The 51,899-nt window shown below is 58.3% G+C and carries 48 protein-coding genes and 1 pseudogene (1 of these 49 only partly in view); 42 read left to right on the top strand and 7 right to left on the bottom strand.

Annotation, left to right across the window (positions count from 1 at the left end; translation table 11 throughout):
- Nucleotides 1-688: 688 nt before the first annotated feature.
- A complete protein-coding gene (locus tag BMX80_RS07805; protein WP_074867031.1) occupies nt 689-1,936 on the bottom strand; it encodes an OprD family porin in 1,248 nt (415 codons plus the stop codon).
- Between the two features lie 262 nt (nt 1,937-2,198).
- Entirely contained in the window at nt 2,199-3,002 is an 804-nt protein-coding gene (locus BMX80_RS07800; protein WP_074867029.1) for a TatD family hydrolase, read from the bottom strand.
- A 155-nt stretch (nt 3,003-3,157) separates the two neighbouring features.
- On the opposite strand from BMX80_RS07800, the gene BMX80_RS07795 reads away from it, so the two are divergent.
- Nucleotides 3,158-4,555, top strand: a complete 1,398-nt coding sequence (locus tag BMX80_RS07795) for an MltF family protein (RefSeq protein ID WP_074867027.1) — start codon at nt 3,158-3,160, stop codon at nt 4,553-4,555.
- Between the two features lie 51 nt (nt 4,556-4,606).
- Here BMX80_RS07795 and BMX80_RS07790 read toward each other — a convergent pair whose 3' ends face one another.
- A complete protein-coding gene (locus tag BMX80_RS07790; RefSeq protein ID WP_074867026.1) occupies nt 4,607-5,842 on the bottom strand; it encodes an HD-GYP domain-containing protein in 1,236 nt (411 codons plus the stop codon).
- 241 nt (nt 5,843-6,083) lie between these two features.
- Here BMX80_RS07790 and flgB point away from each other — a divergent pair, with 241 nt between their 5' ends.
- The 28 genes from flgB (at nt 6,084) to BMX80_RS07650 (ending at nt 35,295) form a co-directional block, all read left to right on the top strand.
- Nucleotides 6,084-6,491, top strand: coding sequence for a flagellar basal body rod protein FlgB (gene flgB / locus BMX80_RS07785; protein ID WP_074867024.1), 408 nt, complete (start codon nt 6,084-6,086; stop codon nt 6,489-6,491).
- Between the two features lie 11 nt (nt 6,492-6,502).
- Nucleotides 6,503-6,946, top strand: coding sequence for a flagellar basal body rod protein FlgC (gene flgC, locus BMX80_RS07780; protein ID WP_074867022.1), 444 nt, complete (start codon nt 6,503-6,505; stop codon nt 6,944-6,946).
- Nucleotides 6,947-6,956: 10 nt separating this feature from the next.
- The gene (gene flgD / locus BMX80_RS07775; RefSeq protein ID WP_074867019.1) at nt 6,957-7,628 is read left to right on the top strand and encodes a flagellar hook assembly protein FlgD; all 672 of its coding nucleotides are present in this window, start codon (nt 6,957-6,959) and stop codon (nt 7,626-7,628) included.
- 23 nt (nt 7,629-7,651) lie between these two features.
- Nucleotides 7,652-8,980, top strand: a complete 1,329-nt coding sequence (flgE, locus tag BMX80_RS07770; RefSeq protein ID WP_074867017.1) for a flagellar hook protein FlgE — start codon at nt 7,652-7,654, stop codon at nt 8,978-8,980.
- 253 nt (nt 8,981-9,233) lie between these two features.
- Nucleotides 9,234-9,974, top strand: a complete 741-nt coding sequence (locus BMX80_RS07765) for a flagellar basal body rod protein FlgF (RefSeq protein ID WP_071870437.1) — start codon at nt 9,234-9,236, stop codon at nt 9,972-9,974.
- A gap of 46 nt (nt 9,975-10,020) precedes the next feature.
- Nucleotides 10,021-10,806 carry a flagellar basal-body rod protein FlgG gene (gene flgG / locus BMX80_RS07760; protein ID WP_074867015.1) on the top strand — a complete coding sequence of 262 codons (786 nt, stop codon included), beginning with the start codon at nt 10,021-10,023 and terminating at the stop codon, nt 10,804-10,806.
- Between the two features lie 23 nt (nt 10,807-10,829).
- Nucleotides 10,830-11,543 (top strand): flagellar basal body L-ring protein FlgH, encoded by a 714-nt coding sequence (gene flgH / locus BMX80_RS07755; protein WP_074867013.1) that lies wholly within the window; start codon nt 10,830-10,832, stop codon nt 11,541-11,543.
- Between the two features lie 10 nt (nt 11,544-11,553).
- Entirely contained in the window at nt 11,554-12,654 is a 1,101-nt protein-coding gene (locus tag BMX80_RS07750; protein WP_407922782.1) for a flagellar basal body P-ring protein FlgI, read from the top strand.
- 10 nt (nt 12,655-12,664) lie between these two features.
- Nucleotides 12,665-13,825, top strand: coding sequence for a flagellar assembly peptidoglycan hydrolase FlgJ (gene flgJ / locus BMX80_RS07745; protein WP_074867007.1), 1,161 nt, complete (start codon nt 12,665-12,667; stop codon nt 13,823-13,825).
- 10 nt (nt 13,826-13,835) lie between these two features.
- Nucleotides 13,836-15,854 carry a flagellar hook-associated protein FlgK gene (gene flgK, locus BMX80_RS07740; protein ID WP_074867005.1) on the top strand — a complete coding sequence of 673 codons (2,019 nt, stop codon included), beginning with the start codon at nt 13,836-13,838 and terminating at the stop codon, nt 15,852-15,854.
- Between the two features lie 11 nt (nt 15,855-15,865).
- The gene (gene flgL / locus BMX80_RS07735) at nt 15,866-17,164 is read left to right on the top strand and encodes a flagellar hook-associated protein FlgL (RefSeq protein WP_074867003.1); all 1,299 of its coding nucleotides are present in this window, start codon (nt 15,866-15,868) and stop codon (nt 17,162-17,164) included.
- Between the two features lie 65 nt (nt 17,165-17,229).
- Nucleotides 17,230-19,980 carry a tetratricopeptide repeat protein gene (locus BMX80_RS07730; RefSeq protein WP_074867001.1) on the top strand — a complete coding sequence of 917 codons (2,751 nt, stop codon included), beginning with the start codon at nt 17,230-17,232 and terminating at the stop codon, nt 19,978-19,980.
- A complete protein-coding gene (rfbF, locus tag BMX80_RS07725) occupies nt 19,977-20,750 on the top strand; it encodes a glucose-1-phosphate cytidylyltransferase (RefSeq protein ID WP_074866999.1) in 774 nt (257 codons plus the stop codon). The genes BMX80_RS07730 and rfbF overlap by 4 nt, the downstream gene beginning before the upstream one ends.
- Nucleotides 20,732-21,823: a CDP-glucose 4,6-dehydratase gene (gene rfbG, locus BMX80_RS07720; RefSeq protein ID WP_074866996.1), complete on the top strand. Its 1,092-nt coding sequence runs from the start codon at nt 20,732-20,734 to the stop codon at nt 21,821-21,823. Before rfbF ends, rfbG begins: the two co-directional genes overlap by 19 nt.
- Complete coding sequence (locus BMX80_RS07715) at nt 21,811-22,371, top strand: dTDP-4-dehydrorhamnose 3,5-epimerase family protein (protein WP_074866994.1); 561 nt, start codon at nt 21,811-21,813, stop codon at nt 22,369-22,371. The genes rfbG and BMX80_RS07715 overlap by 13 nt, the downstream gene beginning before the upstream one ends.
- The gene (locus BMX80_RS07710; RefSeq protein WP_074866992.1) at nt 22,368-23,591 is read left to right on the top strand and encodes a class I SAM-dependent methyltransferase; all 1,224 of its coding nucleotides are present in this window, start codon (nt 22,368-22,370) and stop codon (nt 23,589-23,591) included. Before BMX80_RS07715 ends, BMX80_RS07710 begins: the two co-directional genes overlap by 4 nt.
- A complete protein-coding gene (locus BMX80_RS07705; RefSeq protein WP_074866990.1) occupies nt 23,588-24,703 on the top strand; it encodes a DegT/DnrJ/EryC1/StrS family aminotransferase in 1,116 nt (371 codons plus the stop codon). The genes BMX80_RS07710 and BMX80_RS07705 overlap by 4 nt, the downstream gene beginning before the upstream one ends.
- Entirely contained in the window at nt 24,700-25,362 is a 663-nt protein-coding gene (locus BMX80_RS07700) for an LbetaH domain-containing protein (protein ID WP_074866989.1), read from the top strand. The genes BMX80_RS07705 and BMX80_RS07700 overlap by 4 nt, the downstream gene beginning before the upstream one ends.
- Nucleotides 25,355-26,134, top strand: a complete 780-nt coding sequence (locus tag BMX80_RS07695) for a cephalosporin hydroxylase family protein (RefSeq protein ID WP_074866988.1) — start codon at nt 25,355-25,357, stop codon at nt 26,132-26,134. Before BMX80_RS07700 ends, BMX80_RS07695 begins: the two co-directional genes overlap by 8 nt.
- A gap of 180 nt (nt 26,135-26,314) precedes the next feature.
- The gene (locus BMX80_RS07690; RefSeq protein ID WP_074866986.1) at nt 26,315-27,832 is read left to right on the top strand and encodes a flagellin; all 1,518 of its coding nucleotides are present in this window, start codon (nt 26,315-26,317) and stop codon (nt 27,830-27,832) included.
- An 81-nt stretch (nt 27,833-27,913) separates the two neighbouring features.
- Nucleotides 27,914-28,288: a flagellar protein FlaG gene (locus tag BMX80_RS07685; RefSeq protein WP_074866984.1), complete on the top strand. Its 375-nt coding sequence runs from the start codon at nt 27,914-27,916 to the stop codon at nt 28,286-28,288.
- A gap of 81 nt (nt 28,289-28,369) precedes the next feature.
- Nucleotides 28,370-29,785, top strand: a complete 1,416-nt coding sequence (gene fliD / locus BMX80_RS07680) for a flagellar filament capping protein FliD (protein ID WP_074866983.1) — start codon at nt 28,370-28,372, stop codon at nt 29,783-29,785.
- Nucleotides 29,786-29,794: 9 nt separating this feature from the next.
- Nucleotides 29,795-30,187: a flagellar export chaperone FliS gene (gene fliS, locus BMX80_RS07675; protein WP_071870419.1), complete on the top strand. Its 393-nt coding sequence runs from the start codon at nt 29,795-29,797 to the stop codon at nt 30,185-30,187.
- 76 nt (nt 30,188-30,263) lie between these two features.
- On the top strand, nt 30,264-30,644 hold the full coding sequence (gene fliS / locus BMX80_RS07670; RefSeq protein ID WP_071870418.1) for a flagellar export chaperone FliS: 381 nt from the start codon (nt 30,264-30,266) through the stop codon (nt 30,642-30,644).
- A 7-nt stretch (nt 30,645-30,651) separates the two neighbouring features.
- Entirely contained in the window at nt 30,652-30,948 is a 297-nt protein-coding gene (gene fliT, locus BMX80_RS07665; RefSeq protein WP_074866980.1) for a flagellar protein FliT, read from the top strand.
- 137 nt (nt 30,949-31,085) lie between these two features.
- Complete coding sequence (locus tag BMX80_RS07660; protein ID WP_074866977.1) at nt 31,086-32,558, top strand: sigma-54 dependent transcriptional regulator; 1,473 nt, start codon at nt 31,086-31,088, stop codon at nt 32,556-32,558.
- 122 nt (nt 32,559-32,680) lie between these two features.
- Nucleotides 32,681-33,901: a sensor histidine kinase gene (locus BMX80_RS07655; protein ID WP_074866976.1), complete on the top strand. Its 1,221-nt coding sequence runs from the start codon at nt 32,681-32,683 to the stop codon at nt 33,899-33,901.
- Complete coding sequence (locus BMX80_RS07650; RefSeq protein ID WP_074866974.1) at nt 33,898-35,295, top strand: sigma-54-dependent transcriptional regulator; 1,398 nt, start codon at nt 33,898-33,900, stop codon at nt 35,293-35,295. The genes BMX80_RS07655 and BMX80_RS07650 overlap by 4 nt, the downstream gene beginning before the upstream one ends.
- A gap of 60 nt (nt 35,296-35,355) precedes the next feature.
- Here BMX80_RS07650 and BMX80_RS18040 read toward each other — a convergent pair whose 3' ends face one another.
- The 3 genes from BMX80_RS18040 to BMX80_RS07635 all read right to left on the bottom strand — a co-directional run bounded on the left by BMX80_RS18040 (nt 35,356) and on the right by BMX80_RS07635 (nt 38,398).
- A complete protein-coding gene (locus tag BMX80_RS18040) occupies nt 35,356-35,955 on the bottom strand; it encodes a cold-shock protein (protein WP_071870413.1) in 600 nt (199 codons plus the stop codon).
- A 96-nt stretch (nt 35,956-36,051) separates the two neighbouring features.
- The gene (locus tag BMX80_RS07640) at nt 36,052-37,089 is read right to left on the bottom strand and encodes a GGDEF domain-containing protein (RefSeq protein WP_407922781.1); all 1,038 of its coding nucleotides are present in this window, start codon (nt 37,087-37,089) and stop codon (nt 36,052-36,054) included.
- A gap of 106 nt (nt 37,090-37,195) precedes the next feature.
- Complete coding sequence (locus BMX80_RS07635; RefSeq protein WP_235821618.1) at nt 37,196-38,398, bottom strand: HD domain-containing phosphohydrolase; 1,203 nt, start codon at nt 38,396-38,398, stop codon at nt 37,196-37,198.
- A gap of 67 nt (nt 38,399-38,465) precedes the next feature.
- On the opposite strand from BMX80_RS07635, the gene BMX80_RS07630 reads away from it, so the two are divergent.
- The 13 genes and pseudogenes from BMX80_RS07630 to BMX80_RS07570 all read left to right on the top strand — a co-directional run bounded on the left by BMX80_RS07630 (nt 38,466) and on the right by BMX80_RS07570 (nt 51,836).
- Nucleotides 38,466-38,735 (top strand): FmdB family zinc ribbon protein, encoded by a 270-nt coding sequence (locus BMX80_RS07630; RefSeq protein WP_074867061.1) that lies wholly within the window; start codon nt 38,466-38,468, stop codon nt 38,733-38,735.
- Nucleotides 38,736-38,781: 46 nt separating this feature from the next.
- On the top strand, nt 38,782-40,557 hold the full coding sequence (gene aspS, locus BMX80_RS07625) for an aspartate--tRNA ligase (RefSeq protein ID WP_074866971.1): 1,776 nt from the start codon (nt 38,782-38,784) through the stop codon (nt 40,555-40,557).
- A gap of 168 nt (nt 40,558-40,725) precedes the next feature.
- The gene (locus BMX80_RS07620; RefSeq protein WP_071870410.1) at nt 40,726-41,478 is read left to right on the top strand and encodes a YebC/PmpR family DNA-binding transcriptional regulator; all 753 of its coding nucleotides are present in this window, start codon (nt 40,726-40,728) and stop codon (nt 41,476-41,478) included.
- A 231-nt stretch (nt 41,479-41,709) separates the two neighbouring features.
- A complete protein-coding gene (gene fliE, locus BMX80_RS07615) occupies nt 41,710-42,045 on the top strand; it encodes a flagellar hook-basal body complex protein FliE (RefSeq protein ID WP_071870409.1) in 336 nt (111 codons plus the stop codon).
- 16 nt (nt 42,046-42,061) lie between these two features.
- On the top strand, nt 42,062-43,816 hold the full coding sequence (gene fliF / locus BMX80_RS07610; protein ID WP_074866969.1) for a flagellar basal-body MS-ring/collar protein FliF: 1,755 nt from the start codon (nt 42,062-42,064) through the stop codon (nt 43,814-43,816).
- A complete protein-coding gene (gene fliG, locus BMX80_RS07605) occupies nt 43,809-44,831 on the top strand; it encodes a flagellar motor switch protein FliG (protein WP_071870407.1) in 1,023 nt (340 codons plus the stop codon). Before fliF ends, fliG begins: the two co-directional genes overlap by 8 nt.
- 3 nt (nt 44,832-44,834) lie before the next feature.
- A pseudogene (gene fliH / locus BMX80_RS07600) lies at nt 44,835-45,665 on the top strand (flagellar assembly protein FliH); the annotation flags it as partial.
- A 355-nt stretch (nt 45,666-46,020) separates the two neighbouring features.
- Nucleotides 46,021-47,391, top strand: a complete 1,371-nt coding sequence (gene fliI, locus BMX80_RS07595; protein ID WP_074866964.1) for a flagellar protein export ATPase FliI — start codon at nt 46,021-46,023, stop codon at nt 47,389-47,391.
- A 5-nt stretch (nt 47,392-47,396) separates the two neighbouring features.
- Nucleotides 47,397-47,849, top strand: a complete 453-nt coding sequence (gene fliJ / locus BMX80_RS07590) for a flagellar export protein FliJ (RefSeq protein WP_071870404.1) — start codon at nt 47,397-47,399, stop codon at nt 47,847-47,849.
- Nucleotides 47,850-48,009: 160 nt separating this feature from the next.
- Nucleotides 48,010-48,315, top strand: coding sequence for an STAS domain-containing protein (locus BMX80_RS07585; protein ID WP_071870403.1), 306 nt, complete (start codon nt 48,010-48,012; stop codon nt 48,313-48,315).
- Nucleotides 48,316-48,324: 9 nt separating this feature from the next.
- The gene (locus BMX80_RS07580) at nt 48,325-50,013 is read left to right on the top strand and encodes an ATP-binding SpoIIE family protein phosphatase (protein WP_074866962.1); all 1,689 of its coding nucleotides are present in this window, start codon (nt 48,325-48,327) and stop codon (nt 50,011-50,013) included.
- A gap of 24 nt (nt 50,014-50,037) precedes the next feature.
- A complete protein-coding gene (locus BMX80_RS07575) occupies nt 50,038-50,376 on the top strand; it encodes an Hpt domain-containing protein (RefSeq protein ID WP_074866960.1) in 339 nt (112 codons plus the stop codon).
- 158 nt (nt 50,377-50,534) lie between these two features.
- The gene (locus tag BMX80_RS07570) at nt 50,535-51,836 is read left to right on the top strand and encodes a flagellar hook-length control protein FliK (RefSeq protein WP_083394274.1); all 1,302 of its coding nucleotides are present in this window, start codon (nt 50,535-50,537) and stop codon (nt 51,834-51,836) included.
- A gap of 59 nt (nt 51,837-51,895) precedes the next feature.
- On the opposite strand, the gene leuA is transcribed toward BMX80_RS07570, so the two are convergent.
- On the bottom strand, nt 51,896-51,899 hold the 3' end of the coding sequence (gene leuA / locus BMX80_RS07565) for a 2-isopropylmalate synthase (protein ID WP_074867059.1). The gene runs 1,658 nt beyond the window's last position; only the last 4 of its 1,662 coding nucleotides appear in the window; its start codon lies off the right edge, out of view — the gene reads right to left on this strand; the stop codon is at nt 51,896-51,898.

Below are 51,899 nucleotides of genomic sequence, written 5' to 3'. Positions count from 1 at the left end.
CTGATTTCGCCTCCCGGCGACTTACTATTCTTTGCGAAAGAATAGTAAGCACAAGAAACAGGCCCCCGCCATTGGCCCGGCTGCGCCGGGTTCCCTCGCTCCAGGCTTCTTCGGCTTTGGCATCCTGCGTCGCCCTAACTCCTGCATCCATGCAGTCGTCCAGAGGCCCAGCCCGAAGGGCCATCCATGGCCCATCGGGCTTTGCGCGGCATCCCTGCCGCTTAACCTCTTCCAGAAACCTTCCACTCGGCCTGCTGAAGGGGGCATTAGTGCAAGTCGATGGCTTGGCGGTTTGCAGGTTGAGCTACAAAAAATACTTAGCGAAGCCATCACTGATGGTGCGATTTGCACCAACTGCCCCTTTTATCCGGCTGAGTGCAGGCTGGCTGTAGTGGGGTAAGCCGCAGGGATGCGGCGCAAGCAGCGATGGGCTGGGGATAGCCCTTCGCCGTGGCCCCATGAAAGCCTGCCGGAGCGAAGGTATCCAGCGCATCTGGATCGGATAGTGGGGCGAGCGGTTTTGCGTACTTTTGCCAAGACAAAAGTGCGCCGCCCGGGTGGGCGGAACAAAAAGCTTCGGTATGCTCAGTAACTAGCTTGGCGACGTTGTTTGGCTCGGTGACTTAGAAGTCATCTAAATAAAAAACGCCGCACCGTTCTTTCAGTGCGGCGTTGTTCATTGAGTCGCTTACAACAGCGGAATGGTATAGCTAACAATCAAACGGTTCTCATCCAAATCCCCCGCAGCATCCGAGCGCACCATGGCATTGCGCCAACGGAAACCGAGATTCTTAAAAGTGCCTTCTTGAATCACATAGCTGATATCAATATCGCGTTCCCATTCTTGGGCGTTTTGGTGTTTGGCGGTTGAGAAGTTATCGCCTGTCACATAGCGGGCGAAGGCGGTTAGACCCGGTACGCCGTAGTCGGCAAAGTTAATGTCGTAACGCGCTTGCCACGATTGTTCGTCGGCGCGGGTGAAATCCAGAATCTGGATGTAGTTGACGATGTACGGATCGGTTTCTTGCAGGAAGGGGAAGGGGTTATCGCCGTCGCTGTCTTGATAGCCGAGGGTGAATTTATGCGCGCCGGTGGCGGCGCTTAAGTTCACTGAAGTCAGTTGGTTGTCGATTTTGCCGCCGAGTTGATTGCCGTTGTCGCTGGAGTCGAACCACGCGAGGTTGGCGGCCAGTGTCCAGTCGCCAATGGGTTGGTTGTGGATCAGGTTAAGCAGCTTTTGGTCGTAGATATCTTCCAGCTCGCCATACCAAGCGCCGACTTTGGTATTGCCGGTGATGGCGTAGTCGCCGCCGGCGAAGTTGTAGCGGTCGCTGCCTTTGCTGGTTTTGTAGTTGCTGGCGCGGATGTCTTCCATGTTGGTGGAGTCACGGAAGTTCACTTCGCGCAGCTGGCCGCCGTTGAGGCTCAGGCCTTCGATCTCCAGCGAGCTTAATTGGCCGCCATTAAAGTATTGCGGCAGCAGGCGCGAGTCGCCGGAGGCGACGATGGGCAGCTTGGGCATTAAACCGCCAATACGCAGCTCGGTTTTCGACAGTTTGGCTTTCACCGCGCCGGTGGCTTCGGAGTAGCTGCTCGGGCCTTCATCGCCAAAGCTGCTGGGCAGCAGGTTGGAGCCAGCGCGGTCGTCGCTGCTGCTGAGCTTCACCCCAAGGCCGGCGTAGACATCGACACCAAAGCCCACGGTGCCTTCGGTAAAGCCGGATTCGGCTTTGAGGATAAAACCTTGCGCCCATTCTTCGCGTTTGGATTGCGCGGTGGGGGCGACATCGCGGAAGTCACGGTTAAAGTAAAAATTGCGCAGTTGCAGGCTGGCTTTGCTGTCGTCAATAAAGTCGGCGTGGCTCACGGTGGGTAACAGTAAGCCTGCGCCGGCAAGGCCTAGGGCCACGGCACGTGCCAAGGGGGATCGTTGCATCTTGTTGTTCTCCTCGATCGATAAACGCGCTGCGAGCAGCGCAATAATTGGCGCAGGCAGTTAAGCATGACCGTATAGTCACGCGCCTTTAGACCTTCGGAGCAGGCAGTGTGAAAACTACTGCGCTTGGCTACGCAGCGTTAAAAACAGGCTCAAAATGCTCATTTACCGCACGTAAACTGCGCTTTTTCGCCTCTTTTTGCCTTGCCTAGCTTGCGCTCGCGACGTTTTCACACAGCCTGGGACGGGCGTTGGGTAGTGCTTACAGCGCCGGTAAGCGGAACAAGCTTTGCGCCGCTTGTGTGGTGTGCGCGCTGAGCTGCTCAAGGCTTTCGCCACGCAGGCGGGCGACTTCGCTGGCAATCCACGTGAGGTAGCGCGGCTCGTTACGGTTGGACTTCGGCTTAGGGCGCAGGCTGCGTGGCAGCAAGTAGGGGGCGTCGGTTTCCAGCAACAGGCGCCCGGCGGGGATGTCCTTAACCAGTGTTTGCAGGTGCAGGCCACGGCGTTCGTCGCAAATCCAGCCGGTGATGCCGATGTGCAGGTCGAGGTCGAGATAGGCATACAGCGCGGTTTTTTCGCCGGTAAAGCAATGCACCACGGCGGCGGGCAGGCTGTCGCGGTATTCGCGCAGAATGCCGAGCAGGCGCTCGCTGGCGTCGCGCTCGTGCAAAAACACCGGCTTGTTCAATTGGCAGGCAAGTTCTAGCTGGGCGTGCAGGGCGCTTTCTTGCTGCGGGCGCGGCGAGAAGTCGCGGTTAAAGTCCAGCCCGCATTCGCCTACCGCGGTGACACGTGCGTTGCTATGCAAAGCGTGAAGGTCACTTAAGGTGCTGCTGTGCCAGTCTTTGGCATCGTGCGGGTGAATGCCGGCGGTGCAGACCAAGTGCTGGCCGTGTGGGTCGAGTTGTTCGGCCAGCGTGAGCACGGCTTGGCTTTCGGCAAGGCTGGTGCCGGTGAGTACCCACTGTTTAACCCCGGCGGCTATGGCCTGTTCAAGCATCTCGGCTTCGCGGCCATGAAACTGGCTGTGGCTAAGATTGACGCCGATGTCGATCAGGTGCATGGTGCGCTCCGGCAGGGAAGTGGGCTTAAAAAGTGCGGCAGCTTAGCACGGCAAACGCCGTGAACCGGCTGGCACATAGGCTCACGCTGGCTGAACTTGCGTCGCGCATAGGTGTCTGTGCGTGGCGGGTGAATAATCGCAACGTGGATGAGCGCATGCGGGCATGGTTGGGCCTGTTGCTGGCGGTAATCGTGGCATGGCCTGCGCAGGCGCGGGTGGTCGAGCCGTTCGATCCGTGGCAACGCAATAGTCAGTGGCAGTTTCGTGATTTGGCCAGTATTCGCCAGAGCGGCGAATTGCGCGTGCTGGTTAACCAAAGCCGCAACAGCTCGGGCAAAGTGCGTGGGCAAACCATTGGGGTGGAAAGCCAACGTGCGGAAGCCTTTGTCGCCTTTTTAAACAGCGGCCAGCCTGCGCATAAACAGGTGCGCCTGCGGCTGATTCCCTTGCCCAAAGATGAGCTGGTCAAAGCCTTGCAGCAGCACCGTGGCGATCTGCTTGCCCCTGGCGAGCTAATGGACTTGCGCAAGCTGCCGGATGAATTGCGCCCCAGTCGACCGTACAAAATTCAAGTGCCGATGGTGTTGGTCAGCCACTACACCACGCGGCGTTATCAGCGTCTGGAACAACTGGCCGGCAAGGTGATGACCTTGCCGCGTGGCAGTGTCGCGGTGGCTGGCGTCGAGCGCCTCAACCGCTCGCTGCAAGAGCAGGGCCTTGACCCTGTGTTGCTCGATCAAGCCGATCCATCGCTGGCGGTGGAAGATGTGCTGGAGCTGGTGCACGCCGGCATTCTTGCCCACACCTGGGTTGAGCAGCCGATTGCCGAGCGCTGGCAGGGCGTACTGAAAAAGCTGCGTATCGATACCGGGTTAAGTCTGCCGGGCACGCACAATATGGTGTGGATTACCCCCGACAGTGCCACGGCGTTGCAGGGCCAGATCGACCGCTTTTTGCGCGACTATCAGCCCAGCGCGCAACAGGATGCGGCGTTTAAGCAGGTATATCAGCGTCTATACCGCGTGCATTATCCCTTGGGGCGTAACGACCGGGCGCGTTTGGCCAAGGTGCAGCCGGCATTACAGGCGGCGGAAAAAGCCACCGGCATCGATTGGTTAGCGCTGGCGGCGGTGGCCTATAAAGAGTCGAGCCTTAACCCGGCGGCCCGTGGGCAAGGCGGGGCGACGGGCTTAATGCAGGTCACGCCAGCGGCCGCGCGAGCGGTGGGTGTGGGCGACTACGCCAGCGCACAGGGCAGCGCCTTGGCCGGTGCTAAGTATTTAGCCAAGTTGCGCAAAGAGTTTTTTCAAAGCTCGAAGATACCCGAGCATGAGCGCTTGGCCTTTATGTTGGCCGCCTACAATATGGGGCCGCACCGCTTACAGGGCTTACGGGCTGAGGCGCGTAGGCGTGGGTTGAACCCGGATCGCTGGTTCTTCCATGTCGAGCGCGTGGCCATGGAGCAGCTCGGCATGGGCAACGTGAGCTATGTCAGCAGCGTGAATAAGTACTTTATTACTTTTGATCGTGAGCGCGATTTGCTGGAGCGCTAGATTTAAGGGCTACACGGCTCAATCACTGCGTATGACGGGTGAAGAGTAGGCCTAACCAAACAGCGAAATCCGCCCCTTTCTTGCACCACTCCACAGTTCATCAAAATGCGGAAAACCCCAGTCTTCGGGCGTTTCGCGGCTGATGATTTTCTCTGGGTTGTTGCCACGGCTTAAGTCGATGATTTCTTGCGGCACCGCGGTGCGGTTGGTGCTGGAGAAAAACACTTTCACCTTGGGTGTGAGCAGCGAGTCGTTATGTTGCTCCAGCACCACGGCTAAGCGCCCGCTGCTGAGTTTGACCAGCGAGCCGGTGGGGTACACGCCCATGGCTTTAACCAGCGCGTTAAACATTTTCTCGTCAAAGTGACCGGCGAATTTGGCCATTTGCGTGAGGGCGCTGGCTGGTGAGCAGCCGTTTTTATACGGCCGGTCGCAGGTTAAGGCGTCGTACACATCACACACATGGCACAGGCGTGGCAGCAGGCTGATGCGTTCGCCGCTTAAGTGTTCGGGGTAGCCGCCGCCGTCCATTTGTTCGTGGTGGTGCAGGCAAACGTCTTGCAAAACTGGGTCGTCGATGCCCAGTTGGGCGAGCAGTTCTGCACCACGGGCGGTGTGCTCTTGCAGCATCAGGCTGTCGATACGGCTCAATTCGCCGGGGCTGTTAAGCAGCTTGGCTGGCATCAGGGTTTCGCCCAAATCGTGCAGTAGTCCGGCCAGCGCAATGCGTTCCCACAGGGCTTCTGGCAGGCCTAACCGCTTGGCTACCAACACCATTAAGGCGCTCACGCCCAAGGCATGCAGCTGGGCGTATTCATCGGCGCGGCGCAGGCGGGTAAGGCTGATTAGCGCATGCGGATGGCGGTCGAGCGAGGCGCAAATGCCGGTGGATAGCTCATCCAGCAGGGCTTTATCTAAGGGCTGCCCAGCGCGGGCCAGGTTGAAGTTTTCTTGCAGCACGCTTTTGGCAAAGCTGCACAGGCGCATGGCGCGGTCTTGCTCGTCGGCAAACTCGATTACTTTCGGCGCTTCGGGTTTGCCATTTATCGCGCGTGGTAATGGCTCGGGTAGCGGTGGTAGTTCGAGGTCGTCGTCTTCGAGATCGAGCCCTTTGCGGGTGTCGATCACCACGCTTTTTAGTGCACTGCCGCGCAGGCGTTTTAAGTCGCGCGGGTTATCAAGCAGAAAACGCGGCTTCCAAAACGGGTGATCCATCCACGCGCCACACAGTTCGTGGATGTACATGCCTTGGATAACGGCGTCTTTGGGAATGCGCTTGTAGGCCATGCCGTGCGGTCTATTAGGGAAGTACTGGCAATGTAGTGTCATCGGCCTTGAGCGGCAATGCTTTACCGCAATCCTTGCCACCCAAGCCTTGCCGAGGGCGGAAAGGCCTTGCCGCTTTGCCGCATAAATGGCTATGCATTTCAGCTAACAGATTGAAAAATAAGCATAAATATTTGTGGCACGGTGGTTGCTAAATCATTGCTAACAGCGACTTAGCCCTTGCGGCAACAGGATGACGGCAATGAGCATTTCTTTCGACAAGGCCCTTGGTATTCATCAGCAGGCACTGTCTTTCCGCTCGCAGCGTGCTGGTGTATTGGCCAACAACTTGGCCAACGCCGACACCCCGCATTTCCGTGCCCGTGATCTGGAGTTCTCGGCCGTGCTGGCCGAGCAAGCCGCCAAGCGCAGTCAACCGGGTTTTGCCATGCAGACCACCAACGCGCGGCACTTAAGCGTAGAAAGCCTGCCCACCGGCGAAGGCGCCTTGCGCTACCGCAACCCGTTGGGCGCCTCGGTGGATGACACCAGTGTGGATGTGCACGTGGAGCAAGCGGCCTACGCGCAAAACGCGGTGGATTTTCAAGCCAGCTTTACCTTTTTAAACAGTAAGTTCAAAGGGCTGATCAGCGCCCTGCGCGGCGAGTAAGGAGTTAAGCCATGAGCCTGTCCAGCGTCTTCAATATTGCCGGTAGCGCCATGAGCGCGCAGACCGTGCGCTTAAACACCACCGCCAGCAACATCGCCAACGCCGAGTCGGTGAGCAGCAATCGCGACGAAACCTACCGCGCGCGCCACCCGGTGTTTGCCGTGCAGATGCAAGAGGCGTTAAACGGCGGCTCGCAGTCGCTGTTTGCCCGCGACGAGCAAGCCGGGCGCGGCGTGCAGGTGCTGGGTGTGGTGGAGTCCGACGAGTCTTTGATGCCGCGCTACGAGCCCAATCACCCAGCGGCCGACGAACAAGGCTACGTGTATTACCCGAATGTGAATGTGGTGGAAGAGATGGCCAACATGATCTCCGCCAGCCGCAGTTTTCAGACCAGTGCGGAAATGATGAACACCGCCAAAAGCATGATGCAGCGTGTGCTGACATTGGGTCAGTAAGGAGCCGGCCATGACATCGGTAAATGCCACCAGTTCAGTGCTCGATCAGTTTGCGATTCAGCAGCGTGAACAAAAAGGCGGCGATCTGGGCAAGAACGAGTTCTTGGAATTGCTGGTCACCCAGCTGAATAACCAAGACCCGCTGTCGCCGCAGGAAAACGGCGAATTTATCGCCCAGTTAGCGCAGTTCAGCAGTCTTGAGGGGATCGAAAACCTCAACAAGACCATGACCAGCATGCTCGGCAGTTTCAACTCATCGCAGGCGCTACAGGCTTCCAGTCTGGTGGGGCGCTCGGTGATCGTGCCGGCCACCACGGCGCAAGTAGACACGCAGAACACCTTTAAGGGCTCGATGAACCTGCCGTACTACAGCCCCAATGCCTACGTGAATATTTACGACAGCGCAGGCTCAGTGGTGAACCGAGTCAACTTAGGTGCCCAGCAAGCTGGCCAAGTCAGCTTTATGTGGGACGGCATGGATAGCAGCGGCAATAAGCTGCCGCCCGGCAAATACCGCTTCGAGGCCGAGGCGTATATCGAAGGCGAGCCCTATGCCTTGCAGACCTACCTGCCGGCCAACGTTGATAGCGTCACCTTGGGGCAGAACGGCGGTGAGATGCAGTTGAATCTGGCGGGCATCGGCTTAGTGCCGTTGTCAAAAGTACAAGTGATCGGTCAGTGATCGGGCAGTAAGAGGATAGAACCATGGCATTTAATACAGGTTTAAGCGGTATTCGCGCTGCTTCCAGTGACCTCAACGTAACCGGTAACAACATCGCTAACGCCGGCACCGTGGGTTTTAAACAGTCGCGGGCCGAGTTCGCCGATGTGTATGCGGCGTCCACCACGGGCAGCGGTAGCATTCCTAAGGGCAGTGGCGTGTTGCTCTCGGATGTGTCGCAGCTGTTTAACCAAGGCAACATTAACTTCACTCAGAACAGCCTTGATTTAGCGATTAACGGCAACGGCTTCTTTGTCACCAGCAACAACGGTGAGGTCACCTACACCCGCGCTGGTTATTTTGGTACCGACCGCGAAGGCTACATGGTGAATAACTTCGGTTATCGCTTACAGGGCTACGGGGCCGACGCCAACGGCAACGTGATCAACGGCGTGCGTACCGACTTGCGCGTGGATACCGCCAGCCAAGCGCCGCGAGCGACCACAGGCGTTACGCAAGGTATGAACCTGAATGCCGCCAGCACGGTGCCCACCTTGTATAACGATGCGTACACCACCGCTGGTGGTGGTGCGGCCGGTTTAGCCGCAGCGCGCGCGGTGTTTGACCCGACCAACCCGCAAACCTATAACTCGGCGACGTCCGTTAATGTGTACGACAGTTTAGGTAACTCCCACGTGTTGTCGCAGTACTACGTGCTGCAGCCGGGCACCACCAATACCTGGGATGTGTACATGACGTTGGATGGCACGGCGCTGCACGACACCGCGCCGCAGGTGCCGATGTTTACCACGCAGTACTCATCCTCTGGTGCGATCACGGCAACGACACCGCTTTCAGCCAATGCCTCGGCGGGTGTGGCGGCCGGCATCATTGGCATTAACGCGCCGCTGACTAACGGTGCGGCTACGCCGCTGACCTTTAACTTCGATATCCGCAATAGCAGTCAGTATGCGGCGGCGTTTGCGGTCAACCGTGTGGTGCAAGATGGCTACACCACCGGTGAGTTGTCGGGGCTTGAAATTGACGACACCGGCATTGTGTTTGCCCGTTACACCAACGGTCAGTCGCGCGTGCAAGGGCAGGTCATCTTGGCCAGTTTTGCCAACGTGCAGGGCTTAACGCCGATTGGTAAAACTGCTTGGGCCGAGTCGTTTAGTTCTGGCCCCGCTGTAGAGGGCACTCCGCGTACCGGCACCTTGGGTGCTTTGCAGTCTGGTGCGTTGGAGCAATCTAACGTCGAGCTGTCGGATGAGCTGGTCAACCTGATCGTCGCCCAGCGTAACTATCAGGCCAACGCCAAAACCATCCAGACCGAAGACACCGTCACCCAAACGCTGATTAACATTCGTTAAGCCACAATCGCCCTAGGTGCTGGGTTATTCAGTGCCTAGGGCGTTTTCTCTGCTCTATTTATCTCGCCTGAAACGGCTTGCCGCTTGCGGCAGACGCCTGCCGCCTTTCTCGCTGTGACTGCCTGTGCTGGCGTCATTCCTTGAAATAAATCCATATAAATCAGCACGTTGCGAAATATTTCGGCATTGGCATAGGCCTTGCTCTACTCCTTGTACGTGATTCCAGCCCGTGGGCTGACGAGGAGGACAAGCCGTGGACCGAATGCTCTATGTAGCCATGACCGGCGCCCAGCAAAACACCCTGGCACAACGTGCCCATGCCAATAACTTGGCCAACGTAAATACCTCAGGGTTTCGTCGCGACTTCGAGCAAGCGCGCGCCATGCAGGTATTTGGCCCCGGCTACCCCAGCCGCGTGATGAGCATGAGCGAGCGCCCCGGCACCGATTTACAGCCCGGCAGCTTGCAAGAAACCGGACGCGATCTGGACATTGCCATCAGCGGCAAAGGCTGGGTGGCCGTGCAGGCGCCGGATGGCAGCGAGGCTTACGTGCGCACCGCCAGCATGATCATCGATGCCGTGGGCATGCTGCGCACCGGCGATGGTTTGCCGGTGATGGGCAATGCCGGCCCGGTGGCGTTGCCGCCGGAGCAGAAAGTCGAGATCGGTTTAGACGGCACCATCAGCATTCGTGGCGCTGGCGAAGCACCCAGCGTGGTGTCGGAAGTCGAGCGCATCAAGTTGGTGATGCCCGAAGACGACCAGCTGGAAAAAGGCCCCGATGGCCTGATGCGCCTTAAAGAAGGTGGCGAACTGCTCGCCGACGGCGCGGTGCGCATGACGTCCGGCTTCTTAGAAAGCAGCAATGTGAATGCGGTGGAGGAGATGACCTCGATCCTCTCGCTGTCACGTCAGTTCGAGCTGAACGTGAAGATGATGCGCACCGCCGAAGACAACGCACGTTCGATGGAACGGGTCTTGCAGATTAGCTAATTAACCAATTCGGCTGACAGAAAAACGTCGCCGCAAGGAGTTCAACATGATTCCGGCACTGTGGGTGAGTAAGACAGGTCTGCAAGCGCAAGACATCAACTTAAACACCATCGCCAACAACCTGGCTAACGTCTCGACCACCGGCTTTAAGCGTGATCGCGCCGAGTTTGAAGACTTGATCTACCAGATCCGTCGTCAGCCCGGCGGCCAGTCTAGCCAAGACAGCCAGTTGCCCTCCGGCTTGCAGCTCGGTACCGGTGTGCGCGTGACCGGCACGCAAAAGGTGTTCACCACCGGCAGCTTGCAAACCACTGAGCAGCCGCTGGATCTGGCGATTAACGGCCGCGGTTTCTTTCAGATTCTGTTGCCTGACGGCACCTTGGGTTACAGCCGCGACGGTAGTTTTCATTTGAGCTCCGACGGCCAGCTGGTCACCTCGCAAGGCTTCTCGCTGGAGCCGGCCATTGTCGTGCCGCCAGAAGTGCAAACCTTTACCGTGGGTGAAGACGGCACTGTGTCGGTCACCACATTCGGCAACCCCACACCGCAGGTGATCGGCAATATTCAAACCGCCGACTTTATTAACCCGGCCGGTTTGCAGGCCTACGGCAATAACCTGTTTTTAGAAACCGCTGCCAGCGGCGCGCCGCAGCCCAACACCCCCGGCCTAAATGGCTTGGGGCAGATTCTGCAAAACACCTTGGAAAACTCCAACGTCAGCGTGGTGGAAGAGTTGGTGAACATGATCACCACCCAGCGCGCCTACGAGATGAACTCCAAGGTGATCTCCACCTCCGACCAGATGCTGGCTTACATCAGTCAGAACCTGTAAGGCGTAACGAGTAGGTGAAGGCCATGAACCGTGTACTTGTTGTTATTGCTCTGATTGCCTCGCTGGCTGGCTGCGTAAGCCCGCCACCTAAGCCTGATGATCCTGCGTGGGCGCCTGTGCTACCACGCACGCCGGTGGCGCCGGAGGTGAATAACGGCGCTATTTATCAAGCCGGTTTTGGCATGAACTTGTACGACGACCGTAAGGCCTATCGCGTGGGCGACATCATCACCATCACCTTGAATGAAAAAATGGCCGCCAGCAAAAAAGCCGACTCGGAAATCGACAAGAAAAGCACCACCAACATTGGCGTGCCGACCATTTTAGGTATGACGGTAGCGCCGAAAAACCCGCTCTCAGGCTTAGGTTTTTTGGGCGCGGAAAACGACCGCTTGGGGCTTAACAGCAGTTATACCGGTACGCGTGCTTTCGAGGGCGAGAGTGCTGCAGGGCAGAGCAACAGCCTGACTGGCTCGATCACGGTGACCGTGGCCGATGTGATGCCCAATGGCGTGCTGGCGATACGCGGCGAGAAGTGGCTAACGCTGAACACCGGCGATGAGCTGATCCGTATTCAAGGCCTAGTGCGTGCCGATGACATCGCGCAAGACAACACTGTGCCCTCGACCCGCGTGGCCGATGCGCGCATCACCTATTCCGGCACCGGCGCGTTTGCCAATGCCAGCCAGCCGGGTTGGCTGGACCGTTTCTTCCTAAGCCCGCTGTGGCCGTTCTGAGGACATGCTCATGTGGCGTTTTCTGTGCACCGTGTTGTTGTCGCTGAGCCTCGTGCCCAGCGTGCAGGCTGAGCGCCTAAAAGACTTGGCGAGCATCCAAGGCGTGCGCAGTAACCAGTTGATTGGTTACGGCTTAGTGGTGGGCTTAAACGGCACCGGCGACCAAACCACGCAGACGCCGTTTACCCTGCAAACCTTTAACAACATGCTGGCGCAGTTCGGCATTAAGGTGCCCACCGGCGGCAACGCGCAGCTGAAAAACGTCGCGGCGGTGTCGATTCATGCTGAGCTGCCGGCCTTTGCCAAGCCGGGGCAGACCATCGATGTGACGATTTCCTCGATTGGTAACGCCAAGAGCCTGCGTGGCGGCAGTCTGCTGATGACCCCGCTTAAAGGGATCGACGGCAATGTCTACGCCATCGCGCAGGGTAATTTAGTGGTCGGCGGCTTCGATGCCAGCGGCGCCGATGGCTCGCGCATCACCGCCAATATCCCTTCAGCCGGGCGCATTCCTGCCGGTGCCACGGTAGAGCGCGCCGTGCCCAGCCCATTTGCCCAAGGCGATAGCCTGACGCTGAACCTTAATCGTGCCGACTTCACCACCGCCAAGCGCATCGTCGATCGGATTAACGAATTGCTAGGCCCGGGCGTGGCACAGGCGCTGGACGCTACTTCGATTCGCGTCAGCGCGCCGCGTGACCCCGGTCAGCGGGTTGATTACCTGTCGATTCTGGAAAATCTCGAAGTCGAGCCCGGCCAAGCCATGGCCAAAGTCATTATTAACTCGCGTACCGGCACCATAGTGATCGGCCAGAACGTGCGCGTCTCGCCAGCCGCCGTCACCCACGGCAGCCTGACCGTCACCATCACCGAAGACCCCTTGGTGAGTCAGCCGGATGCCTTATCAGGCGGGCAAACCGCCGTAGTGCCGCGCTCGCGGGTGGGTGTGGATGAAGAGGCCAAGCCGATGTTCAAGTTCGGCCCCGGCACCACGCTGGACGAAATTGTGCGCGCGGTGAATTTGGTCGGCGCTGCCCCCAGCGACTTGATGGCCATTCTCGAAGCGCTGAAGCAGGCCGGTGCCCTACAGGCCGACCTGATTGTGATCTGAGGTACTTGTTATGAGCATCGACTACGACGTGAACGCCAGCTACACCGACCTCAACCGGCTTAATAAGCTCAAGGTCGGCGACGGCAAAAACTCGCTGGAGAACATCACCCGCGTGGCGCGTGAGTTCGAGTCGCTGTTCGTCAACGAAATGATGAAGGCTATGCGTAAGGCCAACGAAGTCTTTAGCGAAGACAACTACCTCAACAGCAAAGAAACCAAGTTTTACCAAGACATGTACGACCAGCAGCTGTCGGTGTCGCTGGCGCAAAAGCCCGGTATTGGCTTGGCCGATGTGCTGGTGCGGCAGATGAGCCAGCTGCAAGAAGGCGTGAAGCGCGCTAATCCGTTCCCGCAGATGGCCAGCGGCACTGCCCCCGAAGCGGTGGCCGATAGCGGCAAAAACCTTAGCCGCAAGAAACTGGTGGCTATGCCAGAAAGCGGCCGCGATGACTCGGGTTTGCTTAATCAGCGCCGCTTGAGCTTGCCGGGCAAACTGACCGATCGCTTGTTGGCCGGCATTGTGCCGCCAGAACAAGCCGCCGATGCTGCGGCAACTAACCCCAATGCCGCACAAGCCTTTGCCGCGCCAAAAGAGCCAGCGCTCAGCTCGAGCGATATTTTCCAAGGTCGTCGCCTGGCCCAGCCGCCGTTGGCGCCGAGTAAGTCGGCGTTTAGTTCGCCGCAAGATTTCGTTCAGCACATGCTGCCGATGGCCGAGCAAGCCGCGCAGGAGCTGGGTGTCGAGGCGCGCTTCTTAGTCGCCCAAGCGGCGCTAGAAACCGGCTGGGGCAAACACATGATCCGCACTGGCGAAGGCAAGAGCAGCCATAACCTGTTCGGCATCAAAACCCACAACAGTTGGGAAGGCGATTCGGCGCGGGTGGTGACCACCGAGTTCGTTGGCGGTAAGCGCGAGCGGCAAGTAGCGCAGTTCCGCGCCTACGACAGCTACGCCGACAGCTTTAACGACTACGTGAGCTTTCTAAAGAGCAATCCGCGCTATCAAGAAGCGCTGAGCCTGGCCGATAACGGTGATGTCTACGCACGCGAACTGCAAAAGGCCGGCTACGCCACCGACCCGCAGTACGCGCGCAAGATCTCTCAAATCGCCCGGCAGATGCAGACTTACACCCAGATCGCTGCTGCCACTGGCAACACGCCGGCCGGTTGAGGACTAAACCATGGCGGACTTACTCAATATCGGCTTGTCAGGCTTGGCAGCCAGCAAAAACTCTCTGACGGTGACCGGTCATAACATCGCCAACGTCAGCACGCCTGGGTTTTCTCGCCAAGAAACACAAAACGCCACGCGCTTGCCGCAGTTCTCCGGCGCCGGTTACGTGGGCTCAGGGGTAAGCACGGCGAATATCCGCCGGATTGCCTCTGAGTTATTAGTCAGCCAGCTGCGCAGCGCCACCAGCCTAGACAGCCAGCTGGCCAACTATCGCAGCCAAATCGAACAGATCGACTCGCTGCTGGCTAACAGTCAAACCGGCATCACTCCCGGCTTGCAGAAATTTTTCTCCGCCGTGCAAGTGGCCGCCGAAGACCCCGGCTCAGTCGCCGGGCGCCAGCTGCTGCTGTCCGAGGCGCAAGGCTTGGCCAAGCGCTTTAATACCGTGTACGAGCAGCTGGATAAGCAAAACAGCTTCGTCAATCAGCAGTTAGTGGCCGTGACCGACAAGGTCAACCGCTTTGCCGAGAGCATTGCCCAGTACAACGATGCCATTGCCTTGGCCAAAGCCAACGGTAAAGAGCCCAATGACTTGCTCGACGCCCGCGAAGAAGTCATGCGTCAGCTGTCGCAGTTGGTCGGCATCAATGCTGTGGAGCAAGACGACGGCGCGATGAATATCTTCGTCGGTTCCGGCCAGCCGTTAGTGGTCGGCACCACCGCCGCCAAGCTCAGCGCGACACCCAGCCGCGAAGACCCGAGCAAGTTCAACGTTAACTTTATTTCCGGCGCCAGTACGCAAGATGTCACCTCACTGCTGACCGGCTCGGGCGGGGAAATCGGCGGCCTGCTGCAATTCCGTGCCGAAGTGTTGGATGAAACCTACAACAGCCTCGGGCGGCTTTCGATTGCCATTGCCGACCGGGTGAATGATCAGCTGGGGCAGGGCATCGACCTGCGCGGTCAGCCGGGTGCCGAGCTATTTCGTAGCGTGAATGACCCACTGGCGGCGCGCTTGCGGGTGCTGGCGCAACCGGCTAACACCGGCACCGGCCAGCTGAATCTGACCATCACGGACTCCAGCCAGCTGACCCTCAGTGATTACGAATTCGAAGTGACTGCCACGGGTTACACCGTGCGCCGTCTGAGCGATCAGTCGGCGGTGTCCAGCGGTGCCTTGCCGGCGATACCCGGTAGCATCACCTTTGATGGCGTGAGCCTTAACCTGCAAAGTGGCACCTTTAACGTCGGCGATCAGTTCACTTTGCAGCCCACTCGGCGCGGTGCCACCGACATTGCGCGGCAGCTCGATCAAGCCGATCAGTTGGCCTTTGCCGGCCCCGGCAAAGGTGAGGCAACCATCACCAATAGCGGCAATGGCACGCTGGGCCCGGTCAAACTCACCAGTGGCCCTAGCCCGATTGTGATCAGCCAATTAACCGGCGCGGCCGGCTTCTTTGGCACTGGCGGCATCAACCTAACCTTTGATGCCGGCACCAATCAGCTGACCTTAGCCGGCTCTGGCTCCGGCGCGGGCTTTGTGCCCGGCGGTGCGACCACCACCATTACTCCCGGGCAGACCAATACTCTGACGGTGAGCGACGGCACCTACACCTTTGAATTCACCCTAAGCGGCGTGCCGCAAACGGCGGATACCTTCCGCCTTAACTTCAACGCCAATGGTGTGTCGAATAACTTAAATGGTCTTGAGTTGGTGGGTTTGCAATCCAAAGCCACCATTGGGGTTGATCCGTTAGCGCCGAATACCACTGGGGCAAGTTTTACCGATGGTTACGGCGATTTGGTCGAGCGCGTGGGTACGCTCACCAGTCAGGCGCGCATTAATAACGAGGCGAGCCAGATCATCCTTAAGCAAGCGGCGGATAACCGCGACTCGCTGTCGGCGGTGAACCTCGATGAAGAGGCCGCCAACTTAGTGCAGTTCCAACAGTATTACCAAGCGGCGGCGCAGTTGATTCAAGTTGCCCGCTCAACGTTCGATACCCTTATTGGCACCTTTAGGTAACGAGGCCCGCTATGCGTATCTCCACGGTTCAGGCCTTTAACAACGCCATCTCAGGCTTGCAGCGTAACTACGCCGATCTCACCCGCTCGCAAGAGCAGATCAGCACCGGCAAACGCATCCTGACCCCCGCCGACGACCCGGTCGCCGCCGCACGCTTGCTGCAGTTAGAGCAAGAGAAGTCGCTGTATGACCAGTTTCAAGCCAATCTGACCGCGGCAAATAATAGCCTGACCCAAGAAGAAAGCATCCTTACTTCCATCGACAACGTGATGCAGCGGGTGCGCGAAATTGCCGTACAGGCAGGCAATGGTGCGCAAGACCGTACCGATAAAGCGGCGCTGGCCAAAGAGTTGCGCGAGCGTGAAGAAGAGTTGCTGAACCTGCTCAATAGCCGCAATGCGCGTGGCGAGTATTTGTTTGCCGGTAACTTGGGCAAAACCGAGCCGTTCTTTTTTGATGGCACTAACTCTGCCGGCCCCTACCTGTATCAGGGCGATGAAGGGCAGCGCGAAATCCAAATTGCCAGTAGCACCTTTGTGCCGATTAACGACAACGGCAAGGTGTTGTTTGAGAACAGCTTTAACGCCAACCGGGTGACCACGGCAGCAGCAGGGGCAAACACCGGCGCCGGCCGCATTTCGCTGGGTATTGTTGAAGATAAAATTGCCTACGACAGCGTTTTCCCACGCAGTAACCCGCCGGCTGCCACCGATGGCATGGCGGTTTACTTCACCAGCGACCGTGACTATGTGATTTACGATCAGGCTAACCCGCCGCTTTCTGGTTTGCCGCCAACCCTGCCGGATGCCAACGTGTTACAGGTGGGGCAATTGGATGACAATCCCAATGAGTCGGATACGATTCGTTACGGTGGCGTGCGGGTGCAGTTTGATGGGGTGCCGGTTGCCGGGGATAGCTTCACGATCAATCGCAACCCCACTTTAGAAAAGCGCAGCTTGCTCAATACGGTGTACGACCTGCGCGTTGCGCTGGAAAACGCCCAAGATAATCCGGCGGGCAATCTGGCCGTGCGTGATGCGGTGGCGGTCGCCATCACCAATGTCGATAACGTCTACAGCAAAGTGCTTGAGGGGCGTGGTGAGATTGGTGCGCGGCTGAATGTGGTGGAGTCCACCGAGTTTTTTAATCAAGACGTCACCCTCATCAACCAAGGCGTGCAGTCTGATTTGCGTGATCTCGACTATGCCGATGCGCTGTCGCGCTTGTCTTACCAAGAGATCATTTTGCAGGCCTCGCAGCAAAGCTTTGTGCGCATCAGCAGCCTGAGCTTGTTTGATGTCCTCAGATAATTTTTAGTCGCTTGGCCTAGTTAGTGCATCTACTCTGTCAGTAACAAGAAATTGACGGAGAAGGCATGATCCGCGAGTGGATGTGCGGCTTTTTAACTTCCCAAGCCGAACAGGCTTTCAAGGAAGGCGACTACACCCGTGTGCGCGCTTGTTGTCAGTGGGTATTGCACGAACAGCCTGAACAGTTGCAGTTACAGGCCATGCTCGGTGAGGCTGCCTTGGCTGTGCGCGATAGTTTTACTGCGCGCAGTTGCTGGCAGGCCTGTGTCGACGCTAATCAGCAAGATGCGCAGGCCTGGTTCAACTTAGCCAAGGCGCAGATTCAGCTGGCCGACTGGCCTGCCGCCGAGCAGGCTTTGCGCCAAGCACAGGCGCTAGCACCGCAAGTGGCGGAGATTCAGCAAAGCCTGGCGGCGGTCGAGCGCATGCAAACGGCGGTGGCTGCTGGTGCCGAGGCGCAGACGCCGGCGCAAAATCTAACCCAAGCGGTTAACGACGCGGTGGCTAACAAAGCGTGGCAGCAGGTGCGTGAGCTGCTGGCCAATCCCCGTGATCGTGATGCGCAGGGCCAGCGCGCCTATTTTTTGGCGACCTTTTACCTGGGCTTGCGTGATGAGGCGCAACAGCTGTGGCTGCCGTTGGCCGCGCAAGAACGTGATCCCGAGTGCCTTGCCGCAGCAGTGGTGCTCAGCCTTGAAGAGCAGCAGCTGAACCATGCTGAACGCTTGTTACAGCGTGCTCAGCAGGCCGATGCCAGCCATGTGGCCGTGCGCCTAGCCGAGGCGGTGTGGTATGCGCAGCACGACACAGAACGCGCCGAAAAGTGTTATCAACAGCTGTTGCTGGACTGCCCACAAGAGCCTGAAGTGGCGTTGGCGGTGGGCGGTTTCTATGCGCAAGCCGAACGCTTGGCCGAGGCTGAGCAGGTATTTCGTCAGGCCTTACAGCGCGATCCACGGCAGGCAGCGGCTTGGTACAACTTGGGCACCTTGTTGCTGACGTATCGGCACGACTTGGCTGAAGCCACGCAGTGCTTCGAGCAGGCGGTTGAGCGCGATATCAGCAATACCGACTACCTGAATAACTTGGGCGTGTGCTACCGCAGCCAAGGGCTGCTGGATAAGGCAGAGCAGTGTTTCTTGCGGATCTTGCAGCTCAAGCAGGACACCGCCTCGGCGTGGCGCAATCTGGGTTTGGTGTACGGCCTAGCGACCCGTCATGTGGATGCCGAAGGCTGCTTGCAACGGGCCATTGCGCTGCAGCCGGAGCACGCCGGTGGCTGGTTGGAGTTGGCCAGTCAGCACATTCAGGCCAGCGCACCGGCTTTGGCAAAGCGCTATGCCGAAGCCGCGCTGGCGTTAGAGGCAAACAGCTATACCTACAATGTGTTGGGTCTAGCGTGCGTGCATCTGGACCAGTGTGAGGAAGCTGAACGGCATTTCAATCAGGCCTTGAGCTTGGCCGAGGCAGAGCAGCAAAGCGGCCCGTTGATTAATCTGGCAGGTTTGTACTCGTCAACCCTGCGTATTGAGCAGGCGTTGGAGATTCTGGAAAGCCACTTGGGTGAGCCGGGCGGTTTTTACAGTAATTATCTGTTTACGCTTAACTACAGCCCCGATCTGGATCATCGTCAGGTGTTGGCCGGCTACCGGCGAGCGGTTGAGCCTGTGTATCCACCGGCGCGGTATCAGGCGTATGCCAACCCGCGCTCACCGAGCCGTCGGCTGAAGATTGGTTACGTCTCGCCAGATTTTCGCCGGCATGCCTGCCGCTACTTTATCGACCCCTTGCTGCGTCATCACGATCACCAGCGTTTCGAGATCTATGCCTATTCGGATGTGCGCTTTCCCGATGACATCACCGAGGTGTTCAAGGGCATGGTGGATCACTGGTGCCATGCGCCGGGGTTATCCCATGAGCAGTTGGCCGAGCGGATTCGCGCCGATGGCATCGATATCCTCGTCGACTTGGCCGGGCATACCGCCGGTAATCGCCTGCATACCTTCGCGCTGAAACCAGCGCCGGTGCAGCTGTCGTGGATGGGTTATGGCTACACCACCGGCCTGACGCAGATCGACTACCTGATGTGCGACCGGCAGTTCCTGCCTGAGGGTTATGAAGACGCGATTGCCGAACAGCCTTGGTTCGTCGACAGCCCCCTGTTTTGCTACCAAGGCAACGACTGGCCGCTGGCTGAGCAGTCGCCCTTTAAGCGCAATGGCTATGTCACCTTCGGTTGCCTGTCGCGCACCATTCGCCTGAACAAGCACGACCTCGGTCTGTGGGCCAAGCTGTTACAGCGGGTGCCGGAATCACGTTTGGCGCTAAATACCAAAACGCTGGCAGACCCAGAGGTGGCTGAGCGCTTTGCCGCCTTCTTCACCGAGCGCGGCGTGGCCCGCGAGCGCTTGTTGTTTGGCTATTCCAGCCCGGCCTATGTGGCCATGCAAGATATCGACATCATCCTAGATTGCTTTCCGCATAACTCGGGCACCACCCTGTTTGAGTCGCTGTGGCAGGGCTTGCCGTTTGTCACCTTGCGGCACCGGCCGACCATGGGGCGCATGGGCGCGACCATCCTGCATGGTTTGGGGCGCGATGAGTGGATTGCCGATACGCCTGAGGAATATCTGGCGATTGCCGAACGTCTGGCCGGCGACACCACAGCATTGGGGGACTTGCACGGCAGTCTGCGGCAAGAGATGCAGGCGTCGCTGTTGTGTAATGGCGCCGCGTTCACCGCCAAGTTTGAGAGTGCCTATCAACAGATGTGGCAGCGTTTTTGCGAGGTCAACGCCGAGGAGGGCAGCGCATGAAAGCGGTGATTTTGGCCGGTGGTTTAGGCACGCGAATCAGCGAAGAGTCGCATTTAAAACCTAAGCCAATGATCGAGATCGGCAGTATGCCGATTCTCTGGCACATCATGAAGTTGTACTCGGCGCATGGCATTCAAGATTTCGTGATCTGCCTAGGTTACAAGGGCTATGCGATCAAAGATTTCTTCGCCAACTATTTTCTGCACACCTCTGACGTGACCTTCGACATGCGCAACAACAGCATGGAAGTGCATCAGAACTACAGCGAGCCGTGGCGCGTTACTTTGGTCGATACCGGCGCCGACAGCATGACCGGCGGGCGTCTGCGACGGGTCGCGGAGTACGTGAAAGACGAAGAAGCCTTTTGCTTCACCTACGGAGACGGCGTTGCCGATATTGATATCGCAGGCCTTGTGGCCTTTCACCGTGAGCATGGTTGTTTAGCCACAGTGACCGCCGTACAACCGCCGGGCCGCTATGGCGCCTTGATGCGCGATGGTGATAGCGTCAGTGGCTTTATCGAAAAACCGCGTGGCGACGGTGGCTGGATCAATGGTGGCTTCTTCGTGTTATCGCCCAAGGTGCTGGGTTATATCGGTGACGACGCCACCGCATGGGAAGCCGAGCCGCTGGTGCGCTTAGCCAAAGAGCAGCAGCTACGCGCCTACGAGCACACCGGCTTTTGGCACGCGATGGACACCCTGCGCGATAAGAATTACCTCGACCAGTTGTGGAAGTCCGGACAGGCACCGTGGAAGGTGTGGGCATGAACAATGCTTTTTGGCAGGGCAAGCGCGTCCTGCTCACCGGGCACACTGGCTTCAAGGGCAGCTGGCTGAGCCTATGGCTACAGCAGTTGGGCGCCGAGGTGCATGGCTATGCCTTGCCGCCGCCTACCCAGCCGAGCCTGTATGAACTGGCCAAGGTGGCGGGTGATGTGCATCACCATGGCGGTGATCTGCGCGACTTACCACGCCTGCAAGCAGTGTTTGCCGAGGTACAGCCGCAGCTGGTGCTGCATTTGGCCGCGCAGCCCTTAGTGCGTGACAGTTACCGCGACCCCATCGGCACCTACACCAGCAACCTCAACGGCACCTTGCATGTGCTGGAGGCGGTACGCCAGCAGGGCGGGGTGCGCAGTTTAGTGTTGGTGACTACCGACAAGGTGTACGCCAATCGCGAGTGGCTCTGGCCCTACCGCGAAGATGAGCCCTTGGGCGGTCACGACCCTTACAGCAGCAGCAAGGCTTGCTGCGAGCTGCTGGCGCAGTCTTACGCTGCCTCGTTTTTTAACCCGGCGCGTTATGGCGAGCACGGCCTAGCGTTGGCCACCGCGCGGGCCGGCAATGTGCTCGGTGGTGGCGACTTTGCTCGTGACCGCCTGATACCCGATTGCTTGGCGGCCTGGCAGGCGGGCCAGCCGGTGGTGCTGCGCCATCCTCAGGCGGTGCGCCCGTGGCAGCACGTTTTAGAGCCACTGGCGGGCTACTTACTGCTCGCCGAGCGCTTGTACAACGAAGGCCCAGCGTTAGCCGGGGCCTGGAATTTTGGCCCCGCCGAGCAAGATATGCGCCCGGTTGGCGAGGTGGTCAGCCAACTTGCGCAGGCTTGGCCGGCGTGCCCCGGGGTACAGCAGCAGCCTAGCGATTTACACGAGGCAGGCCTGCTGCGCCTAGACAGTACCCGAGCGCACCGCTTGTTGGGTTGGCAGCCGCGCTGGTCGTTAAGTCAATGCCTGCAAGCCACTATGGCGTGGCACCAAGCGTGGCAAGGTGGCGAGGATGTGCGCGCCGTGTGTCTGACGCAATTGGCTGCCTATCGGGAGGCCGCATGTCCGAATTGAGCCTGCATGCCTTGCCGCTGAAGGGCTTGTGGCAGCTACAGCATGCGCGGCACAGCGATGAGCGTGGCGGCTTTGCCCGACTTTTCTGTCAGGCCAGCTTGGCCAGCGCCGGGGTGGCGATGAGTATCCGGCAAATCAATCATTCCGTGACGCGCCAGCGCGGCGCAGTGCGCGGCCTGCATTATCAAGTGCCGCCGCAGGCTGAATACAAGCTGATTACCTGCCTACGCGGCGAAGTGTGGGATGTGGCCGTGGACGTGCGTGCCGGCTCGCCGACCTTCTTGCATTGGCATGCAGAGCGCCTCTGCGCGGGCGATGGCCGTAGCTTGCTGCTGGCACCGGGTTTGGCGCACGGCTTTCAAGCCTTGAGTGACGATGCCGAGCTTTTATATCTGCACAGCGCTGATTACAGCCCAGCGCACGAAGGCGCGCTGTCAGTACATGACCCGCGTCTGGCAATCGCTTGGCCGTTGCCTATCGCTCAGTTATCGGCGCGTGACCAGCAGCACCCGTTTATCGATGCCAGCTTCGCGGGGGTTGCGCTATGAAGTGCCGTGCTTGCGCCAGTGCGCTCACCTTGCCGTTGATCGATTTAGGCACCGCGCCGCCGTCCAATGCTTATCTCAAGGCCAGCCAATTGGATGCCAGCGAGACTTGGCTACCGCTGCGAGTGCTGGTCTGTGAGCAGTGCTGGTTGGTGCAGACCGAAGATTACCGTGCCGCCGACAGCCTGTTTGCCGATGACTATGCCTATTTCAGCTCCTACTCCCGTTCTTGGCTGGCGCATGCCGAGGCTTATGTGGCGGCTATGGTGCAGCGCTTTGCCTTGAATGCGCAGAGCAAGGTGGTGGAGGTCGCCGCTAACGACGGTTATCTGCTGCAATACGTGCAGGCGCGCGGCATTCCCTGTCTAGGTGTGGAGCCCACCACCAGCACCGCGCAAGCGGCGCGCAGTAAGGGCTTGCAGATCGAGGAGCTGTTCTTTGGCCGGGCCAGCGCGCAGCAGTTGGCCGAGCGCGGCTGGCAAGCGGATCTGATGGCTGCCAATAACGTGCTGGCCCATGTACCGGACATCAACGATTTCCTCCAGGGCTTTGCCGTGCTGCTCAAGCCCACGGGGGTGGCGACCTTCGAGTTTCCGCACTTGCTGGCGCTGATGGCGCAGGCGCAATTCGACACCCTCTACCACGAGCATTATTCCTATTTGTCGCTCACCGCCGTGCAGGGCTTGTTGCAGCGCAATGGCTTGCAGCTGTTCGATGTCGAGCGCTTGCCGACCCATGGTGGCTCGCTGCGTATCTACGTGCAGCGGCAAAACGGCGCGCAGCCTGTGCAGCCGACGGTGGCTAGCGTGCTGCATGAAGAACAGGCCGCGGGGGTAACCACGCCCGCTTATTACGCCAGCTTGGCCCCGGCGGCCGAGCAGATCAAACACGCCTTGCTGCGTTTTTTGCTCGACGCCAAGCAGGCCGGGCGTCGCGTGGTGGGTTATGGCGCGGCGGCCAAGGGCAATACCTTGCTCAACTATGCCGGGGTGCGCAGCGATCTGCTCGCTTGGGTGGCCGATGCCAACCCGCATAAACAGGGGCAGTACCTGCCCGGTAGCCGTATTCCCATCGTGGCCCCAGAGCGCATCTGGGCCGAGCAGCCCAGCGATATTTTGTTGCTGCCGTGGAACTTGCAGGCTGAATTAACCGAACTGTTGGCCGATACCCAACGTTGGGGGGCGCGCCTGTGGGTGGCGGTGCCGCAATTGAGGTGTCTATGAGCAAGATCTACTACACCAAACCGAGCATTGGTGAGCTGGAGCGCGCTTATGTTAACGATGCCGTGGCTAACGGCTGGGGCGAGCAGTGTTACGCCTATATCCAGCGGTTTGAACGCGAGTTTGCCGCCCGTTTGGGCGTGGCCCACGCGGTGGCTACCTCTAGCTGCACCGGCGCGCTGCATTTAGGCCTGCGTGCCCTGGATATTGGTCCGGGGGATGAGGTGATTCTCGCCGACATGAACTGGATCGCCTCCGCAGCGCCGGTCTGCTATGTCGGGGCTCAAGCAGTGCTGGTGGATGTGCTACCGGATTCTTGGTGTCTTGATCCGGCGGCCGTGGCGCGGGCGATCACCCCGCGTACCAAAGCGATTATTGCCGTGCACTTGTACGGCAACTTGGCGGCGCTGGCCGAGCTGCGCGCGCTGGCTACAGCGCATGGCTTGGCGTTGATCGAAGATGCCGCCGAGGCCCTGGGTTCACGCTACCAAGGCCGCGGTGCAGGCGCTTGGGGCGATCTGGCGGTGTTCTCGTTTCATGGCACTAAGCTGATGACCACCGGCGAAGGCGGCATGCTGGTGACCAACAGCACGGCATTGCGCACGCGGGTTGAGCAGCTGAACAACCACGGCCGCGCCGCCGGCGAGTTGCGCCAGTTCTGGCCGGCGGAGCTGGGGCATAAATACAAGATGTCGAATATTCAGGCGGCACTGGGCTGTGCCCAGCTAGAGCGTCTGGACGAACTGCTGGCGCGCAAGCGGGCAATTTTTGCTTATTACGCCCGGGCGCTTTTGCCGGTGATTGACGGCGCGCAGATGAACCCCGAGCCGCCCGACACGCTAAACAGCTATTGGATGCCCACCCTGATGCTGCCTGAGGATTGCCCAGGCGCGCGGGATACTGTGCTGCACAGCCTAGCCGAGGCCGGTGTGGATGCGCGGCTGGTATTTCAGCCGTTAAGCCGCACCCCAGTATTCGCCGCTACGCCGCAAGCGAGCAACCCGCAAGCCGCCGGTTTGGCCCTGCGCGGGCTGAACTTACCCAGTTATCACGAGTTGACTGAAGCCGAACAGGATCGAGTAATCGCTGCTGTGCTACAGGGCCTCAAACGATGAGCGGGCTGGTCCTGTTCGGTGCCAATAATCCCGAGGTGGCTCGTCTCGCGCGGGCTTGGCAAGCGGCCAGCGGCGAGCCGGTGTTGGGCTTTCTGGATAACGACCCGGCCAAGCAGCAGGGCAGTTTTCATGGTTTTGCTCTGCTCGGCGGCTTAAACGCAGTGCCGGCGCTCGCCGCCCAAGGCGCACGATTCGTCAATGTGATCACCCGTGACTGCGCCACGCGGCACACCGTGACCCGGCAAATTCTGCAGGCTGGCGGCACGCTCGGGCAGTTTATCCACCCCGAGGTGAATCAGCTGGAGGTGGCCCTAGGCCTAGGTAGCTACATTCAGCAAGGCGCGCTGCTGCAAAGCGCGGTGCAGCTGGGATGCAATGTCAGTGTTAGCGCCGGGGCCATCGTTAATCATGAAACCAGCCTCGGCGATTCTTGTTTTGTCGCCCCCGGCGCCAATCTGTGCGGCAAGGTGACGGTGGCTGAAGGGGTGTTCTTGGGGGCCAGCTGCGTTGTTCTGCCGCGCCTGTCGATAGGCGCTTGGGCGGTGATTGGCGCCGGCGCGGTAGTCACCAGCGATGTTGCCTCTGGCCAAGTGATGGTGGGTAATCCGGCCCGCTGCATTGGGCAGCGGCCTTGTCTTGAGGAGTCTTTGCATGACTGACAACAGCGATCAAACGCTGCACCAGACCTTTCGTGAGGAGTGTGCAGCCAATGCCGCGCAGGCCGGGCAAGACCTCGCCCTAAAGGCCAAAACCGTGGATTGGCTGGTGCATACCTGCCGGCACAAGTACTCCTACAACTTTACTTGGCTGGGCCGGCCGATCATCCAGTATCCGCAAGATGTGATGGCCTTGCAGGAGCTGGTCTGGCAGGTCAAGCCGGATTTGATTATCGAAACCGGCATCGCGCACGGCGGCTCGTTGATTCTTAATGCCTCACTGTTGGCTTTGCTGGATTTGTGCGAAGGGCGGACTACGCCGCGGCAGGTGCTGGGGATAGACATTGATATCCGCGCGCACAATCGCGCGGCAATCGAGGCACATCCGCTGACACCCGGACGTATCGAAATGCTGCAAGGCTCGTCGATTGGCGAGGATATCGTTGCCCAAGTCCGCGAACGCGCCAGTCACGCCGAGCGGGTGTTGTTGATCCTCGACTCCAATCACACCCACGAGCACGTGTTGGCCGAACTTCAGCTATACAGTGATTTGGTCAAGCCGGGCAGTTATTGCGTGGTGTTCGATACTGTGGTTGAAGATATGCCGGCGGATTTCTTTCCTGACCGCCCCTGGGGGCCTGGCAATAACCCGAAAACCGCGGTGCGCGAGTTTTTGGCCAGCGAGGCAGGGCAGCGTTTTCGCGTCGACCGAGCACTGGAGGACAAGCTTTTGCTCACCGTAGCCCCTGAAGGCTACCTCTATTGCCAAGGCTAACTATCAAGAAACATGGCTAAGTGCTTGATTCTGCGTTTGTAAAAAAATCAAGCAATTTTTTCTAAAGGTTCTGTGGCGAGCGCCGATACAAACACTGAATGCGAACTCAATGGTTGCCAGTGTGCAAGGCTAGAGATCGCACATTAAGGCAATCAGCCACGTCCTTTGGAGGAATTCACCATGGGCCTGACAGTTAACACCAACGTAGCCTCACTCAACACCCAGCGTAACCTGAATGGGTCGTCGAAGGCTCTTGATACTTCCTTGCAGCGCTTGTCGACTGGTTTTCGCATTAACAGTGCAAAAGACGATGCGGCTGGTCTGCAAATTTCCAACCGTCTGTCTTCGCAGGTTAGCGGCCTGAATGTGGCTGTGCGTAACGCCAACGACGGTATCTCTCTGGCGCAAACCGCTGAAGGTGCCTTGCAGCAGTCCACTAACTTGCTGCAGCGTATGCGTGACCTTTCCCTGCAATCGGCCAACGGCTCGAACTCCGCGACTGAACGCCGCGCTCTGCAAGAAGAAGTCACTCAGCTGCAAAGCGAGCTGAACCGTATTGCTGACACCACCAGCTTCGGTGGTCGTAAAGTGCTCGACGGTACCTTTGGCTCCCAGCAGTTCCAGGTTGGTGCCAACGCGTTTGAAACCATCAACGTGACCTTGGGCAACTTCCGCGCGGACGCTATCGGCTCCTATTCGCGTGACCTGAATAACGGCACTACGGGTGCTGCCTCAGCTAACCAGTTGGGTGGTCTGGCCGTTTCGACTGGTGCTGACGGTGCAACCGACCCAAGTGTTGCCGCCCCGGCTAACGCAGTAACCGGTAACCTGACTGTTAACGGCCTTAAGTCGGCTACCTTCGCGGTTTCTGGCTCGGCAAAATCAGTCGCTACCACGATCAACAACAACACTGGCACCACCGGCGTGTCGGCTGACGCACGTACCGTTGTGCAGTTGTCTTCGATCGAGAACGACACCTATGCCTTCAACCTTGAAGGTGCCAACTCAGGCAGCGCAACCACCATTCGTGCCACAGTGGCCAATGGCGACCTGAAGGAATTGGTTGGCGCGATCAACGCCGAAGTGGGTAAAACCGGCATCACGGCTACCGTTGACGGCTCCAACATCAAGTTGGTCAACGAGGCAGGTGATGACGTGGTAATCACCAACTTCCGCTCCGCTGGTGCAGGTGACTTCACGGTAACCGCCTACGACTACACCGGTGAAAATGCGCTGACTGCCTCTACAGGCACCTTGGGCGAAAACGACTCGGTGCGCTCGATTGGTGCGGTGAAGCTCAATAGCTCTAAGTCGTTCACTACCTCGGCCAGCACGGCCACCGTTGACGGTACTACCGCTAACAGCGTGAACGTGGCTGCTCTGCAGAAAGTCAGTGATGTGAACATCACCACGGCGATCGGTGCGCAGAAAGCCTTGGATGTACTCGACCAAGCGCTGACCTTCATCGACGCCTCGCGTGCCGAGCTCGGTGCGGTGCAGAACCGCTTCGATAACACCATCTCTAACCTGCAGAACATCTCAGAGAACGCTGCAGCAGCCCGTAGCCGGATCAAAGATACCGACTTCGCCGCAGAAACCTCTGAGCTGACCAAGAACCAGATCCTGCAGCAGGCCGGTACCGCGATCTTGGCGCAGGCCAACCAGTTGCCGCAGGCTGTTCTGAGTCTGCTGCGCTAAACTGAAGTGATAGGCTCATAATGGTGAGTCACGGGGGGAAGGGATAGCCTTCCTCCCGTTTAGCCTATAGAGGTGATGCAAATGGACATCGGTAATCTGCAAAACTCGAGTGCCGGACAAGCTAAGGCGCAAGTGGTTACGCTCAAGCCCACCGATAACCAACTGCCTCAGGCGGCTAACGTCGAGGCTTCTGAGCCGTCTTCCGCTAAAACGGAAAAGGCCAGCGAAGCGTCCCGTGAGCAGGTTGAAAAAGCAGTCGAAAGTATTAGCGATTTCGTGCAATCGGTGCGCCGTAACATCAACTTCAGTGTTGATGACACGTCTGGGCGCATTGTGGTGAAGGTAATTGACTCTGAGTCCGGTGACTTGGTGCGCCAGATACCTTCGGAAGAAGCGCTGGCCTTAGCTGAAAACTTAAACAGTGCGGGTAGCGTTTTGTTTGAGGCGAAAGCCTGAATCATCGGTGTGAGTTGGCATGGCACTTGATTGTAAGGTGGCTATAGCAAATGCACTGATGCTTTTTTGACGAGGTGGGTTATGGCAGGTATCTCAGGAATTGGCTCCGGCATTGATACGGCCGCGCTGGTCCAGGCCCTCGTCAACGCTGAAAAAGCCCCCAAAGAAGCCCAGCTGGCGCGTTTAGAGAAGGCCACAACCACTAAGTTCACCGGTTTGGGTCAGTTAAAAAGCGCGGTTAGCGACTTTAGCTCTGCGCTGGCAACGTTAAAAAAAACCGAAACGTTTAATCAGCGCTCCACCACCAGCAGCGATAAAGCCGCTGTATCGGCGACTGCCGGTAATACCGCTTCGACGGGCAGTTACTCTTTACAAGTAAGCCGTTTGGCGAGCACCAGCAAAGTCTCTACACAGGTGATTGCTGGAGGCTCTACGGCTGACTTTCAGGCCGGCACGTTAACTTTGACCCGCGGTGACGGCCAAGGTGGCACCGAGTCCTTTGTTCTAGATGTTGCTGACGGCGATACCCTGCAAACCATTCGTGACAACATCAACAGTCAATTTGCCGATCAGGGCATCAGCGCCAATTTGATCAACGATCCCGCCACAGGTCAGACACGTTTAGTGCTGAGTTCAGATAAGAGTGGCGATGGGCGTGATCTGAACGTAGTGGGTGCGGATACTGGCGGCGTAGCCAGTAATAGCTTAACGCTCTTGAACGTGGACGCTTCCATCGCCCAAACCGGCGGTGCGGCGGGTTATATCACGCAAGCTAAGAATGCTCAGTTCACGCTTGATGGCCTTGCTATGGAGAGTGCCACCAATAGCGTGGCTAATGCGGTATCGGATGTAACCTTCACCTTAGCTAACACCACCACATCAGCCGTCACTGTGAAGGTGGAGCAGGGCACCAGTGCGATTGTTTCTGAGATCAATAAGTTTGTAACGGCTTATAACAAGCTGCTCGGAACGGCGAATCAATTAACCTCTATTGTTCCTGTGAGTGGAAGTAACCCCGTCGTGGGGCCCTTGGCTGGCGACGCTACTGCGCGCAATCTTATCTCTGGCGTGCGCGCCGAATTGGTCTCTGCCAGTGGCTTGGAAGGTATTCAGGTTTTGGCAGAGTTAGGCATCAGCGCGCAGAAAGATGGCACCCTCAAAGTCGATAGTGACAAGCTGGGCAAGGCTGTCGCGGATAATTTCGGTACTTTGAGCAACTTTTTCACCGGCGATACCGGCCTAATGACGCGTCTAGAAAATCGCGTGAAGCCCTATACCGATACCACCGGCATTATTCAGCAACGTCTCGATAGCCTGCAGGGCACGATTAAGAGTGTCGATAAGCAACGCGAGTCCTTGAATTTGCGCATGGCCAAAGTTGAAGAGCGTTTGGTCGCGCGCTTTACGGCGATGGATACCTTGGTTGCTCAGCTGCAAAAAACCAGTGAGCGCCTTACTCAGCAATTAGCTAGCCTGCCTGGCTCTGTTAAGTCCTAAGGATTATTTATGAGCAAGCCCATCGACACCTACCGGCAGGTCAACACCCAGCTGGAAGTTACCCCTTATCGTGCCGTGCAGATGCTATTACAAGGTGCGCTTGAGCGTGTGCAGCGCGCGCGGGCGGCGCAGGCACAGGGCGATGCTGCCGAACGCGGTTTGGCGGTGGGCACCACCATCACGATTTTGGGTGTGTTGCAGGCAAGCCTAGATAAAGACCTAGGCGGCGATATTGCCGAGAACCTCGACAGTCTTTATGACTATATGACTCGCAAGTTATCCCGCGTAGCGCTGGACGATACGCCGCGCTCGCTGGATGAAGTTGAGGCCTTGCTGAAAAACTTAAACGAAGCGTGGGATGCCATTGCCCCGCAGGTCGAGCCGGCCACTTCTGGCGAATAAAAACATAAAGATACTCGAGCCATTGCCGATACAGAGGTAACAGCGAAACACACCGCTAACCTGTTCGGGAGTTGCTATGAATGCCATGTCAGCGCTGCGCCAATACCAAAATGTGAATACCGGCGCGCAGGTGGTTGAGGCCAGCCCGCACCGCTTGATTCAAATGCTGCTTGAGGGTGCCTTGGATCGCTTGGCCAAAGCACGCGGTGCTATTGAGCGTGAGCAGTTGGCTCTGAAAGGCGAAATGCTCGGCAAGACCATTGCGATTGTTATGGCTCTGCGTGAGTCATTAGACTTTGAACAAGGCGGTGAAATCGCCAGCAATTTAGATTCACTCTACGACTACATTGCCCAGCGTTTACTGGATGTAACACGCAATAATCAGCTCGCACCGCTGGATGAAGCCGTGAGTTTGCTGCGTGAAATCAAAGAAGGCTGGGACGGTATCGAGCACTGAGGTGGTTATGAATCAGGCCCAACAGGCACTTAAGACAACCGGCGAAGCGCTCAGCTTGGCCCTTGGTCAGCAAGATTGGTTGACCGTTGCCCAGCTGGATAGCCTGTGCCGCGAGCAGATTGACCAAGCCATGGAGGACGACGCGCGTGATGCTGAAGCACTGCGCGGCACCCTCGAACAAATGCTTGGTGTTTATCGCGACCTGATCAGCGCCTGCCAGCAACAGCAGCAGGAAATTGCCGCCGAGTTAAATCAACTCAAGCGCGCGCAAAAGGGCGCTCAGGTTTATCAACTGTTCGGTTGAACCCTCTCTTTACAAAAATCAACGCCATTAAATTGACTCGCGCCGGCCTATTGGCTTAACTACAGCCGTAGGCCGATGTTTTTTGGGGAAGTCTGGTTTGCTTTCATCGGCATTCCCATTAGGAATAAGAAAAATCTATGTGGCGTGAAACCAAGATTTTATTGATTGATGATGACGCGGCGCGCCGCAGTGGCTTGGCCGTCATTTTGGATTTTCTTGACGAGAATTACTTAAGCTGCAGCAGCGCCGATTGGCGCAAGCAAGCCGACAGCTTAGCCAGTAGCCGCGATGCGCTGTGTGTAGTGCTGGGCCAAGTGGACAGCAAAGGCGGCGCTACCGAGCTGGCGAAAATCTTAGGGGCGTGGGACGCCTTTTTGCCGGTGCTGCTGTTAGAAGATCATGGCCATAACGAGTGGCACGATGATGAGCGGCAGCGCGTGCTAGGTACGCTCGGCAGCCCGCTGCATTACAACCCTTTGCTCGACGCCCTGCACCGTGCGCAGGTGTACCGCGAAATGTACGACCAAGCGCGTGAGCGCGGTCGACAGCGTGAACTCAACCTCTTCCGCAGCTTGGTGGGCACCAGTCGCCAAGTGCAGCACGTGCGGCAGATGATGCAGCAAGTGGCAGACACCGAAGCCAGCGTGCTGATTCTGGGTGAGTCCGGCACCGGTAAAGAGGTGGTCGCGCGCAATCTGCATTACCACTCAAGCCGCCGCGATGGCCCGTTTGTGCCGGTTAACTGCGGCGCTATTCCTGCCGAGCTGTTAGAAAGCGAACTGTTCGGCCACGAGAAAGGCGCTTTTACCGGCGCTATCAGCAGCCGCACTGGGCGTTTTGAGCTGGCCAATGGCGGTACGCTGTTCCTCGATGAAATCGGCGATATGCCGCTGCCCATGCAGGTCAAGCTGCTGCGTGTGCTGCAAGAGCGCACTTTCGAGAAGGTCGGCAGCAATAAAACCCAGCAAGTCGATGTGCGCATTATTGCCGCCACGCATAAAAACCTTGAGCAAATGATTGCCGAAGGCAGCTTCCGTGAAGATTTGTTCTACCGCTTAAACGTGTTCCCCATCGATATGCCGCCGCTGCGCGAGCGCAGTGAAGACATTCCCGTGCTGCTGCATGAGCTGGTCACCCGCCTTGAGCAAGAAAAGCGTGGCTCAATTCGCTTTAACTCGGCGGCGATCATGTCTCTGTGTCGCCATGAATGGCCGGGCAACGTACGCGAGCTGGCCAACTTGGTGGAGCGTTTGGCGATCATGCACCCCTATGGGGTGATTGGCGTGGCTGAGTTGCCGCCGAAGTTTCGTCATGTGGATGATGAAAGTGAGCGTCTGGTCGAGACCCTGCGCGAAGACTTAGAAGCGCGCAGCATGCTCGCTGCGCCGGGGCAGACCAGTGTCAGCTCACCGGCAGTCTTGCCGGAAGAAGGCTTGGACTTGAAAGAGTACTTGGCCGGCCTTGAGCAGACGCTAATCCAGCAGGCGCTGGATGATGCCGAAGGCGTGGTGGCGCGAGCCGCCGAGCGCTTGCGCGTGCGTCGCACAACCTTAGTGGAAAAAATGCGTAAGTACGGCATGAGCCGTCGCGACGATCAGCCGGAAGATTGACGCGTACCCTCGTTGTATTCCTGTAATTGCCTGATTTAAAAGGAAAATTAAATCAGGCATGGTCTTTGCTGAAGACCTCTTAGTAACGAACTGTACCGACGGTTCTGTGACGAGAGGTTGCCATGAATGCTGTAACGCCACAGCCCCAATCTGCCGCTAGCGAAACCCTGTTAACCAGCCATGGTGAACCGGATCGCGCCAAGCTTGAGCAAGCCTTCGCGCTGTTTAATCAGATGTCGGCGCAACTCAGCGACTCTTACCGCGTACTTGAAGAGCGCGTCAGCGAGCTGAAAGGCCAGTTGGCCTTGGTCAGTGCGCAGCGCATGCAAGAGTTGGCCGAGAAAGAGCGCCTTGCCAATCGCCTGCAAAGCCTGCTGGATTTATTGCCCGGTGCGGTGATTGTCTTGGACGTGCGCGGTGTAGTGCGTGAAGCCAACCCCGCCGCCCGGCAACTGCTGGGCAAGCCGCTGGAAGGCATGCTCTGGCGAGAAGTGATTCGCCGCGATTTTGCCCCGCGTGCCGATGATGGCCACGAAGTATCGCTGCGCGATGGTCGGCGTGTGTCGTTGGCCATCCGCGCGCTGCATGGTGAGCCGGGGCAGCTGATTCTGCTCAATGACTTAACCGAAACGCGCCGCCTGCAAGACGAGTTGGCGCGCCATGAGCGGCTCTCGGCACTGGGCCGTATGGTCGCCTCGCTGGCGCATCAAGTGCGCACACCGTTGTCGAGCGCCATGCTCTACGCCAGTCACCTGACCGAACAACAGCTCAGTCACGAGCAGCAACAACGTTTTGCCGGCAAGCTTAAGCAGCGCCTGCATGAGCTGGAGCACCAAGTGCGCGACATGCTGGTGTTTGCTCGTGGCGACCTGCCGTTGGCCGACAGCTTAACGGTTAACGATTGGTTTATTAGTCTCAAGCAAACCGCCGAGCCATTGCTGCTTGATGTGCCCGTGCGCTGGCGCTGTCGGGCGCCCAAGGCGCGTTTGCAGTGTAACCGCGACACCTTAAACGGTGCGGTGCTCAATCTCTTGGAAAACAGCTTGCAAGCCGGCGGCAAGCAGGCGCAGCTGAAGATCAGCTTGCTGGTGCGCGATACGCAGCTGTGCCTGCGTATTACCGATAACGGCCCGGGTATGTCGGCCGCCACGCTAAAGCGTCTTGGCGAGCCCTTCTTCACCAGTAAAGCCACAGGCACAGGGCTTGGCGTGGCGGTAGTTAAGGCGGTGGTGCGCGCGCACCACGGGCAATTCAAAGTCTGGTCGCGTGAAGGCTTGGGTACTTGTATGGAAATCATCCTGCCGCTGCTCGATAGCACGCAGAATCTGGAGGCATGCGCATGAGCAAGGTGTTGTTAGTTGAAGATGACCGCGCCCTGCGCGAAGCCTTGAGCGACACGCTGGAGATCGGCGGTTACGCCTTCGATGCCGTCGGCAGTGCCGAGGATGCGCTATTGGCGCTAAAAGAAGCGCCGTACAGCTTGATTGTTAGTGATGTGAACATGCCGGGTATGGATGGCCATGCGCTGCTCGAGCACGTGCGTGCGCAGTATCCGCAGCTGCCTATGGTGCTGATGACGGCTTACGGTGCAGTAGACAGAGCAGTAGAGGCCATGCGCCAAGGGGCAGCAGACTATTTGGTGAAACCCTTTGAGCCTAAAGCCCTGCTGGATGTGGTGGCAGAGCATACGACGGGGCGTTTGCAGGTCAGTGCCGACAACGGCCCTGTGGCGTGTGACCCTGCCAGTCAACAGCTATTGCAGTTGGCGCAGCGTGTGGCGCAGAGCGACTCTACCGTGCTGATCTCGGGGGAGTCGGGTACCGGTAAAGAAGTTTTGGCACGCTACATTCACCAGCAATCGCCGCGTGCCAATGCGCCGTTTGTGGCGATTAACTGCGCGGCGATACCGGACAACATGCTGGAAGCCACCTTGTTTGGTCACGAAAAAGGCGCTTTTACCGGCGCTATTGCCGCATCGCCGGGGAAGTTCGAGTTGGCCGATGGCGGTACGATTTTGCTCGATGAAATCTCCGAAATGCCCATGGCCTTGCAGGCCAAGTTGCTGCGCGTGCTGCAAGAGCGAGAGGTCGAGCGTGTGGGTGGGCGTAAGCCGCTGCCGTTAGATATTCGGGTGCTGGCGACCACCAACCGCGACTTAGCCGAAGAGGTGCGCGCAGGGCGCTTCCGTGAGGACTTGTACTATCGCTTGTCAGTCTTCCCTATCGGTTGGCGGCCGCTGCGCGAACGTGCTGCGGACATCGTGCCGCTGGCCGAGCGCTTGCTGCAAAAACACGCGAAGAAAATGAACCAGCCGCCTGTGCAGTTTTCCCCAGCTGCCCGACAAGCGCTGATGGCCCATGCGTGGCCGGGTAATGTGCGCGAGCTGGATAACGCCATTCAGCGGGCGTTGATTCTGCAGCAGGGCGGGCAGATTCAGCCGCAAGACTTGTGTCTATCGAGCCCGATTGGCATGGCGCCGCTGATGGCGGTGCCTAGCTCAAACTTGGCGGTGCCACAGACTATGCCTTCGACGCCTGATACCAGCGAAGGCGGTGCGTTAGAGGACGATCTGCGTCAGCGCGAGTACCAATTAATTATCGACACCTTGCGTGCCGAGCGCGGTAAGCGCAAAGAAACCGCAGAAAAGCTCGGTATCAGCCCGCGTACCTTGCGCTACAAGTTGGCGCAAATGCGTGATGCAGGCTTTGATGTGGAAGGCTATCTGTACGCCTCCTGAATACGCTCAGGCAATAAAAAGCCCCGAACTGGTCGGGGCTTTTTTGTGCTTCACATCTGCTTAGCTGGCGAAGATCACCACGTCTTCGGCTTGCAAGCCTTTCTCGCGGTTGGCAACCGCGAACTCAACGCGCTGGCCTTCGATCAGGATGCGATGGCCCTCGCCACGAATCGCGCGGAAGTGCACAAACACATCGTCACCGTTTTCACGGCTGATAAAACCAAAGCCCTTGGAGGTGTTGAACCACTTCACGGTGCCTTGCTCACGGCCTTCCTCAGGTTCTGGGTAGTTTTGGCTGGCAACCTGGCTGTTGCTCTGGCCGGCACCGATCAGGCCGACAATGGCGGCCAGCAGGCTAGCGCCCAGTGCCAGTGCAGCGGCCGGCACATTACCGGCGAGTGTGCCCAGCGGAGCTAACACAGTGGCGGTTTGCAGAATCACCGCCAGCACCAGAAAAGCACTGACCAGTTGCTGTACGAGGGTGGCTTTGCTGCTGCCGCGCAGCAGGGGGGCCATTAACAGGTGAGTAATACCGAGCATGGCCAACAGCAGGGTGTCTGCCCCAGCCAAGCCGCTGGCGCCATCGCGGAATGCGCCAATAACAAACAAAAGCAGTGCCGCAGCACCGGTAACCAAGTGAATAATCTTGAGACTTTTCAAAGGAGTAGCACCTTAAACGGGATAAAAAACGGTAGAAACTGTTCGCCAAACTTGGCGGCGCATATTTAACCGTAAAGGCGCGGTGGGCTCAAATACTCAGGAGGAGGGTTTGCGTTGATTACCCGGGCCACTGACGCGGTTGCGACCATTGCGTTTGGCGCGATACAGGTCTTGGTCGGCGCGGTGGATCAGGTTGTCGAGGCTGTCACCGGGTTGCGCTAAGGCAACGCCGAAAGAGGCGGTGATGTTGTCGAGGGTTTTGTCGGTGTTACGCACTTTTACCCGTAGGCTTTGCAGCTTGGCACGCAGGGTTTCGGCCAAGGCTTGGGCTTCATTGAGGTTGCCGCAGGGGTTCAAAATAATGGCGAACTCTTCGCCGCCGTAGCGCGCACAGATGGCATTGCTCGGCGTTTGCTCACGCAGCATTTGCGCCACGGTTTGCAATACACGGTCGCCCAATACGTGGCCGTATTGATCGTTGAAGGCTTTGAAGTGATCCAAGTCCAGCATGATCAATGCGGCGCTGGGGTGTTTCTCTGCCAGCGCTTGTTCCAGAAAGCGGTTAAACGAAAAACGGTTAAACACTTGGGTGAGGGCGTCGAGGCTGGCCGCCATCTGGGTTTTTTTCAGTTGGTTGCGCAGGTACTGCACTTCAGCTTGCGCGGCCTGCAGGCGGTAGAGAAATTTCTCTTGCTGCTCTTGCATGGCGTAGGTGCTATCGAGCAGTTCTTCCAGCACGGTGGGCAGCTCGTCCATCACCGGCTCGTGTAGCACTTCAAGGCCGTGTTTCAGGCTTTTTTCGTAGTGCTTGCTGTCGTCCAGCGAGCGGGTGACTTCATGCTCGAGGTCATCCACTACGTCAATCACTTGCTGCTGGCCGCCGCGGGCTTCTTCAAGTTCGTTTTGGATGATGTATTCGCGGTACAGCTTGAGGGCTGCCTCGGGCGGGAAAACGGCAAAGTTACTGACGATGCGATCCAGACGCTGCTTGAGCTCGTTATTGTGCCCCTGCGCGTAGCTGTACCAGAGCGCATAGTGAATCGGATTGGGCGGGATGTCGTGACGCACCATGTTGGGCACGGCCTGCTTGAGCAGGTTCGCCGCATCCCGAGTTTCTTCCGGGAAGAGATCCATCAGGTTCCGTGATTTGGCTTTTGACATCCGTGAGCTTCTGGCAACAGGTGGGCTGGGCGGTATGTATTGAGCTTAATAAATCAAAGGTTATTTAGCCATCTTTGCGTTAATCACGAGCGAGTTCCGGGCGACTCTTCAGGGTTTGGTTGAAGATTTCTACCCAATGTTGGCTGAACTGGCGGCCGGCTTGGTTATTGATTTCTAAAATGGCCCGAATCACCGGCCTTTTGCTGAGGGTTTGATGGGCGCGTTCGTGCGTGCGCGCTTCAAAGGTGTCGACGATGTCGATGATTTGCGCGCCAGCGGGTATGTCATTTTCGTGCAGATGTTTGGGGTAGCCACTGCCATCGGCGTGTTCGTGGTGACAAAGAATGATGTCGGCGGCTTCTTGCCAGCGCGGCATGCGGCGGAGCATTTCATGGGTTTGCCGTGGGTGACATTGGATCATGCGGCGTTCTTCGCTGCTGAAGTTGCCATCTTTATGCAGCAGCTCCAGCGGCAGAAAAGCCATGCCGAAGTCATGCAGAAGCGCTGCTGCGGCGAGTTGCTCCATGGGAATGGGGCGGCCGGCGATATCGTTCATCGCTAGGCAAAGCGCCAGCTGCCGTCGACAACGCCCCGCCCAGAAATGCGAGCGCGCTTCGGCGCTTTCAATCATGCCAAGAAAGAAGGTTAGATCGGGGTCGTCTTGCAGTTGGTAATCGGCTAGCGGATTGGCGCTTTGCTGGCTTTGCGCTTGTGCCTGCGCTTGGCTGGGTAGTTGGGTTTGCGGGTCGAGGGCGACTAAGGTTTCTCGACGCTCGGCGGGGTTAGCCTGTTTGGCGTGGGCTAAATCAATAAAGCGTTGGCAGAGGGTTTTAAATGCCGCTTCGCCGATGCCAATGTCTTGCCCGGCAAGGCCTAGGGCAATCATGTTGCGCAGGCGGTCGAGGCCCACCAGTAAGACATCGCCAAGCATGCTGTCGAATTCGATGTCGCCGCTACGCAGGGGTTCGAGTAACTCCTCAATGGCTTGCGGTAGCGGCACCAGGGTGTGCAGGCCCACGTAATCCAAGCTGCCTTTGACGGTGTGCACGGCGCGGAATAACTGCCGCAGTAGCTCGGTGTTGCCGGGTTGATGTTCCAGCTCTAGCAGCAGTTTTTCGCAGAGGGCGAATTGCTCTGCGCATTCGTAGCGAAACTCATCAAGTAGATCGGTTTCTAAGTCTTCCGGGCGAGCGACATGCATGGCAAAACTCGGTGCGCGATTGAGGGCTTGCTTGCAGTATAGAAAGCCCGTGGCGATTTGCGGTGCGCCCAATGGCTGCATGCGGCGTTGGAATCAGTCTATAATTCGCGGCTTTGTCGGCAGCTGGCTGCCACGCTTGGGGCGCTGTATGCCTATTTATGAATATCAGTGCCAAGCCTGCGCGCATCGTTTTGAAAAGCTGCAAAGGGTCAGCACTGAGCCGCTGCTCGAATGCCCAGCTTGCGCGGCGCCCGCGTTGCAAAAGCTGCTGTCGCTGCCGGGTTTTCGCTTAGGCGGGCAGGGTTGGTACGAAACTGATTTTAAAACCGGCAATAAGAAGAATTTGGCCTCCAGCGACAGCGCTTCGGCTTGCGCTGCCGGTGGTTGTGGCGCCGGCGCTTGCGCCGCGCAAGACTGAAGGCCCTTACGTTTAAACCTCGGAACACACGCGAGAGATTATTAAGATGATGCGCAGCCACTATTGCGGCCAACTGAATGAAAGCCTCGACGGTCAGGAAATCAGCCTGTGCGGTTGGGTACACCGTCGCCGTGACCACGGTGGGGTGATTTTCCTCGATATTCGTGACCGTGAAGGTCTGGCCCAAGTGGTGTTTGACCCCGATCGCGCTGACACCTTTGCCAAGGCCGACCGCGTGCGCAGCGAGTTCGTGGTGCAGGTTAAAGGCCGTGTGCGTCTGCGCCCAGAAGGCGCGCGCAACGCCAACATGGCGTCTGGCGCCATCGAAGTGCTGGGCTACGAGCTGACCGTGCTGAACCAAGCGGAAACTCCGCCGTTCCCGCTGGATGAGTACAGCGACGTGGGTGAAGAAACCCGCCTGCGCTACCGCTTTATCGACCTGCGCCGTCCGGAAATGGCCGCCAAGCTCAAGCTGCGTTCGCGCATCACCTCGAGCATCCGTCGTTACTTAGATGACAACGGCTTCCTCGACGTCGAAACCCCGATCCTGACCCGCGCTACCCCGGAAGGCGCACGTGACTACTTAGTGCCGAGCCGCACTCACGCCGGCAGCTTCTTTGCCCTGCCGCAGTCGCCGCAGTTGTTCAAGCAGCTGCTGATGGTGTCGGGCTTTGACCGTTACTACCAGATCGCCAAGTGCTTCCGCGATGAAGACCTGCGTGCAGACCGTCAGCCGGAATTCACCCAGATCGACATCGAAACCAGCTTCCTCGATGAAAAAGACATCATGGGTCTGACCGAGACCATGATCCGCAACCTGTTTAAGGAAGTGTTGGACGTCGAGTTCGGCGAGTTGCCGCACATGACCCTGGCTGAGGCCATGCGTCGTTTCGGTTCGGACAAGCCGGACCTGCGTATCCCGCTGGAGCTGGTCGATGTCGAAGATCAGCTCAAAGAGGTTGAATTCAAGGTATTTGCTGGTCCGGCCAACGATCCCAAGTGCCGCGTGACTGCGCTGCGCGTACCGGGCGGGGCGAGCATGCCGCGTAAGCAGATCGATGATTACACTAAGTTTGTCGGCAACTACGGTGCTAAAGGCTTGGCCTATATCAAGGTCAACGAGCGTGCCGCTGGGGTCGATGGCTTGCAGTCGCCGATCGTCAAGAACATCCCGCTGGACAACATCAATGTGATCCTTGATCGCGTGGGTGCCGTGGATGGCGACATCGTGTTCTTCGGTGCTGACAAGGCCAAGATCGTCTCCGAGGCGCTGGGTGCCCTGCGCATCAAGCTTGGCCACGATCTTAAGTTGTTCACCTGTGAGTGGGCGCCGCTGTGGGTGGTGGACTTCCCCATGTTCGAGGAAAACGACGACGGCAGTCTGACCGCCATGCACCACCCGTTTACTTCGCCAAACTGCAGCCCTGAAGAGCTCAAGGCTAATCCGGCCGGCGCTCTGTCGCGCGCTTATGACATGGTGCTCAACGGCACTGAGCTGGGCGGTGGTTCCATTCGTATCCACGACAAGAAGATGCAGCAAGCCGTGTTCGACGTGCTGGGCATCAGCGAAGACGAGCAACAAGAGAAGTTCGGCTTCCTGCTCGATGCGCTGAAGTTCGGTGCACCGCCGCACGGTGGTTTGGCCTTTGGTCTGGATCGCTTGGTGATGCTGATGACTGGCGCTAGCTCGATTCGTGAAGTGATTGCCTTCCCGAAAACTCAGAGCGCTGCCTGTGTGATGACTCAGGCGCCGGGGTTGGTAGATAACAAGGCGCTGCGTGAGTTGCACATTAAGCTGCGCGAACAGCCCAAGGCTGAGTGATAACCTGCTGCGCTTGCTCAGGCTGTGTTGGCAGGCGATTCGCAATGCTCATTTGCATTTGCAAACTGCGCTTGCTCATTACCTGCCGTCTTGCCTGAGTGGCGCTCGCAACGGTTCTCACCTCGGTGCTCAATGTGCTGAGGTTTGTTAAGAAAAACGGAGTGCGTTATGGCCGGACATTCTAAATGGGCCAACATCAAGCACCGCAAAGGCCGCCAAGATGCCAAGCGGGGCAAGATTTTTACCAAACTGATCCGCGAACTGACCGTATCTGCCAAACACGGCGGGCCAAACCCGGGCGATAACCCGCGTTTGCGTTTGGCGGTGGATAAAGCGCTGACCGCCAACATGCCGCGCGACACCATCGACCGCGCCATTGCGCGTGGCGCGGGTAATAACGAAGCCGACAACATGGTCGAGCTGAGTTACGAAGGCTACGCACCGAGCGGCGTGGCGCTGATCATCGAAGCGATGACCGACAACCGCAACCGCACCGCTGCCGAAGTGCGCCATGCCTTTAGTAAGTGTGGCGGCAATTTGGGCACCGACGGCTCAGTGGCCTATATGTTCGAGCGCAAAGGGCAGATCAGCTTTGCCGCCGGCGTGAACGAAGAAGCCCTGATGGAAGCGGCGCTGGAAGCCGGCGCTGAAGACATCGAGATGGGTGACGACGGCTCGGCTTTGGTGTCCACCAGCTTTGCTGACTTCTTAAGCGTGAATGAAGCGCTGACTGAAGCCGGCTTTAAAGGTGAAGAATCGGAAGTGGCGATGGTGCCGAACATCAGCGCGCCAGTAACTGATCTAGAGACCGCGCAGAAAGTCCTCAAGCTGATCGACATGCTGGAAGACTTGGACGACGTGCAGAACGTCTACCACAACGCCGAGATCCCCGACGAGATCATGGCGCAGCTGGACGACTAACTCGGCCAGCGGTTTACCCCGCACGTCTACAAAACCCGCTGACTCTCACCGAGTGGCGGGTTTTGTGCTTTTGGCGTGCAGCGTTTTGCTGGCGGCTTTCTGACAGCGGGTTTTTAGGCGCAATGGCTCAGATGCAGTGGCTAACGTGCTCGCGGCATGTTGGCACCGTGCTTGCTAAATACCTGCTAAGCAAACCACACGCGTCAAAAAAACGTGGTCGGAGGATCAAGCATGAGCCAGGGTGTACAGTTCAACAGACTGATGCTGGAAATGCGCGCCATGCAAATGGAGGCCATGGCCAAGCCACAGGCTAAGCCCGAAGTGGCCGAAGGTCAGGCACCAGCGCCGAGCTTTTCAGACATGCTCAGCCAAGCCGTCAACAAGGTTAACGAAACCCAGCAAGCCGCCAGCCAAATGGCTACCGCGTTTGAGATGGGTGATAAAAGCGTTGATCTGACCGACGTGATGGTGGCGTCGCAAAAGGCCAGTGTGTCGTTTCAGGCCATGACGCAGGTGCGCAACAAGCTGGTTGCCGCCTACGAAGACATCATGAAGATGCCGATTTGATCCGGAGTAATGCCTGATGGCTGCCGCAACTGAAAACGCCCCGGTCGCCAGCGCTGCTGGCCCGCTAGAAAGCAAGCCGCTGTTTGGTTTGCGCTTCTTAGAAAACCTCTCGGAGATGAGTCTGCTGCGTCAGCTCGGCCTGATGGTTGGCTTGGCGGCTAGCGTAGCGGTGGGCTTTGCCGTGGTGTTGTGGTCGCAGCAGCCGGATTACCGCCCGCTGTCGGGCAGTCTGGCCGGTGTCGATAGCGCCGAATTGCTTGAGGTGCTGACCGCTGCGGATATTGGTTTTCGCATGAACCCCGATACCGGCGTGGTGATGGTCAAATCCACCGACTACTCGCGCGCGCAAATGAAACTCGCCCAAGCCGGGGTAAAACCGCAGGACGGTTTAGTCGGCTATGAGGCCATGGACCGCGACCAGCCGCTGGGCACCAGCCAGTTTATGGAAGGCCAGCGCATGCGCCGCAGCCTAGAAGGCGAGCTCGCGCGTACCATCGGCGGTTTAACCGGCGTGAAGAGCGCACGGGTGCATTTGGCGATTCCGAAAAGCTCCGTCTTCGTGCGTGATAACCGCAAACCCAGCGCCTCGGTGCTGGTTGATCTGTATCCCGGTCGCAGCCTTGAGGCAGGGCAGGTCAGCGCCATCATCAATCTGGTCGCCAACAGCGTGCCGGAGCTGGAAAAAGCCCATGTGTCGGTGGTCGACCAAAAAGGCAATCTGCTCTCAGATCAGGAAAGCCTCGCCGGCTTGACGGTCGCCTCGCGTCAATATGATTACGAGCGTAGGGTTGAGAGCATGCTCACCCAGCGGGTGCAAAGCATCTTAGGCCCCGTGCTTGGCGACGGCCGTTTTAAGGCCGAGGTTTCGGCGGATGTCGACTTTAATAGCGTCGAATCCACCTCGGAGATGTACAACCCCGATCAGCCGGCGCTGCGCAGCGAGCAAACCCTGCAAGAAAAACGCAAAAGCAGCGACCCGGTGCAAGGCATTCCGGGAGCCTTGTCGAACCAACCACCGGGTGCGGCGCAAGCACCAGAAACCGCCGAAGGAGCCCAGCAAGCGGTCGCCCAAGCGCCGATTGATCCGGTCACTGGCCAGCCGGTGCAATTGCCACCGCCGAGCGACACCCGCGCGCAAGCTACGCGCAACTATGAGTTGGATCGCTCGATTAGCTACACCAAACAGCAGCAAGGTCGCCTGACTCGCTTGTCGGTGGCCGTGGTGGTGGATGACAAAGTCATCGTCAACCCGGAAAGCGGCGAAGTGACCCGCACGCCGTGGAAAACCGAAGACTTGGCGCGCTTTACCCGCCTTGTGCAAGACGCCGTAGGTTTCAACGCCAGCCGTGGCGATAGCGTCAGCGTGGTGAACACTCCATTCGCCACGCCCGAGCTGGAAGAAGAAGGCCTGTTTCCCTTCTGGCAGCAACCGTGGTTCTGGGACATCATCAAACAACTGCTGGGCATTATCCTGATTCTGGTCTTGGTGTATGCCGTACTGCGGCCGGTGTTCCACAACATCATTCACGGTGGCAAAGGCCACGGTGAGGGTGGCAGTGGTCGTGGTGACGACATCGACTTGGGCGATATGGCCGGGCTGTCCGGTGACCTCGCCGATGATCGCGTGAGTATCGGTGGCCGCGACGCCATCATGCTGCCCAGTCCTAGTGAGGGCTATGACGCCCAGTTAAATGCCATCAAAGGCTTGGTGGCTGAAGATCCAGGCCGTGTGGCACAGGTCGTGAAAGAGTGGATTAACGCCGATGAGTGAAGACGTCGCCCGCCCAACCGCCAAATTATCGCGCGTCGAAAAGGCCGCCATTTTGCTGCTGTCGTTAGGCGAAACCGATGCCGCGCAAGTGCTGCGGCATATGGGGCCCAAAGAAGTGCAGAAGGTCGGCGTGGCCATGTCGCACATGACCAATATCCACAAAGAGCAAGTGGAAGAGGTGATGGCCGAGTTCGTCGACGTGGTCGGCGGGCAAACCAGCTTGGGCATCGGCGCCGATGGCTATATCCGCAACATGCTTACTCAAGCCTTGGGCGAGGATAAAGCCAATAACCTAATCGACCGGATTCTGCTGGGCGGCTCAACCACCGGCCTCGACAGCCTGAAGTGGATGGAGCCGCGGGCCGTGGCCGATGTGATTCGCTACGAGCATCCGCAAATTCAAGCCATTGTGGTGGCCTACCTCGACCCCGACCAAGCGGCGGAAATTCTCGGCCAGTTCGACCCTAAAGTGCGCTTGGATATCGTCCTGCGGGTAGCAGCTTTGACCACCGTGCAGCCGGCGGCGCTGAAAGAGCTGAACTTGATTCTGGAGAAGCAATTCTCCGGCAACGCCAACTCCACGCGCACCAATATGGGCGGCGTGAAGCGTGCGGCCGACATCATGAACTTCCTCGACAGTTCGGTCGAAGGCCCGCTGATGGACTCGATCCGCGAAGTGGACGAAGACCTCTCTGGGCAGATCGAAGACCTGATGTTCGTCTTCGACAACTTGGCCGATGTCGACGACCGCGGTATTCAGGCGCTGATGCGCGAAGTGTCGTCGGATATCCTCGTGCTGGCGCTGAAAGGTGCCGACGATGCGATCAAAGAGAAAATCTTCAAGAACATGTCCAAGCGTGCTGCCGAGCTGTTGCGTGACGACCTCGAGGCCAAAGGCCCGGTCAAGGTCAGCGAAGTGGAAGGCGCGCAGAAGGAAATCCTCACCATTGCCCGCCGTATGGCCGAATCGGGCGAAATTGTTCTGGGCGGCAAGGGTGGCGAGGAGATGATCTAAACCATGGCCAAGCAAGCATCAGAGCTGTTGCGTGGGGAGGATGTCGGCAGCTTCGGGTTGTGGAGCCTGCCCAGCTTTGATGACGCCCCAGGCCATGTGGTGGAGGTCGATCACGAAGAGGCCGCGCAAAGCGCAGAGGCCGGCGCTGAGAAAAGCAGCAGCGCCAGTGAATCTGCCGATGAGGCTGTGCACAGCCACAGCGAAGAGCTTGACGAAGCGCCGCAGCCGCTGACCTTAGAACAGCTCGAAGAAATCTCCCAAGAGGCTTATCAAGAAGGCTACAACGCCGGCGAGGTAGACGGCTATGCCGCCGGGCAAGCCAAAGCCGAGGCTGAGTATCAGCAGCGATTAGCCGATATGGAGCAGCGTTTAGAGTTGCTCATGCAGCAATTGTTGGCGCCCATCGCCGAGCAAGATCAGGCTATCGAGCAGGCGCTACTGAGTACGGTAAAACAGGTCAGCGAGGCGGTGATTCGTCGCGAGCTGACAACCGACTCTAGCCAGATCGCGCATGTACTACGTGAGGCGCTCAAAGCGCTGCCGATGGGCGCGGAGCATGTGCGTATCTACCTGAATCCGCAGGACATGGACACCATCAAGGCCCTGCGCGCACGGCATGACGAGCAATGGAAACTGCTCGAAGACGACACCTTGCTACCCGGCGGCTGCCGCATTGAAGCCGGGCATAGCTTGATTGACGCCAGTGTCGATCGTCGTCTTGAGCAGATCATGCTGCAGCTCGACCAACAAGCGCAGGCGCAACAAGCGCACCCTGCCGAGCCCGATGTGCAGATTGATCTGGATGATTTGCCGCCGGCGCCGGTACCGGCACCAGCGGCTGAGCAAACCGCGCAAGCGGCGCCCAATGCGCCTGAGGCCACGGAAGAATTGGCAGAGGAAGCAGTCTTAGACGCGCCGCCAGCTGAGTCGACAAGTGCAGCGGCAGAGCAGGTCGCAGCTGAAGAAAGCTTGCCTGAATCGGCGCTAGACGAGCCAACGCCGGGTGCGGCGCTGGAGGCTGGCGCAGCAGCACCGCAGGGCGAGGCAGAAGAAATAGACGCAACAGAACAAACAGCAGAAGCACAACAACTGGCTGACGGCGAAGAACGTAACGAGCAGGCCGATGGCCTCGCGCAAGCGCTGCGCGAGCAAGGCGCGGCTACTGAAAACCAGCCGGCAGACGATAACGATGAAGATTGAGCGGCTTAGCTTCGCTAAACGCTTAAGCGGCTACAGCGAAGCGGCCAAGCTCAGTGAGCGCCCAGCCGTGGCCGGGCGGCTGATTCGTATGGTCGGCTTAACCCTAGAAGCTGAAGGCCTACGCGCCTCCGTTGGCAGCCGCTGCCGGGTGATCAGTGAAGAAGCCAGTGGCAGCACAGAAGTAGAAGCCGAAGTCATGGGCTTTGCTGGCGACAAACTGTACCTGATGCCGGTGGGCTCGCTGGCCGGCATTGCGCCGGGCGCGCGCGTGGTGCCCTTGCCGGATGCCGGGCGTCTGCCGATGGGTAAAGGCATGCTGGGCCGTGTACTGGATGGCATTGGCCGACCGCTGGACGGCCTGCCGCCGTTTGCCGCCGAAGACTGGCTAAGCCTTGATGCCCCCTTGATTAACCCCTTGGCCCGCCAGCCGATTCATGAGCCTTTAGATGTCGGCATTCGGGCCATTAACGGTTTATTGACGGTCGGTCGTGGGCAGCGGATTGGTTTGTTCGCTGGCTCCGGCGTGGGTAAAAGCGTGCTGCTGGGCATGATGACCCGCTTTACCGAGGCCGAAGTGATTGTGGTGGGCTTGATCGGTGAGCGTGGTCGCGAGGTTAAAGAGTTCATCGAACACACCTTAGGTGCCGCCGGTTTGTCGCGTGCCGTGGTGGTCGCGTCACCAGCGGATGATGCGCCGTTGATGCGCTTACGTGCCGCCATGTATTGCACGCGAGTCGCTGAATATTTTCGCGATCAGGGCAAAAACGTCTTGTTGCTGATGGATTCACTCACCCGTTATGCCCAAGCCCAGCGCGAAATTGCCTTGGCCATCGGCGAGCCACCAGCCACTAAGGGTTATCCGCCGTCGGTGTTTGCGAAAATTCCCCAGTTGGTTGAGCGTGCCGGTAACGGTGCTGAGGGCGGTGGTTCGATTACCGCGTTTTATACCGTTCTGTCTGAAGGGGACGACCAACAAGACCCGATTGCCGATGCCACGCGCGCCATCTTGGATGGCCACTTTGTGTTGTCGCGGCGTTTGGCAGAAGAGGGGCATTACCCGGCGATTGATATCGAGGCCTCAATCAGCCGCGTGATGCCGCTGGTGGTTAGCCCGGAGCACTTGCAGCAGGCGCAGCGCTTCAAGCAAATGTGGTCGCGCTATCAGCAAAGCCGCGATTTGATCAGCGTGGGTGCTTATGTGCCGGGCGGCGATCCGGAAACCGACTTAGCCATTGCCCGCCAAGGCCTGATGAAGCAGTACCTGCACCAGGGCTTGAATAACAGCCATGGCTTTGCCGACAGCGTGGCGCCGCTGGGGCCGTTGTTTGCTGCGCCGGGCCAGCAGCCCGGTAACGGTTAACCCGCATGGCCGACGCGCGTATTCAGCGCTTAATGCCAGCGGTCATGCTGGCAGAAAAGGCCGAACGCGAGGCCGCACGCGTGCTGGGGCAATGCCAGCAGCAGCTGCAAGGCGCGCTGAATAAGCTCGAAGAACTGGAACAATACCGCGGCGAGTATCAAGCCAACTGGCTGGAGAGTGGCCGCAAGGGCGTGAGCGCCGACTGGATTCAGCGCTACCAGCGCTTTCTGGCCCAGCTGGATACCGCCATCATGCAACAGCAGCAGGTTGTTAGCCTGCGCCGTAACCATCAAGAAAAAGCCGCGCTGCAATGGCGTGCGCGGCAGGGTCGTCTTGAGGCCTTGCGTAAGGTTATCGAACGTTACCGTGCCGAAGCGGCCCACAAAGGCGCATTGGCCGAGCAGAAACAGTTGGATGAGCTAGTGGCCCGCAGCCATTGGCGTAATCGCCAGCCCTGAGGCAGAGCAAGGGTTAAAATCGCTGTTTTACGGCCAATAAGTTGTCTGATGCGCTTGCCCCTGCTACATCTTTTAAGGGATTCTTGCTTAAGCGGCAGTGCTCTAAGACTGCGCTCGCCTGTCTTTCGCAACGATAAAAACAACATGTTGAGGACGTTCCATGCCCATATCATCAATCGCCTCCGCCGATGGCCAAGAGCTGACCATCAGTATCCAGGGGCGCTTTGACTTCGGTGCGCATCAGGAGTTTCGTGATGCCTATGAGAAGGTGGCGGTAACCCCGAAAAGCTATGTCATTGACATGAAGGGTGCGACCTATCTCGACAGTTCGGCACTGGGTATGCTGCTGTTGTTGCGTGATCATGCCGGTGGCGACAATGCCCGCATTCGCTTGCTCAATTGCAATAGTGATGTGCGCAAGATTCTCTCTATCTCTAATTTCGAGCAGCTGTTCCAGATCGGCTGATTACTTGCCATGTCTGAGGCCTGCACGGTTCTGATTGCCGAAGATAACGCTGCAGACCGCCTGCTGCTGTCCACTATTGTGTCTAAGCAAGGCCACCGCGTATTGGTGGCCGGCAATGGTGCCGAAGCCGTAGAACTGTTCCAGCAAGAGCGCCCGCAGTTGGTGCTGATGGACGCCTTGATGCCGGTGATGGATGGCTTCGAGGCCACCCGGCAGATAAAACAACTGGCCGGCGACGAACTGGTCCCGGTGATTTTTCTCACTTCGTTAAGCGAAACCGAAGCGTTAGTGCGCGCCTTGGATGCTGGCGGTGACGACTTTCTCTCCAAGCCCTACAACAAGGTGATCTTGCAGGCCAAGCTCGGCGCCATGCTGCGTATGCGCGCCTTGCACAGCACTGTGCTGCAGCAGCGCGATTTGATCGTTAAGCACAACGAGCATCTGCTCACCGAGCAGCGCGTCGCCAAGGCGGTGTTCGACCGCATTGCCCACGCCGGCTGTTTGCACGCGCCGAATATTCGTTACTTACAATCGCCGTTTGCCTTGTTTAACGGCGATTTGTTGCTCGCCGCGTTTACTCCCTCCGGCGGGATGAATATTTTCTTGGGCGACTTTACCGGCCACGGCTTGCCGGCTGCCGTGGGCGCCATGCCGCTGGCCGAAGTGTTCTACGGCATGACCGCCAAGGGCTTTTCGATTGCCGATGTGCTGCGCGAGATGAACCAAAAGCTCAAGCGCATCTTGCCGGTTGGGGTGTTTTGCTGCGCAACGCTACTGCATTTGAACTTGCACCAACGGGTGTTGGAAGTCTGGAATGGCGGCCTGCCAGCCGGGGTGTTACGGCGCAAGCGTGACGGTACGCAGCATGCGTTGATATCGCGCAATTTGCCGTTAGGGATTGTCGAGGCGGAGCGCTTTAACGATCACTGCGAAGTGTTCGCCATCGAAGAAGGCGACCGCATTTTGCTGTGGTCCGACGGCGTGCCTGAGTGCAGCAATGTGCAGGGGGAAATGTTTGGTGAAGAGCGCCTGCGTGAGCTAATCGCCGCATCACGGCATGAGAACCTTTACGACAGCGTGCGTGATGGCTTGCAGGCATTCTCCGGCGAGCAACAAGACGATATGAGCTTGGTGGAAATCGCCGTTGTCGATGAGGCCAGCTTGCCACGGCAAAGCATGCCAGTGTCTGGCAGCACCAAACAAAGCCCGCTGGATTGGTCGGCCAGTTTTGATTTTCGCGCCAGTACCTTGCAGGCGTTTAATCCGCTGCCATTTCTGATGCAGTGGTTGCTTGAGGTGCAGGAGCTGCGCCCCTTGGCCGGTACTTTGCACACCATTCTTACCGAGGTGTTCTCCAATGCGCTGGAGCACGGTGTGCTGGGGCTGGACTCGGCGCTCAAGGCCGACGCCAATGGCTTTGCCGCCTATTACCACGAGCGTCAGCAGCGCTTAGAGCAGCTGAAAGAAGGCTGGGTGCGCTTGTCGTTTGATCACCGCCCCGATCAGCAAGGCGGCGCCTTAACCATTCGAGTCAGTGACAGTGGCGGCGGCATACCGCAGCATGTGCTGCAAATGAACACACCGTCGACGCCTTTTTCTGGGCGCGGCTTACGCCTGTTACACGAGCTGGCCGATCAGTGCTGGCGTGAAGAGGGCGATGGCAGTTTGAATATTCGCGTACGTTGGCAGCATGAATAACTTTGGCAGAGGAGTAAGGCCATTATGAGTGAACCCCGCTTGGACGAGTCGGTGTTGATGTCACTTAAAGAAGTCATGGAAGACGAGTACCCGCTGCTGTTGGAGACCTTCTTGTGCGACTCCCAAGAGCGCATTCGCTTGTTGCAACAAGCCATTGCCAATGAGGATGCGCCGGCCGTGCGCAATGCTGCGCATAGCTTTAAAGGCAGCTGCAGCAATATGGGCGCGGCGTTGTTGGCCGGGTTTTGTAAGCAACTCGAAGAAGCTGGGCGCACTGCGCAACTTGCACAAGCGCCGGCGCTGCTGAGCGCGATTGAGGCTGAGTTCGCTGCTGTGCGCGAACTGATGCAGGCCCCGCACTGAGCGGCAAGGCAGTCTTGCCGCTGGCGGCAAGGGCTCGCCGAAAGGCTTCTTTTTTCTGTCTAAAATATAGCTAACTATCTGATTTTAAAGATTTTATGTGTTTTGGCCTGAGGTTTGCTTTAACAGGGTGACTAACCCCGTAGCGGAGACTTAAGGCTATGTCTGTCGCCCCTGATATTTTGCTTAACATGAAGCCGGCTGAGGTCAGTCCTCCGCCGCGCGCTGCTCAACGCTCATCGTCTGAGCCCGGCGCTTTCTCTAAGGTGTATGCCAAAGAGAAAAGTGGCCAAGAGCAGGCAGTAAAAAAACCAGATAGCAGCCGGCCAGAAAAGCCCACGGCTAGCAATGCCAGTAAGGACACAACGCCCAGTCAGGCCACGGGCAAGGCCGAGCAAAGCACTGAGCCAACTAGCAGCGAAACGGAAACAAGCGCGAGCACCACGGGCATGACGCCAACGCCGGTGGTCGACCCTGTGGCGCTCTTGGCGCAGCTGCCGGATGACCTGCAGTTAGAGCCGGAGCTTGCCGAGGAGCTGCAAGCTATCTTAAGCGCCGACGAGGTAGACCCAGCAGCGTTAGCGGCATTCATGCAAAAGCTCTCGCCGCAGCAGCAAAATGCGTTGCTGCCGCTTGTGCAGCAGTTTGCTGAGCAAAGCGTCAATGTGTTGCAGCTACCGGGTTTACGCTTAACCGACGACAGCCAAACCCTTAAAGACGCCCTTAAGCAACAGGTGCAAGCGCAAGTGCAGGGTAATAGCCCGCAACAAGCCGTGGCGCAGAGCGTGCAACCCAGCACAGCGTTGGCCAGCTTGATGGATTTATCCCCCGAGCAAGATACGCCCCTGGATAAGCTCAGCTTTGCGCAAGCCTTAGGCGACATGGGCGAAGCGCAAGCTGAGGTGGTGCCCGAGGTCAAAGCCGATGTGTTGTCCTCACGCATCTCGAGCCTCAATGCGCTGCTTGCCGGTCAAGCGCAAGTTAATAACCGTGGCGCTTTGCCGCAGGTGCCGGGCGCGGCAGTGGCGATTCAGCAGGCCGGCGCTAGCGAGGCTTTGGTCAATAAAGTCATGTGGTTGTCGAGCCAGAACCTTAAGTCGGCGGAGCTGCATCTGGATCCGGCCGAGCTGGGTAAGTTGGAGATTCGCATCAACTTAGATGGCAAAGACCAAGCGCAAGTGACCTTCACCAGCCCCAATGCTTCGGTGCGCGAAGCGCTGGAAGGGCAAGTGCATCGCCTACGGGAAATGCTCGCCAGCCAAGGGATGAACTTGGTGGATGTGAATGTTTCGGGCCATTCGCAGCGTGAGCAATCCGCGCAAGGCCAAGGGCAGGGCGGACGTGGCGAGCGTAATGACGGCTTGTTAGCCAGCGCTAGCGATGAATCAGGCCTCGGTGCCGTGGCAGCCGCCAGCAGTGCGCGGGTGACGCAGGGCTTAGGCTTAGTCGACTACTACGCCTAAAACAAAAAAGCCCCGCCGACTAAAGCAAGTCGGCGGGGCTTTTTACTTTACGGCAGGTATTAG

It is taken from the genome of Atopomonas hussainii (assembly GCF_900109735.1).
Taxonomy (GTDB): domain Bacteria; phylum Pseudomonadota; class Gammaproteobacteria; order Pseudomonadales; family Pseudomonadaceae; genus Atopomonas; species Atopomonas hussainii.
The sequence above is the reverse complement of the archived record's forward strand: the minus strand, read 5'-3'. Positions and strand labels throughout refer to the sequence as shown.

Bases quoted from the DNA above. Each gene is read 5' to 3' on its own strand.
- BMX80_RS07690 (WP_074866986.1), top strand. From the start codon at position 26,315: ATGGGCCTGACAGTTAACACCAACGTAGCCTCACTCAACACCCAGCGT.
- fliS (WP_071870419.1), top strand. From the start codon at position 29,795: ATGAGCAAGCCCATCGACACCTACCGGCAGGTCAACACCCAGCTGGAA.
- BMX80_RS07800 (WP_074867029.1), bottom strand. From the start codon at position 3,002: ATGCACCTGATCGACATCGGCGTCAATCTTAGCCACAGCCAGTTTCAT.
- BMX80_RS07805 (WP_074867031.1), bottom strand. From the start codon at position 1,936: ATGCAACGATCCCCCTTGGCACGTGCCGTGGCCCTAGGCCTTGCCGGC.
- BMX80_RS07710 (WP_074866992.1), top strand. From the start codon at position 22,368: ATGAAGTGCCGTGCTTGCGCCAGTGCGCTCACCTTGCCGTTGATCGAT.
- fliE (WP_071870409.1), top strand. From the start codon at position 41,710: ATGAGCCAGGGTGTACAGTTCAACAGACTGATGCTGGAAATGCGCGCC.
- flgH (WP_074867013.1), top strand. From the start codon at position 10,830: ATGAACCGTGTACTTGTTGTTATTGCTCTGATTGCCTCGCTGGCTGGC.
- aspS (WP_074866971.1), top strand. From the start codon at position 38,782: ATGATGCGCAGCCACTATTGCGGCCAACTGAATGAAAGCCTCGACGGT.
- flgB (WP_074867024.1), top strand. From the start codon at position 6,084: ATGAGCATTTCTTTCGACAAGGCCCTTGGTATTCATCAGCAGGCACTG.
- flgD (WP_074867019.1), top strand. From the start codon at position 6,957: ATGACATCGGTAAATGCCACCAGTTCAGTGCTCGATCAGTTTGCGATT.
- BMX80_RS07635 (WP_235821618.1), bottom strand. From the start codon at position 38,398: ATGCAGCCATTGGGCGCACCGCAAATCGCCACGGGCTTTCTATACTGC.
- flgL (WP_074867003.1), top strand. From the start codon at position 15,866: ATGCGTATCTCCACGGTTCAGGCCTTTAACAACGCCATCTCAGGCTTG.
- BMX80_RS07630 (WP_074867061.1), top strand. From the start codon at position 38,466: ATGCCTATTTATGAATATCAGTGCCAAGCCTGCGCGCATCGTTTTGAA.
- BMX80_RS07570 (WP_083394274.1), top strand. From the start codon at position 50,535: ATGTCTGTCGCCCCTGATATTTTGCTTAACATGAAGCCGGCTGAGGTC.
- BMX80_RS07580 (WP_074866962.1), top strand. From the start codon at position 48,325: ATGTCTGAGGCCTGCACGGTTCTGATTGCCGAAGATAACGCTGCAGAC.
- flgG (WP_074867015.1), top strand. From the start codon at position 10,021: ATGATTCCGGCACTGTGGGTGAGTAAGACAGGTCTGCAAGCGCAAGAC.
- fliT (WP_074866980.1), top strand. From the start codon at position 30,652: ATGAATCAGGCCCAACAGGCACTTAAGACAACCGGCGAAGCGCTCAGC.
- flgC (WP_074867022.1), top strand. From the start codon at position 6,503: ATGAGCCTGTCCAGCGTCTTCAATATTGCCGGTAGCGCCATGAGCGCG.
- BMX80_RS07640 (WP_407922781.1), bottom strand. From the start codon at position 37,089: ATGGATCTCTTCCCGGAAGAAACTCGGGATGCGGCGAACCTGCTCAAG.
- flgE (WP_074867017.1), top strand. From the start codon at position 7,652: ATGGCATTTAATACAGGTTTAAGCGGTATTCGCGCTGCTTCCAGTGAC.
- fliG (WP_071870407.1), top strand. From the start codon at position 43,809: ATGAGTGAAGACGTCGCCCGCCCAACCGCCAAATTATCGCGCGTCGAA.
- fliF (WP_074866969.1), top strand. From the start codon at position 42,062: ATGGCTGCCGCAACTGAAAACGCCCCGGTCGCCAGCGCTGCTGGCCCG.
- BMX80_RS07650 (WP_074866974.1), top strand. From the start codon at position 33,898: ATGAGCAAGGTGTTGTTAGTTGAAGATGACCGCGCCCTGCGCGAAGCC.
- BMX80_RS07620 (WP_071870410.1), top strand. From the start codon at position 40,726: ATGGCCGGACATTCTAAATGGGCCAACATCAAGCACCGCAAAGGCCGC.
- fliI (WP_074866964.1), top strand. From the start codon at position 46,021: ATGAAGATTGAGCGGCTTAGCTTCGCTAAACGCTTAAGCGGCTACAGC.
- BMX80_RS07700 (WP_074866989.1), top strand. From the start codon at position 24,700: ATGAGCGGGCTGGTCCTGTTCGGTGCCAATAATCCCGAGGTGGCTCGT.
- BMX80_RS07790 (WP_074867026.1), bottom strand. From the start codon at position 5,842: ATGGCCTACAAGCGCATTCCCAAAGACGCCGTTATCCAAGGCATGTAC.
- BMX80_RS07705 (WP_074866990.1), top strand. From the start codon at position 23,588: ATGAGCAAGATCTACTACACCAAACCGAGCATTGGTGAGCTGGAGCGC.
- BMX80_RS07795 (WP_074867027.1), top strand. From the start codon at position 3,158: ATGCGGGCATGGTTGGGCCTGTTGCTGGCGGTAATCGTGGCATGGCCT.
- BMX80_RS07750 (WP_407922782.1), top strand. From the start codon at position 11,554: ATGTGGCGTTTTCTGTGCACCGTGTTGTTGTCGCTGAGCCTCGTGCCC.
- fliD (WP_074866983.1), top strand. From the start codon at position 28,370: ATGGCAGGTATCTCAGGAATTGGCTCCGGCATTGATACGGCCGCGCTG.
- fliJ (WP_071870404.1), top strand. From the start codon at position 47,397: ATGGCCGACGCGCGTATTCAGCGCTTAATGCCAGCGGTCATGCTGGCA.
- rfbF (WP_074866999.1), top strand. From the start codon at position 19,977: ATGAAAGCGGTGATTTTGGCCGGTGGTTTAGGCACGCGAATCAGCGAA.
- BMX80_RS07730 (WP_074867001.1), top strand. From the start codon at position 17,230: ATGATCCGCGAGTGGATGTGCGGCTTTTTAACTTCCCAAGCCGAACAG.
- BMX80_RS07685 (WP_074866984.1), top strand. From the start codon at position 27,914: ATGGACATCGGTAATCTGCAAAACTCGAGTGCCGGACAAGCTAAGGCG.
- BMX80_RS07715 (WP_074866994.1), top strand. From the start codon at position 21,811: ATGTCCGAATTGAGCCTGCATGCCTTGCCGCTGAAGGGCTTGTGGCAG.
- flgK (WP_074867005.1), top strand. From the start codon at position 13,836: ATGGCGGACTTACTCAATATCGGCTTGTCAGGCTTGGCAGCCAGCAAA.
- BMX80_RS07660 (WP_074866977.1), top strand. From the start codon at position 31,086: ATGTGGCGTGAAACCAAGATTTTATTGATTGATGATGACGCGGCGCGC.
- fliS (WP_071870418.1), top strand. From the start codon at position 30,264: ATGAATGCCATGTCAGCGCTGCGCCAATACCAAAATGTGAATACCGGC.
- BMX80_RS07655 (WP_074866976.1), top strand. From the start codon at position 32,681: ATGAATGCTGTAACGCCACAGCCCCAATCTGCCGCTAGCGAAACCCTG.
- BMX80_RS07695 (WP_074866988.1), top strand. From the start codon at position 25,355: ATGACTGACAACAGCGATCAAACGCTGCACCAGACCTTTCGTGAGGAG.
- BMX80_RS07575 (WP_074866960.1), top strand. From the start codon at position 50,038: ATGAGTGAACCCCGCTTGGACGAGTCGGTGTTGATGTCACTTAAAGAA.
- flgJ (WP_074867007.1), top strand. From the start codon at position 12,665: ATGAGCATCGACTACGACGTGAACGCCAGCTACACCGACCTCAACCGG.
- BMX80_RS07585 (WP_071870403.1), top strand. From the start codon at position 48,010: ATGCCCATATCATCAATCGCCTCCGCCGATGGCCAAGAGCTGACCATC.